This window comes from Microtetraspora sp. AC03309 (genome assembly GCF_020826795.1).
In the GTDB taxonomy this organism is placed as follows: Bacteria; Actinomycetota; Actinomycetes; order Streptosporangiales; family Streptosporangiaceae; genus Microtetraspora; species Microtetraspora glauca.
The window spans coordinates 114,919-157,589 of the sequence record NZ_JADDIL010000008.1 but is presented as its reverse complement, the minus strand read 5'-3'; the positions used below and the strand labels follow the sequence as shown (position 1 = coordinate 157,589).

Annotated in this window: 37 protein-coding genes (1 of these 37 running past the window's edge); 22 read left to right on the top strand and 15 right to left on the bottom strand. The window is 69.8% G+C overall.

Going from position 1 to position 42,671, the window contains the following annotated elements; all coding sequences use genetic code 11:
* The coding region (locus IMZ11_RS06760) for an AAA family ATPase (RefSeq protein WP_228638595.1) at nucleotides 1-2,465 on the top strand (2,465 nt) is incomplete at its 5' end.
* Nucleotides 2,466-2,529: 64 nt separating this feature from the next.
* On the opposite strand, the gene IMZ11_RS06755 is transcribed toward IMZ11_RS06760, so the two are convergent.
* The 3 genes from IMZ11_RS06755 to IMZ11_RS06745 form a co-directional block, all read right to left on the bottom strand.
* Nucleotides 2,530-4,101: an alpha/beta fold hydrolase gene (locus tag IMZ11_RS06755; protein WP_228638592.1), complete on the bottom strand. Its 1,572-nt coding sequence runs from the start codon at nucleotides 4,099-4,101 to the stop codon at nucleotides 2,530-2,532.
* Nucleotides 4,026-4,295: an NAD-dependent epimerase/dehydratase family protein gene (locus IMZ11_RS06750; protein ID WP_228638589.1), complete on the bottom strand. Its 270-nt coding sequence runs from the start codon at nucleotides 4,293-4,295 to the stop codon at nucleotides 4,026-4,028. Before IMZ11_RS06750 ends, IMZ11_RS06755 begins: the two co-directional genes overlap by 76 nt.
* Nucleotides 4,296-4,369: 74 nt before the next feature.
* Nucleotides 4,370-4,927, bottom strand: coding sequence for a TetR/AcrR family transcriptional regulator (locus tag IMZ11_RS06745; RefSeq protein ID WP_228638586.1), 558 nt, complete (start codon nucleotides 4,925-4,927; stop codon nucleotides 4,370-4,372).
* Between the two features lie 264 nt (nucleotides 4,928-5,191).
* On the opposite strand from IMZ11_RS06745, the gene IMZ11_RS06740 reads away from it, so the two are divergent.
* Together IMZ11_RS06740 and IMZ11_RS06735 are read left to right on the top strand one after the other, a co-directional pair.
* The gene (locus IMZ11_RS06740) at nucleotides 5,192-5,686 is read left to right on the top strand and encodes a hypothetical protein (RefSeq protein ID WP_228638584.1); all 495 of its coding nucleotides are present in this window, start codon (nucleotides 5,192-5,194) and stop codon (nucleotides 5,684-5,686) included.
* A complete protein-coding gene (locus IMZ11_RS06735; protein ID WP_228638581.1) occupies nucleotides 5,683-6,900 on the top strand; it encodes a TIGR04053 family radical SAM/SPASM domain-containing protein in 1,218 nt (405 codons plus the stop codon). The genes IMZ11_RS06740 and IMZ11_RS06735 overlap by 4 nt, the downstream gene beginning before the upstream one ends.
* A 209-nt stretch (nucleotides 6,901-7,109) precedes the next feature.
* On the opposite strand, the gene IMZ11_RS06730 is transcribed toward IMZ11_RS06735, so the two are convergent.
* Complete coding sequence (locus IMZ11_RS06730; protein ID WP_228638578.1) at nucleotides 7,110-7,664, bottom strand: EF-hand domain-containing protein; 555 nt, start codon at nucleotides 7,662-7,664, stop codon at nucleotides 7,110-7,112.
* 210 nt (nucleotides 7,665-7,874) lie between these two features.
* Here IMZ11_RS06730 and IMZ11_RS06725 point away from each other — a divergent pair, with 210 nt between their 5' ends.
* The 10 genes from IMZ11_RS06725 to IMZ11_RS06680 all read left to right on the top strand — a co-directional run bounded on the left by IMZ11_RS06725 (nucleotide 7,875) and on the right by IMZ11_RS06680 (nucleotide 17,876).
* Nucleotides 7,875-8,021, top strand: coding sequence for a hypothetical protein (locus IMZ11_RS06725; protein WP_228638574.1), 147 nt, complete (start codon nucleotides 7,875-7,877; stop codon nucleotides 8,019-8,021).
* Nucleotides 8,022-8,173: 152 nt separating this feature from the next.
* Nucleotides 8,174-8,950 (top strand): IclR family transcriptional regulator, encoded by a 777-nt coding sequence (locus IMZ11_RS06720; RefSeq protein WP_082776441.1) that lies wholly within the window; start codon nucleotides 8,174-8,176, stop codon nucleotides 8,948-8,950.
* Between the two features lie 198 nt (nucleotides 8,951-9,148).
* The gene (locus IMZ11_RS06715) at nucleotides 9,149-10,408 is read left to right on the top strand and encodes a cytochrome P450 (protein ID WP_228638572.1); all 1,260 of its coding nucleotides are present in this window, start codon (nucleotides 9,149-9,151) and stop codon (nucleotides 10,406-10,408) included.
* Nucleotides 10,405-11,514: a PEP/pyruvate-binding domain-containing protein gene (locus IMZ11_RS06710; protein ID WP_228638569.1), complete on the top strand. Its 1,110-nt coding sequence runs from the start codon at nucleotides 10,405-10,407 to the stop codon at nucleotides 11,512-11,514. Before IMZ11_RS06715 ends, IMZ11_RS06710 begins: the two co-directional genes overlap by 4 nt.
* A 37-nt stretch (nucleotides 11,515-11,551) precedes the next feature.
* Nucleotides 11,552-13,375: a PEP-utilizing enzyme gene (locus IMZ11_RS06705; protein ID WP_228638566.1), complete on the top strand. Its 1,824-nt coding sequence runs from the start codon at nucleotides 11,552-11,554 to the stop codon at nucleotides 13,373-13,375.
* A 4-nt stretch (nucleotides 13,376-13,379) separates the two neighbouring features.
* Nucleotides 13,380-14,147: an SDR family NAD(P)-dependent oxidoreductase gene (locus IMZ11_RS06700; protein WP_228638563.1), complete on the top strand. Its 768-nt coding sequence runs from the start codon at nucleotides 13,380-13,382 to the stop codon at nucleotides 14,145-14,147.
* A gap of 19 nt (nucleotides 14,148-14,166) precedes the next feature.
* Complete coding sequence (locus IMZ11_RS06695) at nucleotides 14,167-14,487, top strand: 2Fe-2S iron-sulfur cluster-binding protein (protein WP_228638561.1); 321 nt, start codon at nucleotides 14,167-14,169, stop codon at nucleotides 14,485-14,487.
* A gap of 1 nt (nucleotide 14,488) precedes the next feature.
* A complete protein-coding gene (locus IMZ11_RS06690) occupies nucleotides 14,489-15,763 on the top strand; it encodes an NAD(P)/FAD-dependent oxidoreductase (RefSeq protein ID WP_228638559.1) in 1,275 nt (424 codons plus the stop codon).
* Nucleotides 15,760-16,428: an HD domain-containing protein gene (locus tag IMZ11_RS06685; protein ID WP_228638555.1), complete on the top strand. Its 669-nt coding sequence runs from the start codon at nucleotides 15,760-15,762 to the stop codon at nucleotides 16,426-16,428. The genes IMZ11_RS06690 and IMZ11_RS06685 overlap by 4 nt, the downstream gene beginning before the upstream one ends.
* Nucleotides 16,425-17,876 carry an aldehyde dehydrogenase family protein gene (locus IMZ11_RS06680; protein ID WP_228638552.1) on the top strand — a complete coding sequence of 484 codons (1,452 nt, stop codon included), beginning with the start codon at nucleotides 16,425-16,427 and terminating at the stop codon, nucleotides 17,874-17,876. Before IMZ11_RS06685 ends, IMZ11_RS06680 begins: the two co-directional genes overlap by 4 nt.
* 51 nt (nucleotides 17,877-17,927) lie before the next feature.
* On the opposite strand, the gene IMZ11_RS06675 is transcribed toward IMZ11_RS06680, so the two are convergent.
* Entirely contained in the window at nucleotides 17,928-20,321 is a 2,394-nt protein-coding gene (locus tag IMZ11_RS06675; protein ID WP_308066759.1) for a glycoside hydrolase family 3 C-terminal domain-containing protein, read from the bottom strand.
* Nucleotides 20,322-20,508: 187 nt separating this feature from the next.
* Between IMZ11_RS06675 and IMZ11_RS06670 the strand changes: the two genes are divergently transcribed.
* A complete protein-coding gene (locus IMZ11_RS06670) occupies nucleotides 20,509-21,099 on the top strand; it encodes a TetR/AcrR family transcriptional regulator (RefSeq protein ID WP_228638549.1) in 591 nt (196 codons plus the stop codon).
* Nucleotides 21,100-21,129: 30 nt separating this feature from the next.
* Here IMZ11_RS06670 and IMZ11_RS06665 read toward each other — a convergent pair whose 3' ends face one another.
* The 3 genes from IMZ11_RS06665 to IMZ11_RS06655 form a co-directional block, all read right to left on the bottom strand.
* Nucleotides 21,130-22,368, bottom strand: a complete 1,239-nt coding sequence (locus tag IMZ11_RS06665; RefSeq protein ID WP_228638546.1) for an MFS transporter — start codon at nucleotides 22,366-22,368, stop codon at nucleotides 21,130-21,132.
* A gap of 277 nt (nucleotides 22,369-22,645) precedes the next feature.
* The gene (gene surE, locus IMZ11_RS06660; RefSeq protein ID WP_228638544.1) at nucleotides 22,646-23,551 is read right to left on the bottom strand and encodes a 5'/3'-nucleotidase SurE; all 906 of its coding nucleotides are present in this window, start codon (nucleotides 23,549-23,551) and stop codon (nucleotides 22,646-22,648) included.
* A 178-nt stretch (nucleotides 23,552-23,729) separates the two neighbouring features.
* Nucleotides 23,730-24,905 carry an ABC transporter substrate-binding protein gene (locus IMZ11_RS06655; protein WP_228638541.1) on the bottom strand — a complete coding sequence of 392 codons (1,176 nt, stop codon included), beginning with the start codon at nucleotides 24,903-24,905 and terminating at the stop codon, nucleotides 23,730-23,732.
* 463 nt (nucleotides 24,906-25,368) lie between these two features.
* Between IMZ11_RS06655 and lanL the strand changes: the two genes are divergently transcribed.
* The 3 genes from lanL (at nucleotide 25,369) to IMZ11_RS06640 (ending at nucleotide 31,878) form a co-directional block, all read left to right on the top strand.
* Nucleotides 25,369-28,173 (top strand): class IV lanthionine synthetase LanL, encoded by a 2,805-nt coding sequence (gene lanL, locus IMZ11_RS06650; protein WP_228638538.1) that lies wholly within the window; start codon nucleotides 25,369-25,371, stop codon nucleotides 28,171-28,173.
* Nucleotides 28,174-28,175: 2 nt separating this feature from the next.
* Complete coding sequence (locus IMZ11_RS46115; protein ID WP_228638536.1) at nucleotides 28,176-29,999, top strand: prolyl oligopeptidase family serine peptidase; 1,824 nt, start codon at nucleotides 28,176-28,178, stop codon at nucleotides 29,997-29,999.
* 841 nt (nucleotides 30,000-30,840) lie between these two features.
* Nucleotides 30,841-31,878: a radical SAM protein gene (locus IMZ11_RS06640; protein ID WP_228638534.1), complete on the top strand. Its 1,038-nt coding sequence runs from the start codon at nucleotides 30,841-30,843 to the stop codon at nucleotides 31,876-31,878.
* Nucleotides 31,879-32,034: 156 nt separating this feature from the next.
* Here the strand turns inward: IMZ11_RS06640 and IMZ11_RS06635 are convergent, their stop codons facing one another.
* The 3 genes from IMZ11_RS06635 to IMZ11_RS06625 form a co-directional block, all read right to left on the bottom strand.
* Entirely contained in the window at nucleotides 32,035-32,178 is a 144-nt protein-coding gene (locus IMZ11_RS06635; RefSeq protein WP_228638532.1) for a hypothetical protein, read from the bottom strand.
* Nucleotides 32,179-32,359: 181 nt separating this feature from the next.
* Nucleotides 32,360-33,187, bottom strand: coding sequence for a M55 family metallopeptidase (locus tag IMZ11_RS06630; protein WP_228638530.1), 828 nt, complete (start codon nucleotides 33,185-33,187; stop codon nucleotides 32,360-32,362).
* A 244-nt stretch (nucleotides 33,188-33,431) separates the two neighbouring features.
* A complete protein-coding gene (locus IMZ11_RS06625) occupies nucleotides 33,432-34,334 on the bottom strand; it encodes a LysR family transcriptional regulator (protein ID WP_228638528.1) in 903 nt (300 codons plus the stop codon).
* A gap of 119 nt (nucleotides 34,335-34,453) precedes the next feature.
* On the opposite strand from IMZ11_RS06625, the gene IMZ11_RS06620 reads away from it, so the two are divergent.
* Nucleotides 34,454-35,386, top strand: a complete 933-nt coding sequence (locus IMZ11_RS06620; RefSeq protein WP_228638526.1) for a pseudouridine-5'-phosphate glycosidase — start codon at nucleotides 34,454-34,456, stop codon at nucleotides 35,384-35,386.
* Nucleotides 35,387-35,391: 5 nt separating this feature from the next.
* Nucleotides 35,392-36,270: a carbohydrate kinase family protein gene (locus IMZ11_RS06615; RefSeq protein WP_228638524.1), complete on the top strand. Its 879-nt coding sequence runs from the start codon at nucleotides 35,392-35,394 to the stop codon at nucleotides 36,268-36,270.
* A gap of 251 nt (nucleotides 36,271-36,521) precedes the next feature.
* On the opposite strand, the gene IMZ11_RS06610 is transcribed toward IMZ11_RS06615, so the two are convergent.
* Together IMZ11_RS06610 and IMZ11_RS06605 are read right to left on the bottom strand one after the other, a co-directional pair.
* The gene (locus IMZ11_RS06610) at nucleotides 36,522-36,893 is read right to left on the bottom strand and encodes an SgcJ/EcaC family oxidoreductase (protein WP_228638522.1); all 372 of its coding nucleotides are present in this window, start codon (nucleotides 36,891-36,893) and stop codon (nucleotides 36,522-36,524) included.
* Nucleotides 36,890-37,549 carry an SDR family NAD(P)-dependent oxidoreductase gene (locus tag IMZ11_RS06605; RefSeq protein ID WP_228638520.1) on the bottom strand — a complete coding sequence of 220 codons (660 nt, stop codon included), beginning with the start codon at nucleotides 37,547-37,549 and terminating at the stop codon, nucleotides 36,890-36,892. The genes IMZ11_RS06610 and IMZ11_RS06605 overlap by 4 nt, the downstream gene beginning before the upstream one ends.
* Nucleotides 37,550-37,630: 81 nt before the next feature.
* Between IMZ11_RS06605 and IMZ11_RS06600 the strand changes: the two genes are divergently transcribed.
* Nucleotides 37,631-37,999, top strand: a complete 369-nt coding sequence (locus IMZ11_RS06600) for a MerR family transcriptional regulator (RefSeq protein ID WP_228638518.1) — start codon at nucleotides 37,631-37,633, stop codon at nucleotides 37,997-37,999.
* 504 nt (nucleotides 38,000-38,503) lie between these two features.
* A complete protein-coding gene (locus IMZ11_RS06595; RefSeq protein WP_228638516.1) occupies nucleotides 38,504-38,869 on the top strand; it encodes a hypothetical protein in 366 nt (121 codons plus the stop codon).
* Nucleotides 38,870-38,947: 78 nt separating this feature from the next.
* Here the strand turns inward: IMZ11_RS06595 and IMZ11_RS06590 are convergent, their stop codons facing one another.
* Both IMZ11_RS06590 and IMZ11_RS06585 read right to left on the bottom strand, forming a co-directional pair.
* The gene (locus IMZ11_RS06590) at nucleotides 38,948-39,928 is read right to left on the bottom strand and encodes a threonine/serine dehydratase (protein ID WP_228638514.1); all 981 of its coding nucleotides are present in this window, start codon (nucleotides 39,926-39,928) and stop codon (nucleotides 38,948-38,950) included.
* A gap of 161 nt (nucleotides 39,929-40,089) precedes the next feature.
* Nucleotides 40,090-40,632, bottom strand: coding sequence for a L,D-transpeptidase (locus tag IMZ11_RS06585; RefSeq protein ID WP_228638512.1), 543 nt, complete (start codon nucleotides 40,630-40,632; stop codon nucleotides 40,090-40,092).
* Between the two features lie 430 nt (nucleotides 40,633-41,062).
* Between IMZ11_RS06585 and IMZ11_RS06580 the strand changes: the two genes are divergently transcribed.
* Nucleotides 41,063-42,671, top strand: the 5' portion of a protein-coding gene (locus IMZ11_RS06580; RefSeq protein WP_228638510.1) for an aconitate hydratase. The gene runs 347 nt beyond the window's last position; only the first 1,609 of its 1,956 coding nucleotides appear in the window; the start codon lies at nucleotides 41,063-41,065; its stop codon lies beyond the right edge, outside the window.

The window sequence follows — 42,671 nt, the reverse complement described above, 5'->3', positions numbered from 1 at the left end:
TGGGGGAGTTGTCGGCGTTGGTGTCGCGGGCGGCGCGGCGTGGGGTGGCGGTCGCGGCGGTCAGCGGGGAGCCGGGTATCGGTAAGACGTGCGTGTTGGAGGCGTTGGCTGCCTGGTGTGCCGGTGTGGGGCATGTGGTGGTGTGGGGTCGCTGTCATGACACGCAGGGGACGCCGGCGTTGTGGCCGTGGTTGCAGGTGTTGGGGGCGTTGGAGCGGGAGTGTCCGCCGCCGGATCGGTCGGCGTTGGCGGGGTTGCTGGATGATGAGCAGCCTGTGGGGCCGGCGGATGGGGCGTTGTTGCGGCGTAATCGGGCGATCGCGCAGTGGTTGGTGGCGGCGGCGCGGGTGCGGCCGTTGGTGATCGTTCTGGATGATCTGCAGTGGGCGGATCCGGCGTCGCTGGAGTTGTTGCGGGATGTGGTGGCGTTGGTCGGGGGGATGGCTCAGGATGTGCCGATCTCGGTGGTGACGGCATTTCGGGATGGGGCGCCGCGGCCTGGGGTCGATGAGGTGTTGGGGCGTTTTGCTGGTTATGGGTTGGTGCGGGTTCGGTTGGGGGGCTTGGGTTCCGATGCGGTGGGGGAGATCGCGCGGGAGATGGGGGTGGAGGTGGATGGCCGGCTTGTGGGTCGTCTGATCGATCGCACGAGGGGGAATCCGTTTTTCGTGCGGGAGAGTGTGCGGTTGTTGGCTCAGGGGCGCTCGTTGGAGGAGGTGCCTGATGCGGTGGCGGAGTTGATTCGTCAGCGGTTGGCCGCGTTGGGGCCGCAGGCGGGCGAGGTCTTGCGGATCGCCGCGGTGATCGGCCGCGAATTCGACCCCTCGGTGGTCGCGGAAGTCGGCCCGACGGAGGCGTATGAGCTGCTGGATGAGGCTGCGCAGGCCGGGTTGCTCGTTCCTCAGGCCGCACGGATGGCCTTCACCCACGACCTCGTGCGAGAGACCCTCATCTGTGACATTCCTCCACTTCGCAAGGCCGTGATCCATCGGGAGATCATGATCTCCCTGTCCCTGCGGCCCGGCACTGACGTGGAAGCGATCGCGTATCACGCGGTCGAGGCCGGCCCCGCCGCCTACCAGGAAGCGGTGCGGTGTGCCACAGCAGCCGCGGAGCAGGCAGGTCTGCGTCTGGCCTACGAGGAGGCGGCGGCCTGGTGGGCGTCAGCGATCAAGGCGCATGACGCCTCCGGAGGAGATCCGGAAACTCATGTGGAGTTGCTGTTGCGGCAGGTGCGGGCGTTGCTGGAGGCGGGGGATGCGATAGGAGCGCGGCGGGCCAGGGCGGAGGCGGTGCACGCCGCGGATCGGGCCCCGGCCCGTCCGGAGCTGGCCGCGTATGCGCTGACCGCGCTGGATGCCCCCGCGCTGTGGACGCTACGGGATCCGTACGAGGCGGTCGAGCTGCACCTGGTGCGCCGTTTCGAGACGGCGCTGGAAGCGCTGGGGGAGGGCGACAGTCCGGAGCGGGCGCGGTTGCTGGGCAGCCTGGCTCAGGAGCTTTACGACGGCAGCGGTGACCCACGCGGTGATGAGCTGTCGGCACGGGCCGTGGCGATGGCCCGCCGCCTGGGCGACCCGTATCTGCTGATGCGGATGCTGAACGCGCGGCATCTGGCATTGCCCCAGCCTCTGCACCTGGAGGAGCTGACGGAGATCGCCGACGAGTTGCACGATCTGGCGGTGAGTCTGCAGGCACCGGCGTTCGAGTTGCTGGCTCAGATGATGCGCACCCACAACCGGCTGGAGCTGTTCGACGTGGCCGGTGCGGATCGGGCGGCGGCGCGGTGCGAGGAGCTGCTGGAGCGGTTGCCACTGCCCTGGTCGCGTCTCCAGCACACGATGTGGACCGCCAACCGGCTCGCCCTCGACGGCCGCTTCGACGACGCCGAGACATTGCGTAGACAGGCGGAAGACCAGGCCGAGAAGATCGGGGTCTGGCATGCCGGGCCGGCGGTCGCCATGGGGCGCCTGGCGTCGGGCTACCAGGAGGGCGCCATCGGGGAGGCGGGGCCGCTGATCGACGCCATCGTGGGCATCCACCCGACGATGGACCACGACGCCCGGATCCTTCAGCTGTGTGCCCAAGGTCGCCACGAGGAAGCGGGCACGCTCGTCGCCGACGGATGGCCCTCGCCGCCCTTCGACTGGTCATGGTTGTCCACGACATGCCTGCAGGCCGCCGCCAGAGCGGCCCTCGGGAAGACGGAGGACTGCCGAGCCGGTTACGCGACATTGCTGCCGTACAGCGGGCGGATCTCCGCGCTTTCGGCGGTGGTGTGCATGGGGCCGGTCGACTGGTATCTGGCCCTGCTCGCCGTGGCCGTCGGCGACCACTCCACCGCTGTCCGCCACCTCAACAGCATGCGATGGCTGGCGGAGCGGAACGGCCTTTCATGGTGGCGTGACCGCGCGAAGGTCGCAGCGCAGGCGCTGCAACCTTCCCTCGGTCTTCCCGGCGCGTGATCGTCTCTTGAAGACCGACCCCAGTGGGCTGTGAGTTCGGCGGCCTGGGCCTGCGCACCTCCGGTCATGACGGGCCCGGCACCGGATTCGCGTACGAGACGACCCCGACGCCGCGACCCTCACCGACCGCTACGTCCAGATCAACCGGCAGCTCACCCCGCTGATCCTGAACAACGGTCGGGTCGGAGACCAGCCCGAGGTGACGGGCGACCTGAGCCGGGTGGGTGAGTTGTGGGTAGTGCCCGGCGTCGGCGATCTCGGTGATCGGGTGGTCGACGCCTACGGCCAGCGGGTCGGCCGAGCCCACGATGATCTCGACCGGGACGCTCACCCGCTCCAGCAGCGACCGTGACGTCTCGCGTTCGGTGAATGCCGTGCGCATCGCCGCGATCACGCGGCGCGCCACCCCTGGACGGCGCAGGTCCGCCGCGGCGCTCGCCACCTCCGGCCCTTCGGGAACGCCGAGCGTAGCGGCCAGGCGAGCGGGGGACATGCGGCGCAGCATGGGCGCGGCCAGGGCTGAGCGGGTGAGCCGCGGGGCCGGAGCCTGCAGGAACGCGGGGGCGATGAGAACAAGCGTGCTGACGCGTCCGGGATGTTCGACGGCGAAGCGGAGCGCCGGCCCGCAGGCCGGCGAGTGCGCGACCAGCGTGGGACGGGTCCGCACCGGGCGCATCAGGTCGGCGAGCCACGCGTCCGTCGGCTGGGCGGTGGGAGCCGAGCGTCCCAGGCCGGGCAGGTCGGGGGCCAGGATCGGGCCGGACAGGTGGGCGGCGAGGGGCGCCCACAGGTCGGCGTTCATCGGCAGCCCGTGCAGCAGGACGTGGGCGGGTCGGTGAGCGTCTCCCATCGCCCAGGTGCGGCCGCGGAAGCCGTACGGGCTCAGCCACGGCGACGCGGCGCCGAAGCGGGTGGCCACCAGGTCGTCGGCCCACGCGCGGAGGGCGTCGGTGGCAGGAGGCATCTCCAGGCCGGCCGTTTCGGCGAGAGCGCGGGCCGAGGCCGTCGGGTAGCGGTCGGTCGACAGGAACGACAGCGTCTCGGGGTCGGCGCCGGTGATCTTCCGTGGCAGGCGGCGCACGAGGCCGACGGGGACGGTTCGGCGCGGCGCCCGCACGCCCATGTGGTCGGCGATCGTGCCGACCAGCTCCGGGAGGCGCGGCGTCGTGTCGTCGAGCACCCAGTGGGCCTGTCCCGCGGGCGAGGTGGGGAGCTCGGCCAGGAACCGCGAGAAGTAGTCGATCGTGATGATCGGCAGGAAGACGTCGGGGCCGCCCGGAAGCGCGGGGAGCCGTCCGTTCCACAGGTCGTCGACGAGAGACGCCAGGCCGATGTGCTGGCCGGGGCCGATCACCGTGCTGGGATTGGCGATGGTCAGCGGGACGTCCAGCTCGCGAGCCCGCGCGCGCACCGCGAGATCGGCCTCGGCCTTCGACGCCTCGTACGCGCCCAGCCTGGCGTAGTCCGGGTGGGCGTTGCTCACCCGGTACCCGCTGATGTGCACGAGCCGTCGCAGTTCGGGCAGCGTGGCGGCCCATTCGAGCACGTTGAGCGCCCCGGTCACGTTGGTCGCCCGCGCCTCCTCCACGCCGAGGCCGAACGCGAAGCGCGCCGCGGTGTTGTAGACGTCGCGCACCCGGGGCAGTCCCGTGAGCGGCCGGGTGATGTCGGCACGACGGTCAGCCCGCCGGTGTCGACGCCCTGGGAGTCCAGCCAGGGGGTGAGGGTGTCGTTCCGTACGGCCGCCGCCACCCGCTGCCCCCGGCCGAGCAGCTCGGCGACGAGGGAACGGCCGATGAAACCGGTCGCCCCGAAGACGATCGCGTCCATGAGTACTCCTTAATAGATCGGTCTACATATTTTTTTGGCAGAAAGAAGGGCCCGCCTCGTGCGGCGGGCCCGGGTCAGCGCAGCAGGGCGGCGAGTGGGCCGGTGACGCGATCCAGTGGCTCTCTGCTGCGGTGCGCCTTGGCCAGCAGCAGCGCCCCCTCGATCAGGGCCAGGATCGTGACCGCGAGGTCGTCGGCGTCCGGCCGCCCGTCGAGCCGCGCCCGCAGAGCGGCTGCCCATGAGGTGTACACCTCTGAGCAGGCCTGCTGCAGCGGGTCGCTAGCGGCGGCCATCTCGAGGGCCACGGTGGCGACCGGACACCCCTTCTGCCAGCCTGATTCCTCCAATCGATCGCCCAGGTGCCGCAACACGCCTTCGACGAACTCCGCCACGGACGCGCTGGACTCGGCCAGGTCCGCGAAGGCGTCGTCCATCGCCTGTCCGGCACGCCGTATCGACTCGCCGACGAGTTGATCCTTGCCGTCGGGGAAGTGGAAATAGAGCGAGCCGCGGGGCGCGCCACTGACCGCGATCACCTGATTGAGCCCGGCGCTGAAGTATCCCCCGGTCTCGACCAACTCCTGCGTCGCGGCCAGTATCCGGACCCGCGTCGCTGTTCCCTTCTGTCCCATACTGGGAAAGTAGACCGATCTATATATTTTTTCAACTCGTCTCGTATGGCTCACGTCTGACATCACGCGCGCCCGGCCCGATCATCGCGCCCTCGAGAACCGCGGCCCGCCGCGTCTTTGAGGTTGCCATTCCGTCCCGCTTTCGGGGCTTTCGGGGGCAAGGTCAGGGGCGACAGGCCCTTTTTCCGCGCCCGCTGGACGCTGGACGCTCCAAGCGGGCCCGTACAGCGGGTCCGCCTCTACTGGGTGAAAGCGAGACCATTCATGAAAGACCTGCGCGGAGTGGCGGCGACGCTGGTGGGCGCCGTCGGTGTCGCCACCGTGACGGCCGGGGCCGTCATGACGGCCCGGGGCCTGCAGGGGAGGGGGCAGATCCGGGACGAGCTCATCCGCCAGAAGATCACATTTCCGGACGAGGGCTTGCCGGCGGAGCTCGGCGCGCACGTCGGCCGACGGGTGGAGAACGGCCCGCAGGCACGCGCGTTCGCTGACATGATCGGCGGCAACGTGCTCCGCGCGACCGAAGGGCGCACCTACGCGGAAGTCAGCGCCGAACTGCACGCCGCCGGAGGCAAGGACGACAAGCTCACCGCCCTGCGCGAGACGGCGTTCATGGGCGAGACGTTGCGCGCCTCGCTGATGACCGCCTACCAGGCATGGGAGGTCACCTCTCTGGCTGTCGGCCTGGGCGCGGCGCTCATGGGCACCGGCGCCGCCTTCGTCACCGTGGGCGCGGTGTTGGCGTCGCCCCGGCCATGAGCGAGGAGACCGCGGAGGGCCGGGCGGTGAGCTCGCGGCGGACCCGCCCCCTGCGCCATGTGCACCGCGACGTCGGCTCGGCCCCGTTCATCGTGATCTGGGAGGCGACCCGGGCCTGCCCGCTGGCCTGCCTGCATTGCCGGGCCGAGGCCAGGCCCGCGCGCGACCCCGCCGAGCTGACCACCGACGAGGCGGCCGGGTTGATGCGCCAGGTCACCGATTTCGGCCGCCCCGCCCCGCTTTTCGTCATCACCGGCGGCGACCCCTTCGAACGGCCCGACCTGTACGACCTGGTCCGCGAGGCCCGCCGACTCGGCCTGGCCCCGGCCGTGTCGCCCTCTGCCACCCCGGCGCTGACCACCGCGAGCCTGTCCCGCCTGCGCGAAGCGGGCGCCTCGGTGATCTCGCTCAGCCTGGACGGTGCGACCGCCGCCCTCCACGACGGGTTCCGCGGATTCGGCGGCGTGTTCGGCCGGACGCTGCGCTCCTGGCAGGAGGCACGCGACGCCGGGCTCAAGGTTCAGATCAACACCACCGTCACCCGGACCAATCTGGGGGAGCTGCCGGAAATCGCCCAGCTGGTGCGCGAGCGCGGGGCGCTGTTGTGGAGCGTCTTCTTCCTCATCCCGACCGGCCGGGGACGCGAGCTCACCTCGCTGACCGCCGGGGAGAGCGAGGACGTGCTGAACTTCCTCTACGACGTGGGCGGGACGGTCCCGGTCAAGACGACCGAGGCGCACCACTTCCGCCGCGTCGCCCTGCAGCGGCACATCCTGGCCGAGCGCGACGCCGACCACGAGGAGGTGCTGGGTCTGGGGCCGCTCTACGGCGATCTGCGACGGCGGGCCATCGACCTCCGGTTGATCGGCTCGACCCGGCCCAGGCGGCCGCCGATCGACGTCAACGCGGGCCGAGGCATGGTCTTCGTGTCCCACACCGGCGAGGTGTCACCGTCGGGATTCCTGCCGGTGTCGGCGGGCAACGTGCGCGACCGTCCGCTTGCGGAGATCTACCGGAACTCTTCGGTGTTCGTCTCTCTGCGTGACCCCGGACTGTTGGGCGGAAGGTGCGGGGCGTGCGAGTTCCGCGCCGTCTGCGGTGGCTCTCGCTCCCGCGCCTTCGCCGTCACCGGCGACGCGCTGGCGGAAGAGCCGTGGTGCGCCTACCAGCCGGGTGGCTTCCCCTTCGCGGAGGAACTGGCGAACCTGCTGTAGGGACGCGCGAAGGGCCGGCCGCTTCCGTCGAGACGGCAGGCCCCTCGCGTGAGCGGACGGCCGCCGCTTCGCGGTGAACGGGGGTGTGCGACGACCTCCTGTGGTGCGAGACGATGCGTCCGCGAGGTTCTTGGTCTGCTTTGCGGTCCATCCCGGTTTCCGCTCAGCTGAAGGGCGGCTGAAGGGCGGCTGACGCGACGACCCGCGTCTCACCCGACGCGCGCTTCGGGGAACTCGAAGCGGCCGAACATCCAGGTGCCGGGTTCGTCCGGGTTGTCTCCCACCCAGAACTGCGTCCACAGCAGGATGAACTCCTCCTTGGTCAGGTATCCGTCGTCGTTCAGGTCGAGCAGTGAGAAGGTCGTGGCGGTGTCGATCGGGAACCCGTTCCACACCTCGATGAGCCGGCTGTACTCCTCGGCCGAGATCAGGTCGTCGCCGTTCTCGTCGATGATCTCGAACATGGCTTTGGCGGTGCCCTCGACGGAGGAGGTCATGTCGCCGAGCCGGTCGACGACCCGCAGCGTCGCCTCCAGGGAGACCTCGCCCTCCGCGGGGTCGGCGTCCTCGTCGGAAGCCGCCAGTAGGGTTGCCCACCAGCCCATCATCAGCGCCTGGACCAGGTGCCGGTCGGTTCCCTCCCGGTAGGAGGCCCACCGCTCGGCCAGCGCGGCGAAGTCCGACTCCTCCAGGACGCCGTTGTGGTCGGCGTCCAACAGGTGGAACGCGTTGGAGATCTTGTGGCGCTGGAACTCGCTGGACATGACCCTGCTCCGATCGTTGTCACGGACCCCACAGCGGTTGCATGCGCTCCTACAATCGTGTGCCGTCAATCGGGTGTGCTATCGCCACATGGATCCACCGCCTTCACCGATCAGTGATGTCATTGCTACTTCCTGTGACTTTCCGTACGGGCGCGGGCCCTGCACAGTGGTCGCCACGACCGTCGCCTCTGCTTGGAGTACGACCAGAGCGTGATCGTCGAGATCACCGATGGGCCCGGCCTGCGACCGACGGCCTTGCCCGGAACCGCTTCGGTCGTCAAAGATGGCGACAAGCTGCGGCGGCTCGTTCCGCACGGCGTTGACACGGGCGATGGGCCGGCTCCGGCTGACAGGTGAACAGGCTCACCGGCTGATCGGTTCGCGCGTCCACGACCGTCTCCTCACCGGGGCGGTAAGGAGACGGCGCGCGCACGTGCCGCGGTCGCCCGGCGGACCTCGGCTCGCAGCGCGTCATGCTCGGCTGACGCCGACGACTGGACGGAGGCCGTGTGCGCGCGAACGAGTCGGGACGATCGGTCACGTCACGTGTCCTATCGATTCTCGAAGCCTTCGAAACCCATGGGCCGAGCCTGTCGCTGTCGCAGTTGGCGGAGCTGACCGGCCTGCCTGTCTCCACGGCCCACCGTCTCTTGGGCGAACTGCACGCATGGGGAGCTCTCGCGCGAGACGACCAAGGGCGTTACCACGTCGGTTTGCGCCTGTGGGAGCTGTCGCAAAGCGCGGGCAGGCGGTTGCGCGACACCGCGCGGCCCTACCTGCAGGACCTGTTCTCTCTCACGCAAGAGACGTCCCATATCGCGATTCGTGAGGGCAACGAGGCGTTGTACGTCGACCGGGTCTACAGCTCCAAGCGTGTGCCGCGGGCGTCCCGCATCGGCGGGCGGCTGCCGCTCCACGCGACGGCTGTCGGCAAGGTGCTGCTGGCCTACGAAGAGCCGTGGTTTCGCGAGGCCTATCTCCACGGCGATCTGGAGGCCCGCACCGTGCGGACGCACGTCGACCCGGCAGGCCTGGCCGATGAGCTGGCGCAGATCGCCGAGCAGGGTTACGCCATCACGCTGGAGGAGGCTCGTGCCGGCGCCTGCTCCATCGCCGTGCCGGTTGCGGGGCGATCCGACCAGGTCGAGGCGTCGGTGGGCCTGGTCCTGCTGTCGACCCAGGGCAAGACGCTGACGCGACACCTGTCGGTCCTGCGCGGTGTGGCCTCCCGCATCGAGGCGGCCATCGCCCGCTACCCGTCCGGGTATCCACGGCAGCGCGGCTGACCGGTCCCGGGACGCGGCTCGCGTGCTCCCCATCCACAAGAACGCATGGGACGCGCGCTCAGATCAGCGAAGCCTGTCCGGAGAACCCTGCGCGCACGCTCGCTTCCGTTGAATGGAAACCGCGCATTGTGACCGGCAGCATATCGGCCTCACACTGATGAAACTTCGGAAATGCCCGAGTTGAAGTGGAGTTTGAGCGTGACCGCAAACCTCACCGCCGTCCCGCGATCGTGCCCCGTCCACCACGGGTATGAGCCGTTCGACCAGAACGACCCCTTCCCGGCGTACGCGGCGCTGCGTTCCGAAGAGCCCGTCATGTTCGACGAGCGCATCGGATGCTGGGTGGTCACGCGGTACGACGACGTCAAGGCGGTCTTCGAGGACTGGAAGACCTTCAGCAGTGAGAACGCCCAGGCGCCGGTCCGTGAGCGTGGGCCGGAAGCCACGCAGATCATGCTCGACGGCGGATTCACGGCCTATTCGGGCCTGTCGGCACGTGTCCCTCCGGAGCACACCCGCATCCGCAAGGTGGCCGCCAAGGCCTTCACGCCTCGCCGTTACAAGGCGCTTGAGCCGAGCATCCGGCAGCACGTCGTCACCCTGCTGGAGCGGATGCTCGCTCGGCCCGAGGCGACCGGGGACGTCGTCCGCGACCTCGCCTACGACGTCCCGACGGTCACCATCCTCACGCTCATCGGGGCGGACACCGGCAAGGTGGACACCTTCAAGCGCTGGTCGGACTCGCGCGCCGCGATGACCTGGGGCGACCTGAGCGATCAGGAACAGGTCCCGCACGCGCACAACCTCGTCGACTACTGGCAGGAATGCCTTCGCCTGGTGGCCGACGCCCACGAGCATGAGCGCGGCTCCCTGGTCGGCGACCTCGTGCGTGCCCAGGCCGCCGGAGACGAGATCACCGACCACGAGATCGCCTCCGTCGTCTACAGCCTGCTGTTCGCCGGTCATGAGACGACCACGACCCTGATCGGGAACGCCCTGCGTGTCCTGCTGTCGCATCGTGACCAGTGGCGGCGCGTCGTCGACCGTCCCTCGCTCATCCCCGCGGCCATCGACGAAGTGCTGCGCTACAGCGGATCGATCGTGGCGTGGCGGCGACGCGCGCTGGCGGACACGCGGATCGGCGGCGTCGCCATCCCGAAGGGAGCCGACATCCTTCTCGTCATGGGGTCGGCGAACCGGGACGCCGCCAAATTCGACGACCCGGAGGTCTTCGACATCGACCGGCCCAACGCGCGTGACCACCTCTCGTTCGGATTCGGCATCCACTACTGCCTGGGCAACATGCTCGCCAAACTCCAGGCCAGGATCGCGATCGAGGAGATCGCCCGCCTCATCCCGGATGTCCGGCTGTGCGAGGACGAGCAGATCGTCTTCGGTTCGAACCTCTCGTTCCGTTCTCCGGTCAGCGTCCCGGTGAAGTGGGAGGCCCGCGCATGAGCGGCTTCGACCCGCGGTACGTCCAGTTCTTCGACGGCGGAACCGCGCCGGACCATGCCCTCCTCGGCGGGAAATGCGCCTCCCTGGTCACGATGACCGCCGCCGGCATGCCCGTGCCGCCGGGCTTCGCGGTGACCACCGCGCTGTACGACGCGTTCGTCGAAGAGTCCGGGCTGCGCGACGTGATCATGAGCGGGCTCAACCGGCTCGACCCCGACGACGTGGCCAGCGTCGACTCCGTATCGGCGGCCATCCGCGACGAGATCTGCTCGCGCCCGGTGCCCGAGCGGCTCCGGCGCCCGGTGATCGAGGCGTGGGCGGACTTCCAGGGGCGGTTCGAGCGGCCGGTGCCGGTGGCCGTCCGGTCGTCGGCGACCGCCGAGGACCTGCCGGACGCGAGCTTCGCCGGCCAGCAGGACACCTACCTGTGGCTCGTCGACGAGCGCGATGTCCACGAACACATCCGCAAGTGCTGGGCCTCGCTCTACACCAGCCGCGCCATCACGTACCGGCTGCGGAACGCGATCTCCGAAGACGGACTCTCGATGGCCGTCGCCGTCCAGAAGATGGTCCATGCCCGGGTCGCCGGGGTGGCGATGACGCTCAACCCCCGCAACGGGGACCGCTCGAAGATCACAATCGACGCGTCGTGGGGGGTGGGCGAGGCGGTCGTCTCCGGCCACGTCACACCGGACAACATCGTCGTCGACAAGGTGCTGCTGTGCATTGTTGAGGAGCACGTCGGCGACAAGCACATCGAGCTGGTGCCCGACAGCGCCGGCGGCCGCCTCGTCGAGCGTGACGTGGACGCGGCCAGGCGGGCGGTCCGGAGCCTGACCGACGACCAGGTCAGGGCCGTCTCCGAACTCGCCAAGCGTGCCGAACGGCACTACGGGTGCCCGCAGGACATCGAGTGGGCGCTCGACGCGGACCTTCCTGACGGACAGAACCTGCTCCTGCTGCAGTCACGACCGGAGACCGTCCACTCGTCCAAGCCGAAGCCGGTCGCCGCACCGGCGAAGGCGTCCCCACCCAGCGTCGGCTTCAGCCTCGGCAGCATCACCGCGCATCTGACCGCGGGCCGCGCCGCAGGCGTGACGAACTGAACCGACCACCCCCCTCACGACAAGGACCCCGATAGCCATGACTGTCGAACCCGCAGTGAAGTCCTTCCCGCGGCCATCGGAGCTGCCGGTGCCTCCGGGCGCCGAAGGCTGGGAGAAGCTCTACCCCTACAACCTCGTGTTCCAGAACCTGAGCGGCTCGGACGACGAGAAGTTCTGGTTCTGCGACAGCCAGCACTGGCCGACGGTGTTCAAGCCGTTCGAGACCATCGGCGGCGAGTTCGCCGTCAAGTGCCTGGGCCAGTACAACACCAGGCACCTGCTCATCCCGCCGGCCAACGGCATCGAGTTCAAGATCCACCTCGGCTACCTCTACATGAGCCCCGTGCCGGTGCCCGAGGAGCAGATCCCGGCCCGGGTGCCCGAGTTCGAGCGGCGCGTCGGCCACTACTTCCAGAACTGGGACAGCCTGCTGGAGCAGTGGAAGCTCAAGGTCCGCGCCACCATCGACGAGCTGGAGGCGCTGACCTTCACGAGCCTCCCGGAGATGGTGCCGTTCGACGACATCGTCAGCGGCAAGGCCAAGGACGGCTCCGAAGTCCTGATGGAGAACTACGACCGGCTGATCCAGCTCGTCTACCAGAACTGGCAGTACCACTTCGAGTTCCTCAACCTCGGCTATCTGGCCTACCTCGACTTCTTCACCTTCGCCAAGCAGGTCTTCCCCGGCATCCCCGACCAGGCCATCGCCAAGATGGTCCAGGGCGTCGACATGGAGCTGTTCCGTCCCGATGACGAGCTGAAGAAGCTCGCCACGCTCGCGGTCGAGCTCGGCCTGCAGTCCGCGTTCGAGAACACCGACGACGTCGCTGGGACCCTGGCCCGGGTCGGCGACCTCTCCGGTGGGCGGCAGTGGCTGGACGCCTACCGCGCAGCCCAGGACCCCTGGTTCAACTTCACCGTCGGCAACGGCTTCTACGGACACGACAAGTACTGGATCGAGCACCAGGAGATCCCCCTGGGCTACATCAAGGACTACATCCGCCGCGTCGGCGAGGGGCAGCGGATCCTCCGCCCGATCGACGAGCTCGTCGCCGAGCGCGACCGGATCGTGGCCGAGTACCGGTCGCTGCTCGACGGGGAGAACCTGGCCGCCTTCGACGTCAAGCACGGTCTGGCCGTGACCGCGTACCCGTACGTCGAGAACCACAACTTCTACATCGAGCACTGGACGATGGGGGTGTTCTGGCGCAAGGTCCGCGAGCTCAGCAGGGTGTTCGTGGCGGCCGGCTTCTGGGCCGGCGAGGGCGACCTGCTGTACCTCACCCGCGGCGAGGTGCGCGACGCCCTGTTCGACCTCGTGACCGGATGGGCGGTCGGCGCCGAGCCGACCGGACCGAGCTACTGGCCCGCGGAGATCGACCGCCGCCGCGGCATCATCGACGCCCTCGGCAGCCGGCGTCCGCAGCCCGCGCTCAACACGCCGCCGGCCCAGATCACCGAGCCGTTCACGATGATGCTGTGGGGCATCACGACCGAGCAGGTCCAGCAGTGGCTCGGCGACGACTCCGGCGACGACACCGCCATCACGGGCATGTCCGCCTCGCCCGGCGTCGCCGAGGGCCGCGCCCGCGTCGTCCACCACGCCGACCAGCTGAGTGAGGTCCGGGAGGGCGAGATCCTCGTCGCCACGATCACCGCGCCGTCGTGGGGGCCGATCTTCGGCAAGATCAAGGCGACCGTCACCGACATCGGCGGCATGATGAGCCACGCCGCGATCGTCTGCCGCGAGTACGGCCTTCCCGCTGTCACGGGAACCGGCAACGGATCGACGACGATCCGTACCGGGCAACTCATCCGGGTCGACGGCGACGCCGGCCGTGTCGAGATCCTCGAGGACTGAGATCGTGCCGACCACCCCGGACGCCACAGGCGTCGGCCGCACCGTACTCGTCACGGGAGCGGCCGGCGGCCTCGGCCGCGCCTTCGCCCTGGGCTTCGCCTCAAACGGATATGCCGTCGCGGTCGCCGACATCGACGCCGGCGGAGCCGAGGACACCGCCCGGCTCGTCAAGGATGCGGGCGCCGCCGCCTGGCACGGACACGTCGATGTGACCTCCGTCGCCTCCACCGAAGCGCTCGCCGCGGCGGTGGCGGAATTCGGCGGCGGGCAGATCGACGTGCTCGTCAACAATGCCGCGCTGTACGCCACCGTGACCCGCTCACCTCTGGAGCAGATCGATCCCGCGGAGTGGGACCGGGTGATGGCGGTCAACGTCAAGGGACCGTGGCTGGTCGTGCGGGCGGCCAGCCCGTACCTGCCCGAGGGCGGCCGGGTCGTCAACCTGTCCTCGGCCACCGTCTACTCCGGTTCGGAGCAGTGGGCCCACTACGTCGCCTCCAAGGGCGCGGTCATCGCCATGACCCGGGTCATGGCCAAGGAGCTCGGCCGCCGCTCGATCACCGTCAACGCGATCGCCCCCGGCTTCACGTTGACCGAGGCCAGCTACGGGCTCATCGAGAACGCCGAGTCCTACGGTGTCGACCGGGGGGCGTTGCGACGCGCCGGCCGGCCGGACGACGTCGTCGGCGCCGCGCTCTTCCTCGCCGGACCCGGCGCCGCCTACGTCAGCGGACAGACCGTGGTCGTCGACGGCGGCCGCCAGTTCATTTGAGACCACCACCAGGAGCAGCATGCCGAAGATCACCTTCGCCGCGGCCGACGGCGACACGCGAACCATCGAGGCCAACGTCGGCGACTCGGTGATGGAGACCGCCGTACGCAACGGCGTCAGCGGCATCGTCGCCGAGTGCGGTGGGTCGCTGTCGTGTGCGACCTGCCACGTCATCGTCGACGAGCACGACTTCGCCTCCCTCCCGCCGATGGAGGAGATGGAGGACGAGATGCTGTGGGGCACGGCCGTCGACCGCACCGGCACGTCGCGGCTGTCGTGCCAGATCCGGGTCACCGAGGACATGGACCTGCGCGTCACCCTGCCCGAGACACAGGTCTGACATGGGCGAGAACGGCCTGTTGATCATCGGCTCCTCCCAGGCGGGGGTGCAGCTGGCGGTGTCGTCGCGCGCGCTGGGGTATGCCGGACCGGTGACTCTGCTGGGCGATGAGAACCACCGCCCCTACCAGCGGCCCGCCCTGTCCAAGGACTTCCTCCAAGACAAGATCACCAAGGAATCCCTGGTCTTCCGGAGCCAGGAATTCTGGGACGAGCACCGCATCACCGTCGTCAAGGGTGAACGCATCGAGAAGATCGTCACCGCAGCGGACGGCGCGGGCACCGCGTGGTCGGCCAGCGGGCGCGCGTTCCCGTTCGACCGGCTCGCGTTGACCGTCGGGGCGCGAGCCCGGCGGCTCGAGGTTCCCGGCGCCGACCTGGACGGCGTGCTCTACCTGCGCAACGCCGACGACGCGCTCGAGCTCAAGGCCCGTACGGCGGGAGCCGAGCGCGTGGTCGTCATCGGCGGAGGGTTCATCGGCATCGAGGCCGCCGCCAGCCTGCACGGCCTCGGCAAGCGGGTCACGCTCCTGGAGTTCGCCGATCGGCTGGTGGCGCGTGCCGTCGGCGCCGAGACCTCGCTGTTCATCCTCGACCACCATCGTCGAGCCGGCATCGACATCCGGCTCGGCAGTGCCGTGGACGAGATCGTCGGTCACGACGGCAAGGTGCGCGCCGTCCGCGTCGGTGGTGAGGAGATCGCGGCCGACATCGTCCTCGTCGGCGTCGGTGTCATCCCGAACACCGAACTCGCCGAGGCGATGGGGCTGCGCTGCGACGACGGCATCGTCGTCGATCACCGTGCCGTCGCCTCCGACGGCATGACCCTCGCCGTCGGCGACTGCGCCAACCTCCCCAACCCCGTGCCCGGCTCATGGGCGGGGGAGCGCGTCCGCTTCGAGAGCGTCAATCACGCCATCGAACAAGCCAAGGTCGCGGCGCACGCCCTGCTGGGGCGGCAGGAGGAGTACGGGGGCATCCCGTGGTTCTGGTCCAACCAGGGTGACCTCAAACTGCAGATCGCCGGCCTTTCGTCCGGCTACGACCGCTCCGTCGTCCGCAGCCCCGCCGACCCGCTCAAACACTCGGTCCTGTACTACCGCGGTGACCGCCTGATCGCCGCGGACTGCGTCAACGTTCCACTCGACTTCATGGCCGTCAAACAGGCGCTCACCAAGAGAGTGACGCTGCCGCCCGACGCCGTCGCCGACCCGGGCGTGCCACTGAGGTCGCTACTCGCCGAAGCCGCCGCCCCCCACGAAGGGAACCTGTCATGACCACGCCCCTCCCCGCGGCCCCGGTCCCGGCCAACGGGCCGGTCGACACCTCGCCGATCGTGCTCACCCCGGCCCGCGGCTCCGACCTGGACGCGATCTGGTCGGCGGTCGTGCCGGAGACCCGAGTGCGGTCCAACGACATCCACCTACCCGTGTCCCTCGCGTACGCCGAGCGGCTCTGCGACGCCCATCCCGAGGCGGACGCGCTACTCGTCAGGGTGGCGATCCTGCTGCACGACGTCGGCTGGGGGCGGGTCGACGAGTCACGCATCATCGCCGAAGGATTCACCGGCGACTGGCGCAAGGCCGCCATCCGGTACGAGCACGAGAAGCAAGGGTGCGAGATCGCCCGTGAGGTGCTGCCTCCGCTGGGATACGATGACGCCTTCATCGAGCGAGTCGCCGCGATCATCGACGGTCACGACACGCGAGCCGAAGCGTATTCGCTGGAAGACGCGCTGGTGCGGGACGCCGACCGTCTGTGGCGATTCGACCACGTCGGCATCGCGCTCGCCTCCGGGTGGTTCTCGATGGACCCGGCGACCTACTGCGACCGGCTGCGCGCTGAGATCGTGCCCGAGTTGCTCACCCAGGCGGCCATCGAGATGGCCCTGGCCTCACTGGCACGCTCCGAAGCCCTGTTGAAGACGGACGTGCTGCGATGATGCCCTGGACGCATGTGGACGACCACTTCGTCGATGGGGCGTGGGTGCCGTCCACCGGTTCGGAGCGCATCGAGATCATCGACCCCGCGACGGAGCAGATGTGGGGTAGCGTCCCGGCGGCCACCCCGGACGACCTCGACGCCGCGGTCGCCGCGGCGCGCCGTGCCTTCGACACCGGGCCGTGGCCGGGGCTCCGCCCGAGCGAAAGAGCGGAGGTACTGCGGCGGATCGCCGACGCGATCGAGAAACGCGCCGAACCCCTCGCGATCACCAACACGCGCGAGAACGGCTCGCCCATCTCCGAGACCGGGGGAGCCGCCGCCAACGCCGCGGCCATCTTCCGTTACTTCGCCTCCCTCGCCCCGGAGCTGGAGCGCGAGGACGTCCGCCCCTTTCCGTCCGGCGTCGGAGAGACGCTGGTCCGCCGGGACGCGATCGGCGTCTGCGCGCTCATCGCCCCCTGGAACTTCCCGATCAACCTCGTCGCGATCAAGCTCGCGCCCGCGCTGCTGGCCGGTTGCGCGACCGTCATCAAGCCCGCCGAGGCCACGCCGCTGTCGATCCGGTTCGTCGTCGAGGCAGCGGCCGAAGCCGGGGTGCCCCCCGGAATCGTCAACCTGGTAACAGGGACAGGGCTGACCGGCGACGCCCTCGTGCGGCATCCAGGCGTCGACAAGGTCGCGTTCACCGGATCGACAGACGTCGGCCGGCGCATCGCGGCCGCCTGCGGAGAACTGCTCAGGCCGGTCACGCTGGAACTCGGTGGCAAGTCCGCGGCGATCGTCCTCGACGACGTCGACCTCGACCACTTCTCTCAGGCGCTCATCCGGTCCTGCATGCGCAACACCGGCCAGACCTGCTACATCTCGACCCGGATCCTGGCGCCGGACACGCGGTACGACGAGATCGTCGACCGCGTGACCCGCACGATCGCCGCCGCACCTCAGGGCGACCCGTTCGACCCGGACACGGTCTTCGGGCCGGTCGCCACGCGCCGCCAGTTCGAGACCGTGTCCGAGTTCATCGAGTCGGCTCGCGCCGAAGGGGCGCGCGTCACCACCGGGGGACGCGCCCGCACTGACCGCCCCGGCTTCTTCATCGAGCCCACCGTGCTGGCCGACGTCACACCGCGGATGCGCGTGGCCCGCGAGGAGATCTTCGGCCCCGTGGTCACCGTGCAGCGATACGGCGACGTCGACGAGGCGATCCGCATCGCGAACGCGACCGACTTCGGCCTGGGCGGCATCGTGTTCTCCTCGGACCCGCGCAGGGCGCTGGCCGTCGCCGAGCGGATCGACACCGGATCGGTCGGCATCAACTTCTTCGCCTCCAACCACGCCGCACCGTTCGGCGGGCGCCACGACTCCGGCCTCGGCGTCGAGTACGGCGTCGAGGGATTGGCGCAGTACACCGCGTACAAGTCGATCCACCGCCGGGCATCCGCCTGAACGGTTTTGTAGATCGACTTGTACGCGGACGCGAGCACGCCGGCGCTTCTCCTACAGGGTCAGGGCGGTGGTGAGGCGGATGTCGTCGAGCGAATGCCCGGTTTGGAGCACGTAGTCCCCGGAGAGCAGGCGCCATCCGTCCTCGCTCCAGACCTCGGCCGCGCGGCGCGGGATCTCCACGGACACCTCGGCGGTCTCGCCGGGGCCGGCCTCGGCCACGGCGAACCCGACCAGCCAGCGGGAGGGCCGGGACTCGTCGGGTGCCGCGGGCGCCAGGTAGACCTGCACCACCTCGCGGCCGGGACGGTCCCCGGTGTTCCGTACCCGGACGGTGAGCGTCGCGTCGGCGTACTCGGCGGAGGCGTAGTGCCAGGTCGTGTATCCGAGTCCGGTTCCGAACCCGAAGGCGGGAGCCCTACCGGACCGCTCCCAGGCGCGGTAGCCGACGAAGACGCCCTCCTCGTACCGCAGCACACCGTCGACGGGGGTGACGTCGACGACCGGGCAGTCCTCGAGCACGCTCGGCCAGGTGGTCGGCAGGCGGCCGCCCGGCTCCGTACGGCCGAGCAGCACGTCGGCCAGCGCGTGCCCGCCCTCCTGGCCGGGGAACCAGGTGAGCAGGACGGCCGCGACCTCGTCCCGCCACGGCATCTCCACGGGTGAGCCGGCGTTGACCACGACGACCGTCCGCGGATTGGCGGCGGCCACCCGGGACACCAGCTCGTCCTGGCGGCCGGGCAGCTTCAGCGACGTGCGGTCGAAGCCCTCGCTCTCCACCTCCTTGGTCGTGGCCACGACGACCACGGCGACGTCCGCCGCCGCGGCGGCCCGTACGGCCTCCTCGATCAGCTCGTCCGGGTCGAGCGACGGCTCCCGGTGACCGAGCGTGGCGCCGACGAAGGGGAACGACAGCAGGTCGGACTGGGGCACCGTGTGTTCGAGGCGGACGTCGACCGGCTCGCCGGCGGGCAGCTCCACGTCGACGACGGTGTGCGGCGGCGCCATGAACAACGCGACCGGATCGTCGCTTTCCGGCACCATCGTCGCGTCGAAGCAGGTCCGTCCGCCGACCACGAGCCGGAAGCGGCCCACCCCCTCGATCGAGAGCCGGTGCACTCCGCCGACTTCGGGAGTGAACGTGCCGGTGATCTCGACACTGCGCAGCATCTCGAAGGGGACGCCTTCCGGCATCTCGCCGAGCCATTGGATCGTGCCCTCGGACAGCGCGAAGTCACCGAGCACCCGCCCGTCCTCCGCCCGGCAGACCGCGCGCAGCGGGAACCGCGCCGGGTTGAACCGGCCGCTCGGGTCGGCTCCGCGGGCGTACGCCATCGGGATCCCGGCGGAGGCGAACCCCTTGTACGGCGACACGACATGGGAGGGGAAGACCTGGGCGCTGCCCCCGCCCATCACTCGGGCATCCTTGGCCGCTCCGCCGATGAGGGCCACGCTCGTGTCCGGGCCGAACGGCAGCACGCCGTCGTTGCGCACCAGCGTGAACGACGCCGCCGCCACCTCACGGGCCAGCGCCTCGCCGTCGACGGCCGGCAGGGGGTCGGCGCGGCGCGCGTCCTCCAGGGCGCCCACCCGGCGGGCCAGGGTGAACACCCGGCGTGCGTGCTCGTCCACGACCTCCTCGTCCAGCTCTCCGGCGCGTACGGCCGCCGCGAGCGCCGGGCCGTACACGGTCGCGGGGCCGGGCATGGCGATGTCGAGTCCTCCGAGCGCGGCGCGGATCGTGTCGCGGGCGGCCGTCCAGTCGGAGACGATCACGCCGTCGAACCCCCACTCGTCGCGCAGGACCTTGTTCTGCAGCTCGTCGTGTTCTGTCATGGTGGGGCCGTTGACGCTGTTGTAGGCCGCCATGACGCCGAACGGCCCCGCCTTCTTCACCACGACCTCGAAGGGCGCGAGGTAGAGCTCGCGCAGGGCGCGTTCGCCGACCAGGACGTTCGCGGTCATCCTCTCGGTCTCGAAGTCGTTGGCCACGAAGTGCTTCACCGTGGCGGCGACCCCGCCCTCCTGGACTCCGGTGACGTACGCGGCGGCGATTTCACCGGTCAGCACCGGATCCTCGGAGTAGCACTCGAAGTGGCGCCCGCCGAGGGGAGAGCGGTGCAGGTTGACGGTCGGTGCCAGGAGCACGTGCACGCCCTTGCGGCGGGCCTCCTGCGCCAGCAGGTTGCCGACGCGGCGGGCCAGCTCCACGTCCCAGGTCGCGGCCAGGGCGGTCGGGCTCGGCAGGGCGATGGAGGGGTCGTCGGCCGTCCATCTGGCGCCCCGGACGCCGATCGGCCCGTCCGACATGACGACCGACTCCAGGCCGGCGCCGGACGCCGCGGGCAGGCTCCACATGTCCTGACCGGCCAGAATGCGCGCCTTGGTGTCCAGGTCGAGTGTGCTCAGCGCCTGTTCCACGATGTCGTCGTGCTCGGTTCCCGACACGGTCAGCGAACCCCCTTGATGTGAGTGACCAGAACTGTGCCCACGATCACGCCGATCTCTCCGGATCTCGCTGTGATGCGCTTTCCCCCGGAGTATGCCCGCGATTACCGAATGGTCGGTAGGCCAAGATATGTAATCGTTATGTCCGCTGGTCGCGTTAGGCTCGGCGCGACGAGAGGAGTGATCCATGGTGCGGCGCCGAGGGACACGCGAGAGCCGGCGGGAGGAGATCCTGCTGGCCGCGCTCGACGTGTTCGCCGAACGCGGCTACACGGGGGCGTCGATCGCGTCGATCGCCGAACGGGTGGGCCTCAGCCAGCAGGGTGTGCTGCATTACTTCCCCAGCAAGGACCGGCTGCTCGCTGAGGTGCTGCGGCTGCGCGACGAGCGCAACCTCGACGTGCTCGTGCTGCCGGGCGAGGGTGGGGCGATCACGCTGGACACCGTGGCCGCCCTGGTCGAGTACAACGCGCAGCGCCGCGGCATCGTGCAGTCCTTCACCGTGCTCTCCGCGGAGAGCGTGATCGAGGGCCACCCGGCCAGGGACTTCTTCAAGGAGCGCTACGGAACCTCCCGCGCCTGGATGGCGGAGGTGATCCGCGCCGAACTCGGCGACGAACTGCCCGCCGGCCTCACGCCCGAGCAGGCGGCGCCGCTGATGTTCGCGGTGATGGACGGTCTGCAACTCCAGTGGCTGCTCGCCCCCGACGAGATCGACATGCCGGGGTTGTTCCGTGCCTTCCTCTCCCTTCTGAAAGGCGTACCGCGTCCCTTGTGACGGCCTCGCCGCGTCCCCGTACGGCGGATCTCAGCGGACGGTTTTGACGCGTAGCACGGTCAGCGCGCCCGCGACCGCCACCACGATGGCGGTCACGAAGAGCGCCGGGTAGCCGCTCAGCTCGATGATGGCCGCGGCCACGAAGGGCGCGATCATCTGTGGTCCGGCGTTGGCGATGTTGAGCACGCCCAGGTCTCTGGCCGCGTTCTCCGGGTTGGGCAGGACGAGGGTGGCCAGGGCGGTGTCGACGGCCATGTAGGTACCGAAGCCCACCCCGGAGACCGCCGAGAAGATCGCCATCCCGGTCCAGGTGGGCGACACCAGCGGGATCAGCAGCGCCAGCCCGGAGATCGCGCTGGAGACGAACACGAACAGCCGGTACCGCTGCAGCTTGTCGGCCAGCGGACCTCCGATCAGGGTGGCGACGACGGAGGCGATCACATTGATCAGGGTCAGGGCCGCCACACCCTCCACAGGCGTCAGGCCTGCGGGCATCCTGATGTGGTCCTGGAGGATGAAGAGCTGGAACATCAGCACCATGAAGTAGCTGAGGATCATGAGCGCGCGGCCCAGAAACACCCACATGAAGTCGCGATGTCCCAGGGCGGACAAGAAATCCGCCAGCACGGCCAGGGGCGATCGGCGCTCCTTGACCACGATCCCGTACTCCCCGGGGCGGGGGTCCCTGCTGAACAGCACCAGCAGGACGGCGGAGGCGACCACGCCCCCGCCCAGAAGCAGGAAGCCCGCGAGCGAGCCGGCGTACCTCGCCGCCACCTGGGTGCCGACGACGGCGGCGACCGAGGTCGCGACGCCCGCGACCGCCGAGGCGATGCCGCGCCGCTCCTTCGGCACCCGATCCGGGACGATGGCCGTGAGCGCGGCCTGGAACAGGTTCATCATGGCCTGGGCGATGGACCAGCTGATGAGGATCAGGGTGACGGTGCTCGCTGTGCCGAGGAGCCACAGCGCGGCGAACGCGGCCAGCGCGCCACCCAGCAGCCAGGGGTTCCGGCGGCCGAAGCGCGAGCGTGTCCGGTCGGAGAGCGCGCCGCCGATCGGGTTGAACACGGTCGCGAAGATCGCGCTGACCCCGGCGACCATGCCCGCGTTGGCGACCTTGTGGACGGGGTCGGCGAGGGCGACGGCGCTCTGCACGAGCGGGCCGCCCACGCCGAGGTAGACCGCGAACATCGCGGTGTTGGCGACGAACAGGAGCCCGAAGAGGCCGGTCTGGTTCGTCCTTTGGGGAGTGGTCCTGACGGTCATGATGCTCCAGGGGTGATCGGCATCAGTGGTTGCGACGGTCCGAGGACGGGAGAGGCGCGGTGGCTCGCCTCGTGCGGAGGCCGTGCCGGGAAGGTCTGGATACAGCCGTCGAGACCTGCCATGAAGTCCTCGAAAAGGTGGCGATGGATCGTGTGCCCGGCGCCCTTCGCGACCCGCACGTCGAAGCCTCTGGCGACGAGGGCATCGGCCGCCTCAGGAGGGGGACGAGGTCGCTCGGGCCGGCCGTACCGGTGACGGCACGACGGGCTCGGGAGGGTCAGCGCAGACCGGCGAGGCGTGCGTGGGTCGCGGCGTAGGTCGCCGGGTCGGCCGTCCAGTCGGCGTCGATCGGGGTGATGCTGACCTTGCCCTTGGTGAGGGCGGCGAGGTCGCTCCCCGCCTCGCCCTCGGTCTCCGCGTAGGAGACCTTCATCGTGAAGGTGTCGCCGCCGCTCGGCTTGTAGGTCACGCCGAACAGCTCCTCGCGGGTCTGCCGGGTGAAGGCGACGCCGGTCGGCGAGGCGAGATCGGGACGCGTCGGATAGTTGACGTTCAGACCGGCGTCCTCGGGCAGCAGGCGCCCGCCGCGCGCCGTGCGCTGGAGCCGTGCGACCAGTCTGGTGATGAAGTCCGCGGTGGCCGGCATGTTGGCGACCGTGTTCTGCATGTCGTCGAAGTCGAACTCGGTGCTCACCGCGATGGCCGGCACGCCGAGGTCGATCGCCGTGACCGCGGCGCCGACGGTGCCGGAGTTGTTGACGATGCCGCCGACGTTCTGCCCGAAGTTGGTGCCGGAGACGACCAGGTCGACCTTGCCGCCCGCGAGGACGTGGCCGAGGCCGAACAGGACCGAGTCGGCCGGGGTCCCGTCCACGGCCCAGACCTTGTCGGACACCTTCGTGGCGGTGACCTGGTGGCCGTCCTCGACGGTGCGTTTGGCGCTCGCGCCGCTCTGGTTGGCGGCCGGGGCGACGATGGTGACGTCGTGCCCGGCGGCGGTCAGTTTGTCGAAGACGGCCGTGATACCGGGCGCGGTGTAGCCGTCGTCGTTGCTGAGCAGGATGGTCAGCGGCCTGGCGGCGTCGGGACGCGGGACGGAGGCGCCGGCGGAGGCGGTGGGGAGGGCGGCAGCGGTCACGGCCACGGCGGTGAGGAAGGCGGAGTGTCGGCGGTTCGGCTTCATGGGGGGCTCCGAATCTCGCGAGGGGTATCGCTGACGAGGAGCATGAGCTATCAGACCGAGTACTCGGTAGATCTTGTTGCTGGATCGTTACATATGTCACGTCGGGCCGTGATCCGCCGTGACGAGTCCGTCTGCCGCTTCGGCGCTCTGCCCGCCTCGCCGTAGCCTCTGTGCTCGCTCAGCCGACGTGGAGGATTCGAAAGCGATCGGGTTCCGCCGGATCTCGATCGACGACTTGGATGGGCGTCCACGCCCATTGCCAAACGCTGATGCCTGGCGTGCGAGAGAACCGGATCTGCCCGCGGGTGCCTTCGACTGCGACGCGCGGCCAGGATTCGGCAGTGCGCGCCCGGTCCGCGCCGTGAGAACGCAGCACCTCGGCGAGCACGGCGACCGTGTCGTAGCCCTCGAAGGCGACGAAGGAGGGCGCTACGGCCAGCCGCTCGCGGAGGGCCGTCTCGACTCGTGCACCGAGAGGGCCGAGGCGCTCGGGCAGGTAGCGCAAGAACGGGATCGCGGCGCCGTCGTCGCCCAGCAACCTCGCCCATTCGGTGAACTCCGGTTGCCCGGCCGGAGCACCGATCATGATCTCGGCGAGGCGCCGGTCGTGGCGGACAGACGTGACGATCGACACTGCCGGCTCCGGGTGGCCGACCAGAAGAAGGAGGGCCGTCGCGCGATTGTCGAGGAGTGCGTCGCACACGGCCGAGGGGGTGAGCGCGCGCATGTCGAGTTCGATGACGGTGCCGCCGCGGGGAGCGAGGTAGTCCCGGAGAATGCGGGTGCCAGACGCCCAGTAGACACTCGGCTCGGCCGCTACGGCGACTCGACTGTGGCCCGCGCTGAGGAGGAAGTCCGCGTAGATCCGCCAGCCGTGGGACTGCGCCGGGGCGAGGCGCGCGACCCATTCCGTCGGCTGTTCGGTGAGCGTGTCGAGAACCGCTGACGAGCAGAGGAACGGCAGGCCGAGGGCGTCGGCCCTGGCGGCGGCCGCGCGAGCGACGACGCTGTGGTACTCCCCAGCCAAGGCGGCCACGCCCAGGCGAGCCAATTCGTCTACGGCCGCCGCGGCCCTCTGTGGATCGGCCGCGGTGTCTCGGACCACCAGTTCGAGTGGTCTTCCGACGATCCCGCCGGAGTCGTTGACGTCGCGAACGGCCAGCTCGAGTCCGGCGAGCAAGTGTCGGCCTGCCTCGACCCAGCCGGGCCGAGTCAGCGGAACGAGAGCACCGATCTGGACGGATGATCCGTCAGTCCGCTCCGCTCCAGGTGGCGATGGCGGCGTATTCATGTGTTGGCGTCTCCCGTGTGACGATTCGGTGGCGATATGCCCGGATCGCAGAGTATTGCCCACCGACAGCGACGGCTCCGGCCGCTCCCACCGGCCGTTCGTCAGATCACCACGTCCCCCGGACCGTGATCATCTACAACCTTGATCCACTTTCGCAACAGGCCCTGGGCCTGGTCAGCGTGGACTCCGCCACGGCTCTCGCCCACCACTACGCCGCCGGGATGGCCCTGGACCAGGTGGCACACGTATGGCGTACACCGGCTCGCCGTCAACAGTGCGTTCGCCGGAGCCCGTACCCGGCCGTGAGCGCCTGCGAGGCCTGCCGCACGGCCGTCTCCGGTGAGCGCGCTCGCCACTGGACAAGCCACGGCGGGCGGTGATCGCCGTCCTGCCGCGACCCCGGCCATCAAAGTCTTCCAAAGATCTCCAAGATTCTCCCATCGAGCCACAAGGTCCCTCGGCGACTCTTCTGCGGGGGCGGAGAGCCGATCTCAACGGGCTTCCGTGAGAAAACGGGGGTTGGGGAATGGACATTGCGGCTGTAGGGGAGTGCGCGCACGCGGACTCCCACCTGCTGGAGGACATCGCCAGGGCCGCTCTCCGGCGGCGGGTGGGCCAGGCAGGTGCCGATCCGGTGATCGAGGGCGATTGGGAGATCCGCCGCAGTAAGCCCTGGACGTATCTCATGCCGTCCGCGCTCGCCCGACGGGCGCAGGGCTGGAAGCTGCACGTGTCGGCGACGCAGTTGTCGGCTCCGGTCGTGCTGGCCAGGGTGGCCGACGTGCTGGCACGCCGCCGCTGCCCGTTCAAGTTCGCCTCGACGTTCGACGATCTGGCCGGCCTGCTCTCCAGAGGCACCGACCGTGGGGCGGTCGGCAAGTTCATCACCGTCTATCCGCCGGACGACGAGACGGCTGTGGCGATCGCCGAGGAACTGCATGCGGCCACCTACGGCATGCCGGGTCCGCCAGTCCTCTCCGACCGGCCCTATCGGCCGGGCAGCCTGGTCCACTACCGCTACGGAGTGTTCTCCGCGCCAAGCGTGCTGGACAACGACGGCTCCTACACCTCGCCGCTGATCGCGCCGGACGGCACTCGCGTGACCGACAAGCGCAACGCCTGGTACTCCCCGCCGGAATGGGCCGCCTGTCCTTTCGACTCGGGTCAGGCCCCGGCGCGGACCACTCCGCCCGAGGCCGTACTGCTGGCCGACCGGTGGGTGGTGCGCCAGGCGCTCCGCCACAGTGCCAAGGGCGGGGTGTTCCTGGCGGAGGATCGGCTCACCGGCGATCAGGTGGTGATCAAGCAGGCGCGCGCGCACCTCGGCTCCACGCTGCTGGGGCACGACGAACGCGACCAGCTCCGCCACGAGGCGCGCATGCTCGAACTTTTCGGGCCGCTGGGCATCACCAGTCGCGCGGTGGACCTGTTCGAGCAGGGGGACGACCTGTTCCTCGCACAGGAGCACCTCGACGGTGTGGTGCTCAGCGCATGGGTCACCGAGGAGAGGTTCGCCGACCCCACCCGCTGGCGGGACACGACGGTGACCGTGGCGCGCCGCCTGGCCGCCCTGGTCGGCGCCGTCCACGAGCAGGGGTACGTGCTGCGGGATCTCACCCCCAACAACGTGATGGTCGACGGCGACGGCGACTGCCGGTTGATCGACCTCGAGATGGCCGCCGTACCCGGCGCTCCCGTGACCACGGCCTACACACCCGGCTACGCGCCGCCCGAGCAGGTGAACGCGCCCAAGCACGCCCCCGCGCAGGGGGTCGAAGTGGACCTGTACGCCCTCGGGGCGACCGTGCTCTTCCTCGCGACGGCCTGCCGGCCCATGGTCGCCGACGACGAACCGGACGGCGTCCGCCCGCTGGACTCCCGGGTGGAGACGATGGTGCGCGTGGCGACCGCGGGCGACGCCGTGGCCGAGACGCTGGCGCCGATGATCGTGGGCCTGATGCGCGAAGACCCGGCACAGCGCTGGGATCTGCGGCGCGTCCGGGAGTTCCTCGACACGCTGGACACCGGGCGCCGCCCCGCGGACACCCGGGTCGCCCCTTACCGCCTCGGCATCGAGGAGCAGGACCGTCTGCTCCACGACGGGATCGTGTACACGCTCCGGCGGATGAACGGCGACGCCCTCGACGATCCCATCGGCCGCGGCCGCCTGTGGCCCACCTCGGGATTCGGGGAGACGGCCGACCCATGCGCCGTCCAGTACGGTTCCGCCGGAGTCCTCACACTGCTGTCCGCACTGCTGGCCCCTCCCTCCGGAACACGGACCGGCCTCCCGGAGTCCTGGCGAAACGGTGTCACCGCCGGGCTCAAGGACGCCGCCGACTGGACACTGCGGCGTGTGCGGGGCGAGATACGGCCCTCTCCGGGGCTGTACTTCGGCCGGGCCGGCATCGCCTGGGGGCTGCACGAGGCCGGTCAGGCGCTCGACGACCACGACCTGCGCGCGGCGGGCGTCGAGCTGGCGCTGGACCTGCCGGTCACCTGGCCGAACCCCGACGTGTGTCACGGCCTCGCCGGGACGGGACTCGCCCTGCTGCGCTTCTGGCACGCCACGGGCGACGACAGGTTCCGGGACATGGCCGAGCGGTGCGCCGACACCCTCCTCGCGGCCGCCGAGCGCACACCCGGCACCGTCTTGTGGACCATCCCCCGGGATTTCCCCTCGGGACTGGCCGGCGTGGTCCACTACGGCTTCGCCCATGGCGTCGCCGGTATCGCCACCTTCCTGCTCGCCGCCGGCGCCGAGCTGGGGCGCGACGACTGCCTCGAGACCGCCGTGCTCGGCGGGCGGACGCTGCTGGCGGCGGCCGACCACGTCGCCGGCAGCGCCTGGTGGGCTGCGTCCCCGGGCGGCGGCGGCAAGCTGCCGCACTGGTGCAGCGGCTCCTCGGGGGTCGGCACCTTCCTGATCCGGCTCCACCGCGCCACAGGTGACGCCCGGCTGCTGGAAGCCTCGAGGGGCGCCGCGGCCGCCGTCCGCGTGTCGGCGCTCGGTTCGGGGACCACCGCGTGTCATGGACTGGCCGGCGACGGGCAGTTCCTGCTCGACATGGCCGATCTGCTCGACGAACCGGCGTACCATGCCGAGGCCGAGGAACTCGCCGCGGGCCTGTGGACGCGTGCGGTGGTGCGGGACGGGCTGCTGGTGGTGCCGGACGAGAACGGCACCGAGGTGAGCTTCGGCTGGAACACCGGCCTGGCGGGTGTCCTGGACTTCCTGCATCGGTTGCGTCACGGCGGCCCCCGTTCCTGGATGGTCGACTCCGTCACTGTTCCCGCGGCACCGGCCACGGCCGTCGGCGTGGCACGATGAACGTGCGGGCGACAGGCGCCGCCCCCGAGCGGACCGCCGCGCCGCCGCTTCCCGTCGAGGGACTGCGGCGGATCAACTTCCGCTTCTCCGGCAGCGGACGTCACGCCGCGTGCCTCACCGCCCGGGGCCACCGCCCCCTGGCCCCGGAGCTGTGGGATCTCACCGGGACGCGTCCGCGGCATCGCGTCCTGCACCCGTGGGACGGCGAGAGCGACTGGAGCGTCGCGGTCCCGACCGACGACGGGAACCTCCTGCTGACTCGCGTCGCGGCCGGAGGCGACCACCGGCTGCTCCTCGTCGTCCCCGCCGCGGACGGCGCCGTCGCGTCGATCCATGAACTGGCCACCGTCCACGATGGGGGCGTCAGGCTGGTGGCCGGAGAGGCCGCGGGCACCGCCGCCGTGGCTTTCCGTACGACCCTCGCCGGGCACACGCTGGTGTGGCGGCTGTCGGGCCGGGCCGAACTCCCCGAACAGGTAGCGGAGCTCCCCGGCTTCTTCCGCGGAGGCGTGTGGCTCGACAGGAGCGGGAACCTCCTCGCCCTGGCCACCTCCGAGGGGCAGGGGAAACGCACCGTGACGCTGGACCTGTCCGACGGCACGGTGAGGCCTCTTCCCGGCCTGGCGCGGGAGGAGCATCTCCTGCTCGCCGCTCCGCGCGCCGGGGTCCTGCTCACGACACAGGAGCGGGCGGGCGCCTATCGGCTGGGAATCCGCCGGCGGGACGACGACGCGCCCACCGACTTCCCCGACCGGCTGAACGCGATCGAGGGAGCGGTCACCCCGCTCGCCCTCGACCCGTCCGGCACACGTCTCGCGCTGTCGGTCACCCGCGGCGTCCGCTCCACCGTGCTGCTGTACGACCTGGTGGAGGGCGGCACCCAGGAGATCGACCCGGCCGGAACACTGCTGCCGACGGCGCGCTGGAGCGAGGGCGGTCTGCGCCTGGTCCACTCGGCCCCCGACCTCCCATCGCGGGTGGTGACGCTCCCCGCACCCCTCACGACGCCCGTCCTGGCCGACCACGGCCCGACCATGTGGGCGTCCGCACGCACCCGCCGCTTCGACGGGCCGGGCGGCCCCGTCGAAGCCGTCGTCTACGGCGATCCCGCCCACGCCGCGCGCGTGGTGGTCGCCCTGCACGGCGGACCCGAGGCGGCATGGCAGCTCACCTACAACGGCCTGTTCCAGCGCCTGGCCGCCGAGGGCATCGCAGTGGTCGCCCCCAACCAGCGCGGCAGCACCGGATATGGAGCCGCCCACCGCGACGCGATCCGCGGCGCGTGGGGCGGACCCGACCTCGCCGACGTCCTCCAGCTGGGGCGGACCCTGACGGCCGAGCGCGGGCCCGGCTCCTCCCGGCTCATGCTGTACGGCGTGAGCTACGGCGCCTATCTCGCGCTGCTGGCGGCCGCCGCCGAGCCGCACCTGTGGGCCCGAACCGCCGCCGTCGCGCCGTTCCTGTCCGGCCGGGAACTCTACGCGGACGGGCCGGCGCCGGTACGCACCATGCTCGACCGTCTCGGCGGTCACGAGGAGATCGTCGACGACGATCTCGGTCCCCGCGACCTGCTCCGGCTGGCCGACCGCATCCGACAGCCGGTCCTCCTCGTCCACGGCGACCAGGATCCGACCATTCCCGTCGCCCACTCGCGACGCCTGCGCGACCGGCTGGCGGCTGTCGGCCACCCCGACGCCGCACTCACCTACCTGGAGATCCCAGGCGCGGGGCACGACCCGCTGAGCGGACGAGACGGCCACGCCGTCCTCGAACGTCTCGTCGCCTTCCTGCGCGCCGAGTCACGCTTCGCCGTACGGGACCGGTAGACCGCCCGGAGATGGAAGGCGGTTCCCTTCCCGCCGCGGCCCTCCCGCGGCATTCACAGACCCCGCCGGCCCGGCATGCCCAGCGGTGCCGGGCCGGCGGCACCAGAGGCCACCGCCCGAAGGCGCGGAGGCCACGCACAACTCGAAAGGAACGCCTGCTGGAAACGTCTGCGTGGAACTCGACGTCAGGGCCCTCGACATGCTCCCCGCACCGAAGGAGAGCAACCTCTTCCCCTGCGACACCATCAGCTCCGCCGCCCCGGACCCGGGCCGGCGGTAACCAGGAGCCGCCCATCGCCGGGTGAGGCTCAGACACCCACAGAAAAGGAGAATCTCGATGGAACTCGATGTCAGGGCCCTCGACGTGCTTCCCACCGTCAAGGAGAGCGACCTGTACCCCTGCACCGACACCTGCCTCTTCGACACGTGCGGGTACCACCACACCAACGTCTGACCACGCCGCGTCACCCATGGGCCATCGACCCGCCACGCCGCACGATGAGCGGGGCATGTCGCTGACCCATCCCAGGTGACCTCGCGACCCCGCGGTGAGGCCGGAACCTGGTCGCATCCGCCTCACCGCGGGGGATCCGCGAGCCCGGCCTCCACCGTGGGCCCGGCCAGGGCATGCATTCACATCGACACCATCGCGTCAGCTCCGCGCCCAGGGCGGGGCGCGTACCGCCGCCGGACGACACCACTCAGCGGCCCCACCGGGAACCCGTCAACACGATCACCCACGCACGCCGACGACAAGGCGCGGGAACAGCGCGGACGCGGTGCCGGCCGTGATCTCCGCTGACGGCGCCACCGGGTCGAACGCCGACGAGAGGACAGAACGATGCATCAATCCACGCCCAGCGATGTCATCTGGGACATCACCTATGCGTGCCCGCTGCGTTGCGTACATTGCTATTCCGAGTCGGGACGGCGGCCGGCGCGGCAGTTGAGCCTTCACGACATGCTCAAGGTGGCCGACGCGATCATCTCCCTCGGTCCGCGAGCGGTCGAGTTCGCGGGTGGTGAACCACTGCTCGTGAAAGGCGTCCATGACGTAGCCGAGCGCATCTCGCGGGCCGGAATCGCCGTGAACCTCTACACCGGCGGGTGGACGATGACGCCGTCCGCGGCGGAAGAGGCGGCCCGGGTGTTCTCCAGGATCACGGTGAGCGTCGACGGGGCCGACGCCGCGACGCACGACCGGATCCGCGGACGGTCCGGCTCCTTCGACCGGGCGATGAACGCGCTGGCCCTCCTCGACGAGATCTCACGGCGCCGAACGGCGCGGGGCGGCGACCCTGTGCGGTTCGGGATCGACTGCGTGGTGCTGCGCAGCAACTTCCACCAGGTGAGCGAGCTCTGCGAGGTGGCTGCGTCCCGCTTTCCGGAGATCGGTTTCGTCGCCTTCGGCGCCGCAGTCCCGTCAGGGCTTGCCAGCAGGCCCTCGTTCAGCGAGCGGGAGCTCCTCACGGACGAACAACTCAGGGCGTTCACGAGCACCGAGCACAGGCAGAGCCTGCGGAGCATGGTCCCCGCTTCGATCCAGGTGGCGGTCAACGACAACTTCATACTGCAGATGAACCCGGCAGTCGTCGAACGATTCGGGTTCCCTCTCATGCACATCGAACCCGACGGGCAGGTGCGCGCCATGCCCATCTACGAGGGCACCGTCGGCAGCCTGCTCGACGAGGATCCGGAGGTGCTGTGGAAACGTGCGATCGCGCGATGGAGTGACCCTTTCGTCGTCGACGCGCTCTCCGCCGTACGCACCCCGGCCGACTGGGCGGAGGCGGTCCGGCGCATCGACAATCACTTCGGATCCGACGAGGTCAGGCGGCGCATCGACCGACGCCCCGAATATTCCGTATCGGCACCGTGACGCCGCTGGGGCGACGACAGGAACGTGCGCGCTGTCCGGCGAACGCTGAATTGCGCCGGGTTTTGATGTGCCCCAGTTGCCGCCTCCGACGCTCAGGCGCTCGACCCACGACGAACGGCATCCGCCCTCGGTGTGCGGTGAAAATGCCGATCGGAGTTACTCGTCCTGCTGCGCCAGTGCAGGGGCAGGTTGCTCGACGGCCGTATAGCGGCGCAGGTCGTCGCCGGTCAGCGAGGTCCAGGGAAGGGGAGATCCCGCACTGGCGCCCAGGCCGTTCAGCATGATCTCCAGGCAGAACACCCAAGACGGCTAAGGCGGAGGCGAGGACCGAGGCGAACGGCGGCGATTACGACTGCGGCGCCGGATCCGGCTGACAGCGGCGAAGCTGGGCCGTTCGCGGGGTGGGCTGGGCTCCCGGAAGCTATCTGGCCGGCCTTCATCTACGCGGAGCCATCTTGAAGATCCGAAGTTCGTACCGGCCCTAGCTGGGTCTTATGGTGGCGAGTTGCACGAACAGCATGACCAGCCGGTAGGCGTCGTTGAAGTCGGCGGCGGTGAACGTGATCGTACGGCCGCCCTCAGCACGTGAAACACCCGGCACGAGTGTCGCCAGATCAACCGTGACCGGGCTGTGAAGATCGACTTCAACCTCAACCGGCCCGGCGATCGTCAGAGGAGACACCAGTGCGCGCCGCGTGATTGCGTCGGCGGCGGCCTGGCGCAGCCGCTCCCGGGCTTCCTCAGGGTGCAGGGTGATGGCGCCCGTCTGCCCGAGGGCTTGTTTGACCGCGACAGTGAAGGCCGAAGGAACAAGATCGTGTAGTTCGGCGCAGGCGGTGTCATCGCCGCTGAGCAGCACGACCGGCACGCCCAGATGGCCGGCCATGGCGGCGTTGAGACCGATCTCGCCCAGGGAACGTCCGGCGACACGCACGTCGAGGATGTCATCGCTCATGGTGTGTGCCAGCACGGCCGGCCCCCCACCGGCTCGGGCGTGGTAGCCGACGAACAGAACCGCGTCGGTGTGCTCGTCGAGCCCGCCCAGCATGCCCAGCGGGCGCGGCTTGCCACGAACCAGGTGTGCCCGCCGGTCAAGTTCCTCCGGCAATATGTTGCGGAAAGGCCCGTGAGCGTCGGCGACCCACACCACCGCAGTGGGTTCGGCATCCAGCACGCCGGCGATCACGGCGTTCGCCTCGGCCGTCATCAAGGCCCGACCGCGCTCGTAATCGTGCCGCCCCGGATTCGTCTCGGTGGAATGCACGATCCCCGAGATGCCCTCCATGTCAACAGAGATCAGCACTTTCACACCCAGAACCCTACGCGCTTCGGCAAGCTGGAGGCGCGGCGCGCTGGTCGCGGCGATTGACGGTCGGACCGCCTCAGGCCGGAGCGGCGGCGCCGGCCGCGGTCTATCCGGGCGGCAGGCGCACATCGGCTGCCCGAACAGAGCGCGAGGTCGAGCTCGGGACATGGCAGGAGTCGGGGCCGACCGGCTCAGCGCACCCGGGTCAGGCTTGTGCTCTATGGCGCGCCGGTGAAGGACGGAGGCGTCAACGGTCTTCCAGCTCCGCCGCCTTTCCGCGGACGAGTTCGCGCAGCGTGAGGAGCGGCGTTCGCCGGTCGTCCGCCCGCCACTGCATCTCGAGGGGAAGGGCCGCCGGCTCCTGAAGGGGGACCGCGACGACGTCCCCGGAAAGATGACCGGTCGTCGAACCGGGCACGAGGGAGAACGCCCGGCCCTGCGACAGCAGGTAGAGGCGGGAGCCGACGATCCTGGGCGGACTCACGATCACGTGCGGTTCGAGCCCCCGGTCGGCGCACATCGCGAGGACGAAGTCGTAGTACCTCGGATGCTGCTCTCTCGGCCACAGGAGCAGGGGGACGTCCGCGAGGTCGCGAAGCGCGATGCCGGGCGGCCTGGCCGCCGGATGGTCGCGGCTGACCGCGACGAAGACCGGCTCGTCGGCGATCGTCTCCTTCTTGAAGCCGGGCATGTCGTCGAGGAACCGCCCCAGGCCGATGTCCGCGAGTTCGGCCGCGAGAGCCGACGAGACGGCGCCGGTCTCGACGGCCATGTCCTCGATCTTCAGGGTGGGAAGGTCGATCTCCGCCTGGCTCAGGACGGCGGGGAGCAGGCGGTTCACGATGCTCGGGGACGCCACGAGGCGAGCGGTGTTCATCCTCGATTCCTCATGGAGCAGGACCTTCCCGATGAGGGAGCCCGCCTGGTCGAGCAGCAGCCGGCCCTCGGACGCCATGACCGTGCCCGCCGGAGTCAGGGTGACCGTGCGGCGGCTGCGGTCGAGGAGGGCGAGCCCGACGGACCGCTCCAGGCGGGCGACCTCCTGGCTCACCGTGGGCTGCGAGATGTGCAGCTTCTCCGCGGCGCGGCCGAAGTGGAGGCACTCGGCGACGGCGAGGAAGACCTCGACCTGCCTGAGAGTGAACTTCATAGCGTGAAGCTATCGCAGATCGCATTTTTCATTCTGGTTCTTGACCGTGGGCCTTCCTAGCCTGTGAGGCACGTGCTCCCGCCACGCTCCGTGGGCGACTCGAAGAAGGTTCTGAACGTATGTCACGTCCTGCGATACACGTCTCCGACGACGTCGCGCGCGCGGTGGAAACCGGCGCGCCCGTCGTCGCGCTCGAATCCACGATCTTCACCCACGGCCTTCCGCGGCCCAGGAACCTGGCGGTCGCCCTCGAAGCGGAAGAGCTCATTCGGGCGGCGGGAGCGATCCCCGCGACGATCGGCGTCTACGACGGCGTTCCCACGGTCGGGTTGACCGCCGAGCAGATAGCAGTGCTGTCGGACACCGACGACATCGACAAGGCGAGCCTGCGGGACCTGCCGGTGGTCGCCGCGCTCGGGCGGCACGGAGGTACGACCGTCGCCGCGACCGCGTACCTCGCGAACCGGGCCGGCGTGCGAGTCTTCGCGACCGGCGGGCTCGGCGGCGTCCACCGCGGGGCCTCCGAGACGTTCGACGAGTCGGCGGACCTGACGACCCTCGCCGGGACGCCTATCACGATCATCAGCGCGGGCGTGAAGTCGATCCTCGACATCGGGGCGACCCTGGAGCGGTTCGAGACGTTGAACATCCCCGTCATCGGGTACGGGACCCGCCGCTACCCCGGCTTCTACGTTTCCGATTCCGGATACGAGCTGCACTACTCGGTGAACTCTCCCGAGGAGGCCGCGAAGATCATCTCCTCGCGCGACGCGCTGGGGCTGCGGCAGGCGGTCCTGCTCGCCAATCCCGTCGACGAGTCGCGGCAACTGCCGCCGGACGTACTCGACGACGTGCTGCGCCGGGCGTGGGCGGAGGCCGATCGGCAGGGGATCGGCGGCAACGCCGCGACGCCGTTCCTGCTCGATTTCATCCAGCGGGACACGGGCGGGCGGAGCCTGGAGGTCAACGTGGACGTCTACCGCGGCAATGCCGCTCTCGCCGCGAAGGTGGCGACGGCGCTGTCCGCCGAGTCTGCCCGGGACCAGGCTTAACGATCATGCTCGGAGTGATCGGCGATCTCGTCGAAGACGTCATCGTCTGGCTTGAGGGGCCCGTTCGCCATGGCACCGACACCGAGGCGAGGGTCTTCCGCCGCAGAGGGGGGAGCGGCGCGAACGTCGCGAGCTTCGCCGCGAGGGCATGGCCGACGCGCTTCATCGGCTGCGTCGGCGACGATCCCGTCGGAGAGCGGGTGGCCCGCGACCTCGCGAACGATGGCGTGGACGTGCGCGTGGTCCGGCGCGGCGAAACGGGCACCATCGTCGTGCTGATCGACGGCGACGGTGAGCGGACGATGTTTCCCAATCGGGGGGCGTCGACCCTTCTGGACGTGGTGCCGGACGAGTGGCTGTCCGGGCTTTCGCTGCTCCACGTCCCCGCGTACTCGTTCAACGGGGAGCCGGCGGGGAGCGCGGCGATCGACGCGATCCGGCGCGTGAAAGGCGCCGGCGGCCTCGTCTCCGTCGACGCGTCCTCCACGGGCATGCTCTCGCGGTTCGGCCGCGACCGGTTCCTGAACCTCATGGCGGAGCTCGCACCGGACTTCCTCCTGGCGAACAAGGACGAGTCCACCTTTCTCGGACTGCTCGGTGACGTGACGACCGGAACGGAGCGGCGGCGCCTTCCCCTGACGACGGTCGTGACGAAGTCGGGCTCCCAGGCGACGATCATCGATGCCCCTGATCGGCCCAGATGTGAGGTGGAGGTCCCCGCGGTCGGGAACGTTCGCGACCTGACAGGGGCGGGGGACGCGTTCGCCGCCGGTTTCCTGAGCGGGTACCTTCGGTCTCGGGATCTTCGTGAAGCCGCGGTGCGAGGGCACGCGTCGGCCGCTCGGGTCTTGTCCTCACCGGGAGCCTCCGCGACCGGCGGCTGACCCGACTGCGGGTTCGCCCCGCGTCCGCACTCTGCGGACCCGACGCTGTAGCGGTCGCCTGGGAAGACGGCGGCATCCCAGCCCTCGTGCTCGCCGCCGTTGGTTGGGAAGATCGCTTCCCGGGGCAACCTTGATCGTTTCCCGGGCGTCCGCCGAATCTCCGCGCGCAAGCAGCCGAGGCGAACCATGCGATGGCGCATACCTCTATGTGCGTGTTCGACCGGAGCATGGACTGAAGGCGATGACTCCAGTCATTGACGTGTGGCTGCGTGGTAGTTGTGGATGAGCCATGCGCTCTCTGCCTGTTTGGCCACGATGGACAGGCGTACCAGGTGGAGGTCACCGGTGGGCGCGGTGAAGGTCACCTCCGCGAATCCGTGCACGATTGCCTGACTCAGTTGGACGGCGGACACCACCTCGACCTGTGCCGTCGTACCACGGGTGACCCTGGCGTAATAGTCGAAGATTTCCTGCGGACCACGTCTCAGCTGCGGACTGATGCCCTGGAAAAGCGCGTCCTGGCTGAACAGCGCGGCGATCTCGTCCGGATCGTGCCCGTTGAAGGCCTGCTGCCAGTCGTGGAGGAGCCTGGCGAGAACGTCTGCGGGCCCGGTGCCGGTCACCGCGAGGAACCTGCGTGCAGAGCTTCCCGCGTCCACTGGTGTCGTGGCTGCGTGTGCAGATGCCAGTAGTGCTCGGCGATGTCGTCTGGGTCGAAGTCGGTGCCAGGTGCGACCGGACCAGCCACGGTGACGCTCGCCACGTGCACTCCGGCCGGGCCGTACTCTTGGTCGAGCAGCGTGACCAGGGTACGGACACCTGCCTTGCCCAGGGAGAGGCTCACATACTGCGGCTTGGGCTCGGGCATGCCTCCGGTGATGAGGATCGTTCCATGCCCGCGTGCCGCCATGGCGGGCGCGACGTGAGCTGCAGCGTTGAGCGCGCCGACCACGTTCACCGCCCAGGCCTCCATGTGGCCGCGTACCGACAGCTCGCCCGGCGCGTCCGCCTGGATGATCGCGGCGTTGTAAACGACGACGTCCGGCACACCGTACTCGCGGACAGCCCCGTCGAGCGCGGCGTTCAACCCGGCCTGGTCGGTGCTATCGGCCTCCAACGTGACAACCGGGACACCACTGGGAGCAACCGCCTTGGCCGCGGCACGCAACGTCCGGTCGCTCCGGGCGATCAGCACGATCGGCAGCCCTTCCCTGGCGAACCGACGAGCCACCGCCTGTCCGATCCCCGGACCTGCACCAATGATCACGGCACCCGACATCGACATACTCCTTGCTTCTGGATCAGCGATACTCGTGACGGTAGGGCATCACATCCATGTGAAGGTCAAGGGGAGAGTCGGATGCGGATCGGCGACCTGGCTCTCGAGACCGGGGTGAACAGGCGGCTGTTGCGCTACTACGAGGAGCAGGGCCTGCTCAGGCCGGTCCGCCTGGACAACGGCTACCGCGAATACACCGAGGCGGACATCGCGACGGTGCGCAACATCCGCGCCCTGCTCGCCGCCGGGCTTTCCACCGCTGTCATCGCCCGGGTCCTGCGCTGCGTGCACGGAGGCGACGAACTGCTCGTGCCGTCCGGCTGCCCGACCTTCATCGAGGACTTGCGGCGCGAACGCGCCCACATCGCCGAGATGATCAGTCAGCTCCAAGGTTCGCAGGGGATCCTGGACGCGTTCCTCGACGCGGCGCTACGCGGTCCCCGGGGGTGAGCCATCAACTTCAGTCCAGCCGTTTCAAGAACGGTTCTTCACGTCCGAGGTGGAGGCGTTCTCGACGGGGCCGCGCTGGGTGACCGAGGACCAGTATCACGGTGCCCTGGGGGACCTGCTGTGGCAGCGCGCGGACACGGTGATCTGGCTGGATCTCCCTCGCCTGACGGTCATGCTGCGTGTCGTGCGGCGCTCGATCGTCCGAGCGGTCACGCGACGCGAGCTGTGGAACGGCAACCGGGAGAGCTTTCGTGACTGGCTGGACGCCGGACATCCCATTCGCTGGGCCTGGTCCGCAGTACTAACGCAGGAGAAACGAGACCGTCGACCGCGTCAGCCGGCATCCCGATCTCAGGGTCGTCCATCATCGTTCGAACGGCGAGGTCCGCCGCTGGAGAGCCGGGGTAACGGTCGGCTCCCAGGTCGGAAGCCGGTCGAGACCGACTCCCTGACAACCCGCCCTGGACAGTCGTGAACCGGCCGCCGCTGGGCGAGGATGGCGACATGATCGCTGATGTGTCGGTGTGTCTGTCCCGGCTGGCCGAAGCCCTCGTGCTGCTCGCGGCTCCCGCTGGGCTTCAGCATGACTGGTGTGAACGGTGCTCGCTCCCCGAGGACGAACTCGCTCTCAACTTCGACGATGTCTACCAGACCGTATGGATGGTGGACGAACAGCGGCCCGGTCTGCTCACCGTTGAGGTCAAGGCGTTGCTGGATGGGATCGACCGCGCTCTGACTGCGATGAGTGGTCCCGAGCATGCCGAGGTGTGGACCTGTGAGGGGCTGATGAGCGACGCGCGCTGGGAGCGGGTCCGCGTCCTGGCACGGCGTGCCGTGGCCGCGCCGACGGCGAGGACGGCGGCCTGCTGAGTACGGGCCCCGTCCTGCGCCGACTCGCTCGCGACCTTGAGGACCATCCCGGCATCGGTACGACCCACGGAGCAATTGTCAAGACATGTGGACGGGAGACGCACCGACCCAGCGGTGATAGGCGTCCACGTCGACGTTGCTGCCACACACGATGGTGACGACGTGTCGGTCGGCGAAGCGGTCACGGTCTTCGAGGATCGCCGCGATGCCGAGCGCGGCCGACGGTTCGACGACGAGGCCGGCGTGGTCGAGGAGCATCCGCATACCGGCGATGATCGACGTCTCCTGGACCAGAACGGCGTCGTCAGCGACCAGGAGGAGGTCGTCCAGGACGGCCGGGATGGGACGCCGGCCGGCGACGCCGTCAGCGATGGTGTTGGTCGAGTCGGTGGTGACGACGCGCCGTTGGCGCCACGAGTGGGTCATCGCCGGTGCGCCCAGCGGCTGGACGCAGATCACCTCGACTTCGGGCGCGCAGGCCTTCACCACATGACCCACACCGGTGGCCAGCGCCCCGCCGCCGAGAGCGATCAGGACGGCGTCGAACGACGGCGCGGTGTCCACCAGTTCCAGGCCGATGGTTGCCGCGCCCTCGCAGGTCTCGATGTCCAGGCTGTCTTCGACCAGCCGGATGCCGTCGTACCGCGCGACGGCCGCCGCCCGCTCGCGAGCCATGTCGAAGTCGCCGTCCACCAGCTCCAACCTGGCGTCCAACGCGCGGATGCGATCAAGCTTGGCCGCAGGCGCGAAGCGGGATGCCACGACGGTGACGTCGAGCCCCCGGCCGCGACCGGACCAAGCGAGGGCTTGGCCAAGGTTGCCCGCGCTGGCGCACACCACGGCTCGCGAGCCGTTGTCGGCGAGCAGGCTCGCGACCACCTCGGTGCCGCGGGCCTTGAAGCTGCGGACCGGGTTCGCCGTTTCGAGCTTGATGCTCACCGTGCACCCGAGGGCGGGCTCCAGCGCCTCGCAGCGGTACAGCGGAGTGTCGAGGAAAATCGGGTCGATCACCCGGCGAGCCGCCCGAATGCGAGCGGTGTCGAGGCGCGTCTCCTGCACGACACAGCAGCCTAGCGCCGCCGGCGCTGTTCCATTCGGGCGAACGCCCGGCGACCCGGTGCTGGTACTGGGAGGTGAGTCAGCACCGACGGAGAGGGAACGGTTGAGCGTCGGCCGGGCAGGGGACCCGTTCTCGTTTCTACGCCGGGGCGTAAGGGGCGTTACGGACCGCTCGGGCCGCCGACGAGGCCGCCGGCGTTCTTGACTATCACTGTGTCGCCGACCCGGCTGAAATCGTAGAAGCGGTGGGCGTCCTCCGTGCTCAGGTGGATGCAGCCGTGGGAGCTGTCGGCCCGGCCGATGGCGGGATCCCAGGGCGCCGCGTGGACGAACAGGCCGGAACTGGTCAGGCGCACCGCCCAGTGGGCCACGAGGTCGTAGTAGTTGGGATTACGCGGATTACACGTGATGTTCGCGCTGCACGAGGTCATCGTGACGACCGCGTCCTTGTCAAGCACGTGGAACGTTCCGGTCGGTGTACGGAAGCCGGGCTTTCCGAAGCCCGCGGTGAAGGTCATCACCGTCTGACCGTGATCTGTGACGGTCATCTGGTGCGTCGCCGCGTCGATCACAGAAACGTGGCCCACGGAGGCCGCCCGGGCGGGACCGGCGCCCAGCGTCAGGACGGCCGCCAGCGCACCGGCCAGTACGAGCCGGGCGGCGTCACGAACGTGTGAGCGTGAGATTTGGCGTTGGTGGGCCACTTCTGATCACCGTCGCTCTCTGCATAAATCAGGATATTCCGCCCTCTCTCCCGCATCGAGGCAGCTTCGCCCCATCCCTGCAGCCCTCCGCCAACTGAAGCGCTCAAGCGGCCGGCCCAAGCGCTGACTGGTCCTGCGGGCGCCGAATATTTCGTCCCTGCAGGTCATAGGACGGCACGTCCTGTACCGCCGAAGCCACCTCGGCGATCAACTCGCGGCCTCACCCGGGCGCCGCGAACCCACTTGACCAGCCCGCCCTCCGATCGCGCTGCTCGACATCCGCCGACGTCGCCCTACCCGTGCGTTTCCGGCGTCGCCGTACAGTGGGCCGTGGGGGCACGGCGGGGTGCCGTACGGGCACCTCGGCCTCGACGAGCCACATGACGAGCCGCTCGGTCGTGCCGGCGGTTCGCGTTCATAGAGGTCAGCCATGACCGGACTCAACGTCACCCAGAAACTGATCGGCGCCCACCTCGTGGACGGCGTGATGACACCCGGGGAAGAGATCGGGCTGCGCATCGACCAGACCCTGACGCAGGACGCGACGGGGACGATGGTGATGCTGGAGCTGGAGGCGCTCGGCCTGGACCGGGTCCGGACCCGCACATCGGTGCAGTACGTCGACCACAACCTGCTGCAGACCGACGAACGGAACATGGCCGATCATCTGTTCCTGCGTTCGGCCTGCCACCGCTTCGGGGTGTGGTACTCCAGGCCCGGTAACGGCGTGTCGCATCCCACGCACATGCAGCGCTTCGGGGTTCCGGGCGCGTCGATGGTCGGCTCTGACTCCCACACCTGTGCCGCCGGATCGCTGGGCATGCTCGCCGTCGGCGTGGGCGGGCTGGAAGTCGCCATGGCGATGGCGGGGCAACCGCTGTACCTGACGATGCCCGAGATCTGGGGAGTCCGCCTGACCGGCACGCTCCCGCCGTGGGTGTCGGCCAAGGATGTGATCTTGGAGATGCTGCGCCGTCACGGCGTCGAAGGCGGAGTGGGCCGGATCATCGAGTATCACGGACCGGGGCTGGCCACGCTGTCGGCGATGGACCGGCACGTCATCGCGAACATGGGCGCGGAGCTCGGCGCGACCACGTCCGTGTTCCCCGCCGACGAGCAGGTACGCGCGTTCCTCGCCGCCGAGGGGCGAGCCGGCGACTTCGTCGAGATCCTTCCCGATCCCGGCGCCCGCTACGACGTTCACGAGGAGATCGACCTGTCGGTCCTCGAACCGCTGATCGCCGCGCCCACCTCGCCGGGCAACGTCGTCCCGGTACGCCAGGTCGCCGGCGAGGACGTCCACCAGGTGGTGATCGGCTCCTCGGCCAATCCGGGGTTACGGGATTTCGCGATCGTCGCCGCCATCCTGGCGGGTCGCCAGGCACATCCTCAGGTGTCGGTGGACATCAATCCGACCTCGCGGGAGATCCTCGCCGACCTCACCCGCATGGGGGCCACCCTCGACCTGATCAGGGCCGGCGCGCGGCTGCACCAGGCCGGATGCATGGGCTGCATCGGCATGGGGCAGGCGCCCGCGGTCGGCCGCAACAGCCTGCGCACCGTACCGCGTAACTTCCCGGGCCGGTCGGGAACCAAGGAGGACTCGGTGTGGCTGTGCTCTCCGGAGACGGCGGCGGCCGCCGCGCTGACCGGACGTATCACGGACCCGAGGACGCTGCCCGACCTGCTGGGGATCGAGTATCCCGCGCTCACGTTGCCCGAGCGGGCCGGCGCCCCCGAAAGCATGTTCGAGCCACCCCTCGCCCCTGCCGAGGCGCGGCGGGTCGAGCTGGTCAAGGCGTCCAGCATCGGGCGACTGCCCGACTTCGATCCGTTGCCGGACCGGCTGTGCGGCCCTGTCCTGATCAAACTGGGCGATGACGTCTCGACCGACGAGATCCTGCCCGCGGGGGCCCGTGTCCTGCCCTTCCGCAGTGACATCGCACGGCTCGCCGAGTTCACCTTCGGCCAGATCGACGAGAGCTACCCCGCACGAGCACATCGAGCCGGACCGCACGTCGTCATCGCGGGCGCCAACT

Excerpts from the sequence above, each read along its gene's own strand:
- IMZ11_RS06750 (WP_228638589.1), bottom strand. The coding sequence starts at position 4,295 with ATGGACGCGATCGTCTTCGGGGCGACCGGTTTCATCGGCCGTTCCCTC.
- IMZ11_RS06745 (WP_228638586.1), bottom strand. The coding sequence starts at position 4,927 with ATGGGACAGAAGGGAACAGCGACGCGGGTCCGGATACTGGCCGCGACG.
- IMZ11_RS06740 (WP_228638584.1), top strand. The coding sequence starts at position 5,192 with ATGAAAGACCTGCGCGGAGTGGCGGCGACGCTGGTGGGCGCCGTCGGT.
- IMZ11_RS06735 (WP_228638581.1), top strand. The coding sequence starts at position 5,683 with ATGAGCGAGGAGACCGCGGAGGGCCGGGCGGTGAGCTCGCGGCGGACC.
- IMZ11_RS06730 (WP_228638578.1), bottom strand. The coding sequence starts at position 7,664 with ATGTCCAGCGAGTTCCAGCGCCACAAGATCTCCAACGCGTTCCACCTG.
- IMZ11_RS06710 (WP_228638569.1), top strand. The coding sequence starts at position 10,405 with ATGAGCGGCTTCGACCCGCGGTACGTCCAGTTCTTCGACGGCGGAACC.
- IMZ11_RS06705 (WP_228638566.1), top strand. The coding sequence starts at position 11,552 with ATGACTGTCGAACCCGCAGTGAAGTCCTTCCCGCGGCCATCGGAGCTG.
- IMZ11_RS06695 (WP_228638561.1), top strand. The coding sequence starts at position 14,167 with ATGCCGAAGATCACCTTCGCCGCGGCCGACGGCGACACGCGAACCATC.
- IMZ11_RS06690 (WP_228638559.1), top strand. The coding sequence starts at position 14,489 with ATGGGCGAGAACGGCCTGTTGATCATCGGCTCCTCCCAGGCGGGGGTG.
- IMZ11_RS06685 (WP_228638555.1), top strand. The coding sequence starts at position 15,760 with ATGACCACGCCCCTCCCCGCGGCCCCGGTCCCGGCCAACGGGCCGGTC.
- IMZ11_RS06680 (WP_228638552.1), top strand. The coding sequence starts at position 16,425 with ATGATGCCCTGGACGCATGTGGACGACCACTTCGTCGATGGGGCGTGG.
- IMZ11_RS06670 (WP_228638549.1), top strand. The coding sequence starts at position 20,509 with ATGGTGCGGCGCCGAGGGACACGCGAGAGCCGGCGGGAGGAGATCCTG.
- IMZ11_RS06665 (WP_228638546.1), bottom strand. The coding sequence starts at position 22,368 with ATGACCGTCAGGACCACTCCCCAAAGGACGAACCAGACCGGCCTCTTC.
- surE (WP_228638544.1), bottom strand. The coding sequence starts at position 23,551 with ATGAAGCCGAACCGCCGACACTCCGCCTTCCTCACCGCCGTGGCCGTG.
- lanL (WP_228638538.1), top strand. The coding sequence starts at position 25,369 with ATGGACATTGCGGCTGTAGGGGAGTGCGCGCACGCGGACTCCCACCTG.
- IMZ11_RS06640 (WP_228638534.1), top strand. The coding sequence starts at position 30,841 with ATGCATCAATCCACGCCCAGCGATGTCATCTGGGACATCACCTATGCG.
- IMZ11_RS06625 (WP_228638528.1), bottom strand. The coding sequence starts at position 34,334 with ATGAAGTTCACTCTCAGGCAGGTCGAGGTCTTCCTCGCCGTCGCCGAG.
- IMZ11_RS06620 (WP_228638526.1), top strand. The coding sequence starts at position 34,454 with ATGTCACGTCCTGCGATACACGTCTCCGACGACGTCGCGCGCGCGGTG.
- IMZ11_RS06615 (WP_228638524.1), top strand. The coding sequence starts at position 35,392 with ATGCTCGGAGTGATCGGCGATCTCGTCGAAGACGTCATCGTCTGGCTT.
- IMZ11_RS06605 (WP_228638520.1), bottom strand. The coding sequence starts at position 37,549 with ATGTCGGGTGCCGTGATCATTGGTGCAGGTCCGGGGATCGGACAGGCG.
- IMZ11_RS06600 (WP_228638518.1), top strand. The coding sequence starts at position 37,631 with ATGCGGATCGGCGACCTGGCTCTCGAGACCGGGGTGAACAGGCGGCTG.
- IMZ11_RS06595 (WP_228638516.1), top strand. The coding sequence starts at position 38,504 with ATGATCGCTGATGTGTCGGTGTGTCTGTCCCGGCTGGCCGAAGCCCTC.